This window comes from Streptococcus mitis NCTC 12261 (assembly GCF_000148585.2).
Lineage (GTDB): Bacteria > Bacillota > Bacilli > Lactobacillales > Streptococcaceae > Streptococcus > Streptococcus mitis.
The window spans coordinates 868,059-925,729 of record NZ_CP028414.1 but is presented as its reverse complement, the minus strand read 5'-3'; the positions used below and the strand labels follow the sequence as shown (position 1 = coordinate 925,729).

At 39.7% G+C, this 57,671-nt stretch carries 57 protein-coding genes (2 of these 57 cut by a window edge); 12 read left to right on the top strand and 45 right to left on the bottom strand.

Translation table 11 applies throughout. The annotated features are described in order from the left end of the window. The 6 genes from addA to xerS all read left to right on the top strand — a co-directional run. On the top strand, nucleotides 1-2,383 hold the 3' portion of the coding sequence (gene addA / locus SM12261_RS04850; protein ID WP_000802633.1) for a helicase-exonuclease AddAB subunit AddA. It extends 1,268 nt beyond the left edge of the window; 2,383 of the gene's 3,651 nt are visible here — the last part of the coding sequence; its start codon lies beyond the left edge, outside the window; it ends in the stop codon at nucleotides 2,381-2,383. Nucleotides 2,384-2,400: 17 nt separating this feature from the next. Continuing rightward, the gene (locus SM12261_RS04845; RefSeq protein WP_000174770.1) at nucleotides 2,401-3,579 is read left to right on the top strand and encodes a hypothetical protein; all 1,179 of its coding nucleotides are present in this window, start codon (nucleotides 2,401-2,403) and stop codon (nucleotides 3,577-3,579) included. 188 nt (nucleotides 3,580-3,767) lie between these two features. After that, nucleotides 3,768-4,619 carry a ribosome biogenesis GTPase YlqF gene (gene ylqF, locus SM12261_RS04840; protein ID WP_000201321.1) on the top strand — a complete coding sequence of 284 codons (852 nt, stop codon included), beginning with the start codon at nucleotides 3,768-3,770 and terminating at the stop codon, nucleotides 4,617-4,619. Beyond that, on the top strand, nucleotides 4,606-5,385 hold the full coding sequence (locus SM12261_RS04835; protein WP_000201106.1) for a ribonuclease HII: 780 nt from the start codon (nucleotides 4,606-4,608) through the stop codon (nucleotides 5,383-5,385). The genes ylqF and SM12261_RS04835 overlap by 14 nt, the downstream gene beginning before the upstream one ends. 16 nt (nucleotides 5,386-5,401) lie before the next feature. Continuing rightward, nucleotides 5,402-6,952: a ClC family H(+)/Cl(-) exchange transporter gene (locus SM12261_RS04830; RefSeq protein WP_004239419.1), complete on the top strand. Its 1,551-nt coding sequence runs from the start codon at nucleotides 5,402-5,404 to the stop codon at nucleotides 6,950-6,952. 812 nt (nucleotides 6,953-7,764) lie between these two features. After that, nucleotides 7,765-8,835: a tyrosine recombinase XerS gene (gene xerS / locus SM12261_RS04820; protein WP_000817852.1), complete on the top strand. Its 1,071-nt coding sequence runs from the start codon at nucleotides 7,765-7,767 to the stop codon at nucleotides 8,833-8,835. A gap of 73 nt (nucleotides 8,836-8,908) precedes the next feature. Here the strand turns inward: xerS and lplA are convergent, their stop codons facing one another. The 15 genes from lplA to dhaK all read right to left on the bottom strand — a co-directional run bounded on the left by lplA (nucleotide 8,909) and on the right by dhaK (nucleotide 23,345). Next, nucleotides 8,909-9,898, bottom strand: a complete 990-nt coding sequence (lplA, locus tag SM12261_RS04815) for a lipoate--protein ligase (protein ID WP_000873983.1) — start codon at nucleotides 9,896-9,898, stop codon at nucleotides 8,909-8,911. A 59-nt stretch (nucleotides 9,899-9,957) separates the two neighbouring features. Beyond that, nucleotides 9,958-11,661 carry a dihydrolipoyl dehydrogenase gene (gene lpdA, locus SM12261_RS04810; protein WP_001162878.1) on the bottom strand — a complete coding sequence of 568 codons (1,704 nt, stop codon included), beginning with the start codon at nucleotides 11,659-11,661 and terminating at the stop codon, nucleotides 9,958-9,960. 45 nt (nucleotides 11,662-11,706) lie between these two features. Further along, nucleotides 11,707-12,750 (bottom strand): dihydrolipoamide acetyltransferase, encoded by a 1,044-nt coding sequence (locus SM12261_RS04805; RefSeq protein WP_000752716.1) that lies wholly within the window; start codon nucleotides 12,748-12,750, stop codon nucleotides 11,707-11,709. A 109-nt stretch (nucleotides 12,751-12,859) separates the two neighbouring features. Further along, the gene (locus tag SM12261_RS04800) at nucleotides 12,860-13,852 is read right to left on the bottom strand and encodes an alpha-ketoacid dehydrogenase subunit beta (RefSeq protein ID WP_000448715.1); all 993 of its coding nucleotides are present in this window, start codon (nucleotides 13,850-13,852) and stop codon (nucleotides 12,860-12,862) included. Nucleotides 13,853-13,867: 15 nt separating this feature from the next. Beyond that, nucleotides 13,868-14,836 carry a thiamine pyrophosphate-dependent dehydrogenase E1 component subunit alpha gene (locus SM12261_RS04795; protein WP_000025262.1) on the bottom strand — a complete coding sequence of 323 codons (969 nt, stop codon included), beginning with the start codon at nucleotides 14,834-14,836 and terminating at the stop codon, nucleotides 13,868-13,870. 153 nt (nucleotides 14,837-14,989) lie between these two features. Next, nucleotides 14,990-16,351, bottom strand: a complete 1,362-nt coding sequence (locus SM12261_RS04790; RefSeq protein ID WP_000283632.1) for an MATE family efflux transporter — start codon at nucleotides 16,349-16,351, stop codon at nucleotides 14,990-14,992. Nucleotides 16,352-16,392: 41 nt separating this feature from the next. Further along, entirely contained in the window at nucleotides 16,393-17,661 is a 1,269-nt protein-coding gene (locus SM12261_RS04785; protein ID WP_000924473.1) for a dihydroorotase, read from the bottom strand. A gap of 12 nt (nucleotides 17,662-17,673) precedes the next feature. Then, a complete protein-coding gene (locus SM12261_RS04780) occupies nucleotides 17,674-18,138 on the bottom strand; it encodes an NUDIX hydrolase (RefSeq protein ID WP_001135768.1) in 465 nt (154 codons plus the stop codon). Between the two features lie 9 nt (nucleotides 18,139-18,147). Beyond that, entirely contained in the window at nucleotides 18,148-18,801 is a 654-nt protein-coding gene (locus SM12261_RS04775) for a uracil-DNA glycosylase (RefSeq protein WP_000401338.1), read from the bottom strand. 61 nt (nucleotides 18,802-18,862) lie between these two features. Next, nucleotides 18,863-19,555: a pyrimidine 5'-nucleotidase PynA gene (pynA, locus tag SM12261_RS04770; protein WP_000120611.1), complete on the bottom strand. Its 693-nt coding sequence runs from the start codon at nucleotides 19,553-19,555 to the stop codon at nucleotides 18,863-18,865. A gap of 38 nt (nucleotides 19,556-19,593) precedes the next feature. Next, on the bottom strand, nucleotides 19,594-19,791 hold the full coding sequence (locus SM12261_RS04765) for a hypothetical protein (protein WP_000658758.1): 198 nt from the start codon (nucleotides 19,789-19,791) through the stop codon (nucleotides 19,594-19,596). After that, complete coding sequence (locus SM12261_RS04760; protein WP_000344676.1) at nucleotides 19,788-20,789, bottom strand: hypothetical protein; 1,002 nt, start codon at nucleotides 20,787-20,789, stop codon at nucleotides 19,788-19,790. The genes SM12261_RS04765 and SM12261_RS04760 overlap by 4 nt, the downstream gene beginning before the upstream one ends. Before the next feature lie 595 nt (nucleotides 20,790-21,384). Next, the gene (dhaM, locus tag SM12261_RS04750) at nucleotides 21,385-21,759 is read right to left on the bottom strand and encodes a dihydroxyacetone kinase phosphoryl donor subunit DhaM (protein ID WP_000534739.1); all 375 of its coding nucleotides are present in this window, start codon (nucleotides 21,757-21,759) and stop codon (nucleotides 21,385-21,387) included. Continuing rightward, on the bottom strand, nucleotides 21,759-22,334 hold the full coding sequence (gene dhaL / locus SM12261_RS04745) for a dihydroxyacetone kinase subunit DhaL (RefSeq protein WP_001100267.1): 576 nt from the start codon (nucleotides 22,332-22,334) through the stop codon (nucleotides 21,759-21,761). Before dhaL ends, dhaM begins: the two co-directional genes overlap by 1 nt. A gap of 21 nt (nucleotides 22,335-22,355) precedes the next feature. Further along, the gene (gene dhaK / locus SM12261_RS04740) at nucleotides 22,356-23,345 is read right to left on the bottom strand and encodes a dihydroxyacetone kinase subunit DhaK (protein ID WP_000720683.1); all 990 of its coding nucleotides are present in this window, start codon (nucleotides 23,343-23,345) and stop codon (nucleotides 22,356-22,358) included. 153 nt (nucleotides 23,346-23,498) lie between these two features. Here dhaK and dhaS point away from each other — a divergent pair, with 153 nt between their 5' ends. Together dhaS and dhaQ are read left to right on the top strand one after the other, a co-directional pair. After that, complete coding sequence (dhaS, locus tag SM12261_RS04735) at nucleotides 23,499-24,029, top strand: dihydroxyacetone kinase transcriptional activator DhaS (protein ID WP_000168614.1); 531 nt, start codon at nucleotides 23,499-23,501, stop codon at nucleotides 24,027-24,029. After that, complete coding sequence (gene dhaQ, locus SM12261_RS04730) at nucleotides 24,026-25,015, top strand: DhaKLM operon coactivator DhaQ (RefSeq protein WP_000142828.1); 990 nt, start codon at nucleotides 24,026-24,028, stop codon at nucleotides 25,013-25,015. Before dhaS ends, dhaQ begins: the two co-directional genes overlap by 4 nt. Before the next feature lie 97 nt (nucleotides 25,016-25,112). Here the strand turns inward: dhaQ and SM12261_RS04725 are convergent, their stop codons facing one another. From SM12261_RS04725 to SM12261_RS04710, 4 genes are all read right to left on the bottom strand, one after another. Continuing rightward, a complete protein-coding gene (locus SM12261_RS04725; RefSeq protein WP_001137902.1) occupies nucleotides 25,113-25,652 on the bottom strand; it encodes a ClbS/DfsB family four-helix bundle protein in 540 nt (179 codons plus the stop codon). Between the two features lie 56 nt (nucleotides 25,653-25,708). Next, on the bottom strand, nucleotides 25,709-26,203 hold the full coding sequence (locus SM12261_RS04720) for a YkgJ family cysteine cluster protein (RefSeq protein WP_000031480.1): 495 nt from the start codon (nucleotides 26,201-26,203) through the stop codon (nucleotides 25,709-25,711). 132 nt (nucleotides 26,204-26,335) lie between these two features. After that, nucleotides 26,336-28,069, bottom strand: a complete 1,734-nt coding sequence (gene ptsP, locus SM12261_RS04715) for a phosphoenolpyruvate--protein phosphotransferase (RefSeq protein ID WP_004241506.1) — start codon at nucleotides 28,067-28,069, stop codon at nucleotides 26,336-26,338. Between the two features lie 5 nt (nucleotides 28,070-28,074). Next, nucleotides 28,075-28,338: a phosphocarrier protein HPr gene (locus SM12261_RS04710; protein WP_000146947.1), complete on the bottom strand. Its 264-nt coding sequence runs from the start codon at nucleotides 28,336-28,338 to the stop codon at nucleotides 28,075-28,077. A gap of 350 nt (nucleotides 28,339-28,688) precedes the next feature. Between SM12261_RS04710 and nrdH the strand changes: the two genes are divergently transcribed. The 4 genes from nrdH to SM12261_RS04690 all read left to right on the top strand — a co-directional run bounded on the left by nrdH (nucleotide 28,689) and on the right by SM12261_RS04690 (nucleotide 33,209). Further along, complete coding sequence (gene nrdH / locus SM12261_RS04705) at nucleotides 28,689-28,907, top strand: glutaredoxin-like protein NrdH (RefSeq protein ID WP_000259240.1); 219 nt, start codon at nucleotides 28,689-28,691, stop codon at nucleotides 28,905-28,907. Nucleotides 28,908-28,987: 80 nt separating this feature from the next. Then, complete coding sequence (gene nrdE / locus SM12261_RS04700; RefSeq protein WP_000523256.1) at nucleotides 28,988-31,147, top strand: class 1b ribonucleoside-diphosphate reductase subunit alpha; 2,160 nt, start codon at nucleotides 28,988-28,990, stop codon at nucleotides 31,145-31,147. A 189-nt stretch (nucleotides 31,148-31,336) separates the two neighbouring features. Continuing rightward, entirely contained in the window at nucleotides 31,337-32,299 is a 963-nt protein-coding gene (gene nrdF, locus SM12261_RS04695) for a class 1b ribonucleoside-diphosphate reductase subunit beta (RefSeq protein WP_000451386.1), read from the top strand. A gap of 142 nt (nucleotides 32,300-32,441) precedes the next feature. After that, entirely contained in the window at nucleotides 32,442-33,209 is a 768-nt protein-coding gene (locus SM12261_RS04690; protein WP_049516646.1) for a DeoR/GlpR family DNA-binding transcription regulator, read from the top strand. A gap of 104 nt (nucleotides 33,210-33,313) precedes the next feature. On the opposite strand, the gene SM12261_RS04685 is transcribed toward SM12261_RS04690, so the two are convergent. The 26 genes from SM12261_RS04685 to SM12261_RS04560 all read right to left on the bottom strand — a co-directional run. Then, nucleotides 33,314-33,571 carry a DUF3884 family protein gene (locus SM12261_RS04685; protein ID WP_000471575.1) on the bottom strand — a complete coding sequence of 86 codons (258 nt, stop codon included), beginning with the start codon at nucleotides 33,569-33,571 and terminating at the stop codon, nucleotides 33,314-33,316. A gap of 41 nt (nucleotides 33,572-33,612) precedes the next feature. Then, nucleotides 33,613-35,019 (bottom strand): 6-phospho-beta-galactosidase, encoded by a 1,407-nt coding sequence (gene lacG, locus SM12261_RS04680; protein WP_000169253.1) that lies wholly within the window; start codon nucleotides 35,017-35,019, stop codon nucleotides 33,613-33,615. Nucleotides 35,020-35,232: 213 nt separating this feature from the next. Further along, nucleotides 35,233-36,924, bottom strand: coding sequence for a lactose-specific PTS transporter subunit EIIC (locus SM12261_RS04675; protein ID WP_001037324.1), 1,692 nt, complete (start codon nucleotides 36,922-36,924; stop codon nucleotides 35,233-35,235). Further along, nucleotides 36,924-37,241 (bottom strand): PTS lactose/cellobiose transporter subunit IIA, encoded by a 318-nt coding sequence (locus tag SM12261_RS04670; protein ID WP_001078320.1) that lies wholly within the window; start codon nucleotides 37,239-37,241, stop codon nucleotides 36,924-36,926. Before SM12261_RS04670 ends, SM12261_RS04675 begins: the two co-directional genes overlap by 1 nt. 35 nt (nucleotides 37,242-37,276) lie before the next feature. Further along, complete coding sequence (locus SM12261_RS04665; RefSeq protein WP_004254529.1) at nucleotides 37,277-38,113, bottom strand: PRD domain-containing protein; 837 nt, start codon at nucleotides 38,111-38,113, stop codon at nucleotides 37,277-37,279. Between the two features lie 234 nt (nucleotides 38,114-38,347). Beyond that, a complete protein-coding gene (lacD, locus tag SM12261_RS04660; RefSeq protein ID WP_001229119.1) occupies nucleotides 38,348-39,328 on the bottom strand; it encodes a tagatose-bisphosphate aldolase in 981 nt (326 codons plus the stop codon). A gap of 1 nt (nucleotide 39,329) precedes the next feature. Further along, nucleotides 39,330-40,259: a tagatose-6-phosphate kinase gene (locus tag SM12261_RS04655; protein ID WP_000604289.1), complete on the bottom strand. Its 930-nt coding sequence runs from the start codon at nucleotides 40,257-40,259 to the stop codon at nucleotides 39,330-39,332. Nucleotides 40,260-40,269: 10 nt separating this feature from the next. After that, entirely contained in the window at nucleotides 40,270-40,785 is a 516-nt protein-coding gene (lacB, locus tag SM12261_RS04650; RefSeq protein ID WP_001216910.1) for a galactose-6-phosphate isomerase subunit LacB, read from the bottom strand. A 148-nt stretch (nucleotides 40,786-40,933) separates the two neighbouring features. Beyond that, complete coding sequence (gene lacA / locus SM12261_RS04645) at nucleotides 40,934-41,359, bottom strand: galactose-6-phosphate isomerase subunit LacA (RefSeq protein ID WP_000029277.1); 426 nt, start codon at nucleotides 41,357-41,359, stop codon at nucleotides 40,934-40,936. A 285-nt stretch (nucleotides 41,360-41,644) separates the two neighbouring features. After that, a complete protein-coding gene (locus SM12261_RS04640) occupies nucleotides 41,645-42,541 on the bottom strand; it encodes an aldose 1-epimerase family protein (RefSeq protein WP_000234197.1) in 897 nt (298 codons plus the stop codon). Between the two features lie 98 nt (nucleotides 42,542-42,639). Then, complete coding sequence (locus SM12261_RS04635; RefSeq protein WP_000382515.1) at nucleotides 42,640-44,115, bottom strand: PTS galactitol transporter subunit IIC; 1,476 nt, start codon at nucleotides 44,113-44,115, stop codon at nucleotides 42,640-42,642. A 47-nt stretch (nucleotides 44,116-44,162) separates the two neighbouring features. After that, nucleotides 44,163-44,468, bottom strand: coding sequence for a PTS sugar transporter subunit IIB (locus SM12261_RS04630; RefSeq protein WP_000590547.1), 306 nt, complete (start codon nucleotides 44,466-44,468; stop codon nucleotides 44,163-44,165). Nucleotides 44,469-44,506: 38 nt separating this feature from the next. After that, nucleotides 44,507-44,983, bottom strand: a complete 477-nt coding sequence (locus tag SM12261_RS04625) for a PTS sugar transporter subunit IIA (RefSeq protein ID WP_000521976.1) — start codon at nucleotides 44,981-44,983, stop codon at nucleotides 44,507-44,509. Nucleotides 44,984-45,245: 262 nt separating this feature from the next. Beyond that, a complete protein-coding gene (gene lepA / locus SM12261_RS04620) occupies nucleotides 45,246-47,069 on the bottom strand; it encodes a translation elongation factor 4 (protein ID WP_001047209.1) in 1,824 nt (607 codons plus the stop codon). A gap of 78 nt (nucleotides 47,070-47,147) precedes the next feature. Further along, entirely contained in the window at nucleotides 47,148-47,876 is a 729-nt protein-coding gene (locus SM12261_RS04615; protein WP_000133362.1) for a metallophosphoesterase family protein, read from the bottom strand. 1 nt (nucleotide 47,877) lies between these two features. After that, on the bottom strand, nucleotides 47,878-49,545 hold the full coding sequence (recN, locus tag SM12261_RS04610) for a DNA repair protein RecN (protein ID WP_000923603.1): 1,668 nt from the start codon (nucleotides 49,543-49,545) through the stop codon (nucleotides 47,878-47,880). 6 nt (nucleotides 49,546-49,551) lie between these two features. After that, entirely contained in the window at nucleotides 49,552-49,983 is a 432-nt protein-coding gene (locus SM12261_RS04605; protein ID WP_001034397.1) for an arginine repressor, read from the bottom strand. Beyond that, the gene (locus SM12261_RS04600) at nucleotides 49,976-50,791 is read right to left on the bottom strand and encodes a TlyA family RNA methyltransferase (protein ID WP_001041089.1); all 816 of its coding nucleotides are present in this window, start codon (nucleotides 50,789-50,791) and stop codon (nucleotides 49,976-49,978) included. Before SM12261_RS04600 ends, SM12261_RS04605 begins: the two co-directional genes overlap by 8 nt. Then, nucleotides 50,784-51,659: a polyprenyl synthetase family protein gene (locus tag SM12261_RS04595; RefSeq protein WP_000743802.1), complete on the bottom strand. Its 876-nt coding sequence runs from the start codon at nucleotides 51,657-51,659 to the stop codon at nucleotides 50,784-50,786. Before SM12261_RS04595 ends, SM12261_RS04600 begins: the two co-directional genes overlap by 8 nt. Then, the gene (locus tag SM12261_RS04590; protein ID WP_000043226.1) at nucleotides 51,656-51,868 is read right to left on the bottom strand and encodes an exodeoxyribonuclease VII small subunit; all 213 of its coding nucleotides are present in this window, start codon (nucleotides 51,866-51,868) and stop codon (nucleotides 51,656-51,658) included. Before SM12261_RS04590 ends, SM12261_RS04595 begins: the two co-directional genes overlap by 4 nt. Further along, the gene (gene xseA / locus SM12261_RS04585; RefSeq protein WP_000417451.1) at nucleotides 51,846-53,186 is read right to left on the bottom strand and encodes an exodeoxyribonuclease VII large subunit; all 1,341 of its coding nucleotides are present in this window, start codon (nucleotides 53,184-53,186) and stop codon (nucleotides 51,846-51,848) included. The genes SM12261_RS04590 and xseA overlap by 23 nt, the downstream gene beginning before the upstream one ends. Before the next feature lie 126 nt (nucleotides 53,187-53,312). Then, nucleotides 53,313-53,951, bottom strand: a complete 639-nt coding sequence (udk, locus tag SM12261_RS04580; RefSeq protein WP_001181377.1) for a uridine kinase — start codon at nucleotides 53,949-53,951, stop codon at nucleotides 53,313-53,315. A 109-nt stretch (nucleotides 53,952-54,060) separates the two neighbouring features. Next, complete coding sequence (truB, locus tag SM12261_RS04575; protein WP_001013288.1) at nucleotides 54,061-54,939, bottom strand: tRNA pseudouridine(55) synthase TruB; 879 nt, start codon at nucleotides 54,937-54,939, stop codon at nucleotides 54,061-54,063. A gap of 73 nt (nucleotides 54,940-55,012) precedes the next feature. Then, complete coding sequence (locus SM12261_RS04570; protein WP_000780008.1) at nucleotides 55,013-55,813, bottom strand: hypothetical protein; 801 nt, start codon at nucleotides 55,811-55,813, stop codon at nucleotides 55,013-55,015. A 9-nt stretch (nucleotides 55,814-55,822) separates the two neighbouring features. Continuing rightward, nucleotides 55,823-56,620 (bottom strand): hypothetical protein, encoded by a 798-nt coding sequence (locus tag SM12261_RS04565; protein ID WP_000886495.1) that lies wholly within the window; start codon nucleotides 56,618-56,620, stop codon nucleotides 55,823-55,825. A 169-nt stretch (nucleotides 56,621-56,789) separates the two neighbouring features. Further along, a protein-coding gene (locus tag SM12261_RS04560; RefSeq protein WP_001002655.1) for a DUF2130 domain-containing protein crosses the window boundary here: on the bottom strand, nucleotides 56,790-57,671 show its 3' portion. The gene runs 393 nt beyond the window's last position; only the last 882 of its 1,275 coding nucleotides appear in the window; its start codon lies off the right edge, out of view; its stop codon occupies nucleotides 56,790-56,792.

Below are 57,671 nucleotides of genomic sequence, written 5' to 3'. Positions count from 1 at the left end.
TACCAACCATATTCAAGAACGGATGCTGGAATTGCTGTCTAATGGTCACAATCGCTTTATGGTGGGAGATATCAAGCAGTCCATCTACCGTTTCCGTCAGGCAGACCCGCAGATTTTCAATGAGAAATTCCAACGCTATGCGCAAGATTCCAAAGAAGGAAAGCTGATTCTACTCAAAGAAAATTTCCGTAGTAGTTCAGAAGTGCTATCAGCAACCAATGATGTTTTTAAACGTCTCATGGACCAAGAGGTCGGTGAAATCAACTATGACAGCATGCACCAACTTGTTTTTGCCAATACCAAACTGACTCCCAATCCAGATAACAAAGCAGAATTTCTCCTCTACGACAAGGACGATACAGGTGAGGAAGAAGAGAGTCAAACAGAAACGAAACTAACAGGCGAAATGCGTCTGGTTATCAAGGAAATTCTTAAACTCCATAAGGAAAAAAGTGTTGCTTTTAAAGAAATTGCCCTTCTGACCTCCAGTCGCAGTCGTAATGACCAGATTCTCCTTGCCTTGTCTGAGTACGGGATACCTGTCAAAACAGACGGCGAGCAAAACAATTATCTCCAATCCCTAGAAGTGCAAGTCATGCTAGACACTCTTCGTGTCATTCATAATCCCCTGCAAGACTATGCCTTGGTTGCTCTCATGAAGTCTCCTATGTTTGGATTTGATGAGGACGAGTTGGCACGCTTGTCTCTCCAGAAAGCAGAAGATAAAGTTCAAGAAAATCTCTATGAAAAACTGGTCAATGCTCAAAAACAAGTAGCTAGCCAGAAAAACTTAATTCATACGGATTTAACTGAAAAACTAAATCAATTCATGGATATCTTGGCTTCTTGGCGTCTGTATGCCAAAACTCACTCTCTCTATGACTTGATTTGGAAGATTTACAACGACCGTTTTTACTATGACTATGTTGGAGCTTTGCCAAATGGCCCTGCTAGACAGGCCAATCTCTATGCCCTAGCTCTTCGGGCTGACCAGTTTGAAAAGAGCAATTTCAAGGGCTTGTCTCGTTTTATCCGTATGATTGACCAAGTTTTAGAAGCCCAGCACGATCTTGCAAGCGTGGCAGTTGCACCGCCTAAGGATGCTGTAGAACTCATGACCATTCACAAGAGTAAAGGGCTGGAGTTTCCTTACGTTTTTATTCTCAATATGGATCAGGACTTCAATAAGCAAGACAGCATGTCAGAAGTCATTCTCAGTCGTAAAAATGGACTAGGTGTCAAATACATTGCCAAAATGGAGACAGGAGCAGTAGAAGCTCACTATCCGAAAACCATCAAGCTCTCTATTCCTAGCCTGACCTATAGGCAGAATGAAGAGGAATTACAGCTGGCAAGCTACTCAGAGCAGATGCGTCTCCTTTATGTTGCCATGACGCGGGCTGAGAAAAAGATCTATCTTGTCGGCAAGGGTTCGCGTGAAAAGCTGGAATCCAAGGAATACCCAGCAACTAAAAATGGGAAACTAAATAGCAATACCAGACTGCAAGCAAGAAATTTCCAAGATTGGATCTGGGCTATCAGTAAAGTATTTGCCAAGGATCATCTCAACTTTAGCTATCGTTTTGTTGGCGAAGATCAGTTGACTAGAGAAGCTATCGGTGAGTTGGAAAACAAGAGCCCTCTACAAGATAGCTCTCAAGCAGACAATCGCCAGTCTGAAACCATCAAAGAAGCACTGGAAATGCTGAAAGAGGTGGAAGTTTATAATACTCTTCACCGCGCAGCCATTGAACTGCCAAGTGTTCAAACTCCAAGTCAAATCAAGAAATTCTACGAACCAGTTATGGATATGGAAGGTGTCGAGATTGCAGGTCAAGGCCAGTCAGTAGACAAGAAAATTAGCTTTGAGTTACCAGATTTTTCAACCAAAGAAAAGGTAACAGGAGCTGAGATTGGTAGTGCTACCCACGAACTGATGCAGAGAATTGACCTCAGTCAGCGACCAACCCTTGCTAGCCTAACAGAAACTCTCAAACACGTTCAAACCAGCCCAGCTGTCAGAGACAAGATCAATCTTGCTAAAATTCTTGCATTCTTTGACACAGCACTCGGTCAGGAAATTCTCTCTAATACCAACCATCTTTATCGCGAGCAACCTTTCTCCATGCTCAAACGAGACCAAAAGAGTCAGGAAGACTTTGTTGTCCGTGGTATCCTTGATGGCTATCTGCTTTACGAGGACAGAATTGTTCTGTTCGACTATAAGACAGACCGCTATGATGAACCAAGTCAACTCATAGACCGTTATCGTGGTCAGTTAGCCCTATACGGAGAGGCTTTATCTCGAGCCTATTCGATTGAAAATATTGACAAATACTTGATTTTACTCGGTAAAGACGAGGTTCAAGTTGTAAAAGTATAATCTAGAAAGGAGACCTCATGACACTTCCAGTTAGAAAATCCCTGCATGATGCGGTTTTACAGGCTTCAAAAGCTGATACTTGGGAACAAGCTACCAAGGAATGGAATGAAGTTTCCTTGATTTTTAACGGTATCGGCCGTAGCAATTGTGTCTGTGGAAATGCCATCAAATACGCCTACGAACTCTTTAACGGAGTGACTGGTCAACGACTATTTCCTATAGGTAGCGACTGCGTTCGTCATTTTCATCGATTGTCTCTTGACCAGCAATTGGAAGAGGAAGAAAAACTGCTAAGAAAGGTTGAAAATCTAACCAGAAAAGCTCAGAAAAAGGAAAAAATCAAGGTCAATAAAAGTGACTTTGACGAGCGACTTCTAAAATGGCTCTGGGAAAAAGGTGTTTTCAAACCCAATCGTGGCAATCAATTTGCGCCTGAGAGAGACTACCAGCTTTTCCTAGAAGTCTTTCAGGGAGGAAGTTGGACCAAGGCAGAGCCTAAGAAGAAGGCTCGGATGGAAGAAGTCCTTGAAAAGTGTATCAAACCCTTTTTACTTGGCAAACCGGATGACCAACTCTACCTTGTCAAGCTAGGCAAGGAGAAAATTGACTACGAGCAAGAACTCCGAATCCAAGCAGAGAAAGAGCGCAAAAAGAGAGATAAAATCGCCAAGCAATATGCAGACAATCTGGTCCTAGCCATGGGCCCAGCAGAGCGCGCTTATCAAGATTACTTTGGCTTTACAGAAACCCTAACTCAAGAAGAACGTAAGTGGGAGAAAATACTTTTTGGTAAAAATAGAACAGAACGGGCTATCAAGGCCAAACAATACCAAAAAGAGCTGGAAAAAGACCAACGAATTGCTAGTCAGGATCCAATTGAAAGAAAGCAGAAGCAGACCTGGCTCCTCAATTCCTATTTTCGTGAGCTTCCTGAAGAAAAAGCTCGATTTTCTAGGCTCTTATTAGAATATCGAAAAAGTGGAGAAGTTCCCTTTTCAACCGAATATCTGTCAGATCATCTTATTGACTTTTTCTATAAAATGAAAGCCTTTGAGTTTGAAATCGCACCAGAACAAGTTCGAGATTTTATAAAAGAAAGCCTCCAGGCAGAACATCTCTCATCAGCACAGGAATGCTGGATAGAAGGGATTCTAACAAATTGCATAGTCCCATTTTTATCTCGAATACTCATCTAAAACTAAATATATAAGTCTTAGAATTTTATATAAAGTTAATATATAAATTAAGTGGGGTTGAAATCAGTCTTCCTTTAAAAAGTAGCTATTACAAACAAAAGCTTATGCAAAAAAGACTAATTTATGATAGAATAGAGGATAAGAAAGAAAACGTTTTTACAATTTTTTCAATCCGAAGGAGATATATTATGGCTACTATTCAATGGTTTCCTGGTCACATGTCTAAAGCTCGTCGACAGGTTCAGGAAAATTTAAAATTTGTTGATTTTGTGACGATTTTGGTTGATGCACGCTTACCTCTATCTAGTCAAAATCCTATGTTGACCAAGATTGTTGGTGATAAACCAAAACTCTTGATTTTAAATAAGGCAGACTTGGCTGACCCGGCAATGACCAAGGAATGGCGCCAGTATTTTGAATCACAAGGAATTCAGACGCTAGCTATCAACTCCAAAGAGCAAGTGACTGTAAAAGTTGTAACAGATGCGGCCAAGAAGCTCATGGCTGATAAGATTGCTCGCCAGAAAGAACGTGGGATTCAGATTGAAACCTTGCGTACCATGATTATTGGGATTCCAAATGCTGGTAAATCAACTCTCATGAACCGCTTGGCTGGTAAGAAAATTGCCGTTGTCGGCAATAAACCTGGTGTTACCAAGGGGCAACAATGGCTTAAAACCAATAAAGATCTTGAAATCCTAGATACACCGGGGATTCTTTGGCCTAAGTTTGAGGATGAAACTGTAGCTCTTAAGTTGGCTTTGACTGGAGCTATCAAAGACCAGTTGCTTCCTATGGACGAGGTGACCATTTTTGGTCTCAATTATTTCAAAGAACATTATCCAGAAAAGCTGGCTGAACGCTTCAAACAAATGAAAATTGAGGAAGAAGCGCCTGTTATTATTATGGATATGACCCGTGCCCTCGGTTTCCGTGACGACTATGACCGTTTCTACAGTCTCTTCGTGAAGGAAGTCCGTGATGGCAAACTCGGTAACTATACCTTAGATACATTGGAAGACCTCGATGGCGACGATTAAAGAAATCAAAGAACTCCTTGCTACTGTCAAGGACCTTGATAGCCCTATTATTTTAGATCTTGAAAAGGATAATCGCTCTGGAATTCAAAAGGAAATCAGCAAGCGTAAAAAAGCTATTCAGGCAGAATTGGATGAGGATCTTCGTTTGAAATCCATGCTTTCCTACGAAAAAGAACTGTATAAGCAAGGATTGACCATGATAGCAGGTGTTGACGAGGTTGGTCGTGGTCCTCTTGCTGGTCCTGTAGTCGCTGCAGCAGTTATTTTACCTAAAAATTGTAAAATTACAGGCCTCAACGACAGCAAGAAAATTCCTAAAAAGAAACATCTGGAGATTTTCCAAGCAGTTCAGGACCAAGCCTTATCAATCGGGATTGGTATCATGGATAATCAGGTCATCGACCAAGTCAATATCTATGAAGCAACCAAACTGGCCATGCAGGAAGCAATCTCTCAGCTCAGTCCTCAACCTGAGCACCTTTTGATAGATGCCATGAAGCTGGATTTACCCATTTCACAAACATCTATCATCAAAGGAGATGCAAACTCTCTCTCTATCGCCGCGGCTTCTATAGTAGCCAAGGTGACACGTGATGAATTGATGAAGGAATTTGACCAGCAATTTCCCGGCTATGATTTCGCTGCTAATGCAGGATATGGAACAGCTAAACACCTGGAAGGACTGAAAAAAATAGGAGTTACCCCTATTCATCGGACCAGCTTTGAACCCGTTAAATCGCTGGTTTTAGGAGAAAAAGAAAGTTAAATTAGAAGGAATGATTATGGAGGAACAGTCAGAAACACTCAGTTCCAAGAAAGAATTTGCCTTTGCCTCGAGTACCATATTATCCCAAGTTGGACGAGGAATCATTGTTGGTCTCGTTGTTGGAATTATCGTTGGATCCTTTCGTTTCTTAATCGAAAAAGGTTTCCACCTGATACAAGGACTTTATCAAGATCAAGCGCATCTAGTGCGCAATCTTTTTATCATTGGTCTATTTTATTTAATAGTTTGTTGGCTCAGTGCGAAATTAACTCGGTCAGAAAAAGACATCAAAGGCTCAGGAATTCCTCAAGTCGAAGCCGAATTAAAGGGACTCATGACTCTCAACTGGTGGGGCGTTCTTTGGAAAAAATATATTTTAGGAATTCTTGCTATTGCTAGCGGTCTTATGCTGGGGCGAGAAGGGCCAAGTATTCAACTTGGAGCAGTCGGTGGTAAAGGAATTGCCAAATGGCTCAAATCCAGTCCAGTAGAGGAACGATCCTTGATTGCTAGTGGAGCTGCCGCTGGTCTAGCTGCAGCCTTTAATGCACCAATTGCAGGTCTTCTCTTTGTCGTAGAAGAAGTCTATCATCACTTTTCTCGCTTTTTCTGGGTGTCTACTCTAGCAGCTAGTCTCGTAGCAAACTTTGTTTCCCTACTCATATTTGGTCTGACGCCAGTGCTGGATATGCCAGATAACATTCCTCTCATGACCCTGGATCAGTATTGGATTTACCTCCTTATGGGAGTTTTTCTTGGACTATCTGGTTTTCTCTATGAGAAAGCTGTACTTAATGTTGGTAGTGTTTATGATTGGCTTGGTCAAAAAATCCATTTGGATAGAGCTTATTACCCAATTTTTGCCTTTATTCTCATCCTACCAGTCGGAATCTTCTTACCCCAAATCCTTGGTGGTGGAAATCAGCTGGTTCTTTCCCTAACTGAGCAAGATTTTAGTTTTCAAGTTCTATTAGCGTACTTTTTGATTCGCTTTGTTTGGAGCATGATTAGCTATGGAAGTGGCCTGCCAGGAGGAATTTTCCTACCAATTTTGGCACTTGGCTCCTTACTTGGTGCCCTAGTTGGTGTTATTTGTGTCAATCTTGGACTTGTCAGTCAAGAGCAATTCCCTATATTTGTCATTCTAGGAATGAGTGGCTATTTTGGAGCAATATCCAAGGCTCCCTTAACTGCTATGATACTCGTAACTGAGATGGTAGGAGATATTCGCAACCTCATGCCACTTGGTTTAGTAACCTTGGTCGCCTACATCATCATGGATCTACTCAAGGGGGCGCCAGTTTATGAGGCTATGTTGGAAAAAATGCTACCTGAAGAAGCGTCAGATGAAGGAGAAGTCACACTTATTGAAATTCCTGTATCAGACAAAATCGCTGGAAAACAGGTTCATGAACTCAATCTACCACACAACGTCCTCATCACAACACAAGTCCATAATGGTAAGAGCCAAACAGTTAACGGCTCAACCAGAATGTATCTCGGAGATATGATTCACCTAGTTATTCCAAAAAGTGAAATTGGGAAAGTCAAAGATTTGTTGTTGTAGTGATTTTTACATAATTTATGTTATGTAAAAAATAAACTTCTTAATTAAATATATTAGAAAACCGATTCTCAGCAATGAGATCGGTTATTTTTACATATAAGATATTTCACGTACAAATAATTGAGCTTTGGAAAAATAAGACTATAATTAAGTTAGAATTGATAATGCATAAAGCTAGAAAGGAGTTTACTGTATAAAATCTGTACAGTAAGATTAAAATCATGAAAAAGAAAACAATAGCAATTATACAATGTATTTTGTATCCCATAGCTCCTTACACAGCTCTTCAGTTAAGTAGAATGAACAGAAGTATCGTTACTGATAATCTCTTTTTTATTTTCCTTATTCTGTTGACTATTTCATTCTGGTTTAGTATTTGGAAACTAGAAAAAGCACTAGATAATGATTCACAATGAAACTGCAAAGATTTAAATCCATTTTACGCAAAAACTGGAAAATTTTGTACTTTTTCCTAAACAGTGGATAAGCCCTTGATACAACTGGGTTTAAGACGTAAAGTACACTCTCTAAAAATTGTACTTTATAATTGAAATGTACTTTATTTTAAGGCAAGATAAAGTACATTTTCACTAAACTAAAATGAACATTTGAAAAATTTCAGTTTTTACTTTGATAACGTACATTTTTAGCTATTTTTGTTCAAAAAAATTTTTTTAGTAATTGGGACGATTTAAGTCTTTTTTATCACTTTTAAAAAAACTCTATGACATCTTTCTGAAAAACTATAATTTTCTTGAAAAATAAATAAGTCTATGCTATACTACTAGTAGACTTATTTATGGAGAAAATACATGAAACGTGAGATTTTACTGGAACGAATAGACAAACTAAAACAAATCATGCCCTGGTATGTTCTGGAATACTATCAATCTAAGCTAGCTGTACCTTACAGTTTTACAACCTTGTACGAATATCTCAAGGAATACGATCGATTTTTCAGCTGGGTTTTAGAGTCTGACATTTCAAATGCTGATAAAATGTCTGATATTCCTTTATCTGTCTTGGAAAATATGTCTAAGAAAGACATGGAATCTTTTATCCTTTATTTACGTGAACGTCCTTTGCTGAATGCTAATACAACCAAACAAGGAGTTTCACAGACAACTATCAATCGAACCTTGTCAGCTCTTTCCAGTCTTTATAAGTATCTAACCGAGGAGGTTGAAAACGATCAGGGGGAACCTTATTTTTATCGTAATGTAATGAAAAAAGTTTCAACCAAAAAAAAGAAAGAAACGCTTGCTGCCAGAGCTGAAAACATCAAGCAAAAACTCTTTTTAGGTGATGAAACAGAAGGTTTCCTAACTTATATTGACCAAGAGTATCCACAACAACTTTCAAATCGCGCTCTCTCATCATTCAACAAAAATAAAGAACGTGATTTGGCCATTATTGCCCTTCTATTGGCGTCTGGTGTCCGCTTATCTGAAGCTGTTAATCTGGATCTAAGAGATCTCAATCTCAAAATGATGGTTATTGATGTCACTCGAAAAGGGGGTAAACGTGACTCGGTCAATGTCGCTGCCTTTGCTAAGCCTTATTTAGAGAATTATTTGGCCATTCGAAATCAACGCTATAAGACGGAAAAAACAGATACAGCCCTTTTTTTGACTCTCTACAGAGGAGTTCCTAATCGTATCGATGCTTCCAGCGTTGAGAAAATGGTTGCTAAGTACTCTGAGGACTTCAAAGTCCGTGTAACACCCCATAAACTACGACATACCCTAGCAACCAGGCTCTATGATGCCACTAAATCGCAAGTTTTGGTCAGTCACCAGCTAGGACATGCCAGCACACAAGTCACTGACCTCTATACCCATATCGTTAATGATGAACAAAAGAATGCTCTAGACAGTTTATAAAATACATAAAATAAATTATGTAATATATGGTTTTTAAAAAAGAAGCTGGTCCTACAACCAACTTCTTTTTGATTTATCCAACTACCGCTTCAGCGATTTCTTCACGGCTAATACCAGCGAAATAGCGTGTGATATCAATGGTTTCTAACGCCTTAAGGACATCTTCGCGTTCGTATTTCACCCCACGAAGGACATCTTCTACTGCAGCAACATCTTCAATACCAAAGAAGTCACCGTAAATCTTGATGTCTTGGATTTTTGATTCGAGAACATTAGCAAAGACTTCCACCTTACCACTAGTGAATTTTGTTCCACGACGGACGTTAAATTCAGGTGATTTACCATAGTTCCAGTCCCAAGTTCCAAACTTAGTATCTTTGATACGGTTAATTTCAGCTAGTTCTTCCTCAGAAAAAACGTATTCTGTCATCTCTGGATACTCTTTTTTCATGTATTCCAAGAGTAAGTCACGGAATTCTTCGACTGTGATTTTTTCTGGTAATTCATTGATAATATTGGTTACACGAGCACGAACCGATTTCACACCTTTTGATTCAAATTTATCTTTTGAAACCTTAAGGGCATTTGCTAGGACTGACAAATCAACGTCAAAGAGCAAGCAACCATGGTGCATGATACGACCGTTGATATAGGCTTGAGCATTGCCACAGAATTTCTTTCCATCAATCTCAAGGTCATTACGGCCTGTGAACTCAGCTTTAACCCCAAGTTGAGCCAAAGTATTGATAACTGGAGTTGAAAAACTCTTGAAGTCAAAAGCTTTGTTTTCATCTTCTTTTGAGATGATCGTGTAGTTGAGGTTATTTAAATCGTGGTAAACAGCTCCACCACCGCTGATACGGCGAACTACCTCGATGCCATTTTCGCGAACATAATCACGGTTGATTTCTTCGATGGTATTCTGGTGACGACCAACAATGATAGATGGCTTGTTAATCCAAAGTAGGAAAATTTGATCCTCATCCAAAAGGTGTTTAAAGGCGTATTCTTCCAAGGCAATATTAAAGGCAGTGTCGTTTGAATGATTGATAATGTATTTCATGATATCCCTTTATACGATAGAGACTGGAAAACACCTTTCCAGTCTAATCTATCTTTCTTTTATTTTTTCTTAGGTGAATGGATGGCCATTCCTAAAACATCCGCAAATGCTTCGTACATCACTTCAGAGTAGGTTGGGTGTCCGTGGATAGTCTTCAGCATTTCTTCAACAGTAATTTCCATTTCGATAATGCTCGATGCTTCATTGATCAATTCTGCAGCTGCAGGACCGATGATATGAACACCAAGGATTTCTCCGTATTTCTTATCCGCAATAACTTTAACGAAACCTTGAGCTGCATCCGATGCAATAGCACGACCGTTAGCAGCAAAGTTGAACTTACCGATGGCTACATCGTATTTCTCACGGGCTTGTTCTTCTGTCAAACCTACTGCTGCTACTTCAGGAAGAGTGTAGATAGCTGCAGGAGTCAAATTCAATTTGGCAACAGCATGATTTCCTTTAAGGGCATTTTCAGCGGCAACTTCACCCATACGGAAAGCTGCGTGAGCCAACATCTTAGTACCATTAATATCACCTGGTGCGTAGATACCTGGAACAGAAGTTTCCATGTATTCGTTGACCTTGATACGACCACGATCCAATTCAAACTCAACCTCTCCAATACCTTCAAGGTCTGGCACACGACCGATTGAAAGAAGAGCTTTATTTGCAATGATATCGTCTTTTCCTTCAACTTTAATACGAAGTTGACCATTTTCTTCGATGATTTCTTGCAGTTTAGTACCAGTCAAGATGGTCATTCCTTTACGTTCAAGGATCAAGCGAAGGTTCTTAGAAACTTCTGAATCCATAGCTGGCACGATACGATCCATCATTTCGATAACAGTCACTTTTGAACCAAATGTCATGAAGGCCTGACCGAGCTCGATACCGACAACACCACCACCGATGATAACAAGACTTTCTGGTACTTCGTTCATTTCAAGGATGTCGTCGCTGGTCATGACAAGTGGAGATTCCATACCAGGGATGTTGATCTTGCTGACTTTTGAACCACCAGCAAGGATGATTTTCTTGGTTTCAAGTAATTCAGAGCCATTTACCAAGACGTTCTTGTCTTTAGTAATGGTACCAATTCCTTTATGAACAGTAACTCCGTAGCTACGAAGAAGACCAGCAACTCCACCAACCAAAGTATTGACTACCTTAGACTTGGTTTCAAGGAGTTTGTCCATATCAACAGTGAAGTTAGGATTTTCAATCACAATACCACGATTTGCAGCATGACCGATATTTTCAATAATTTCAGCGTTATGTAGGTAGGTTTTAGTTGGGATACATCCACGGTTCAAGCAGGTTCCACCGAGTTCAGATTTCTCAACAAGGGCAACCTTCCCACCGAGTTGGGCAGCTTTAATGGCTGCAACATAACCAGCAGGACCTCCACCAATCACAACGATATCAAAAGCATCATCGCTCTTACCATCATCGTTTGAAGCACTTGCTGTAGGTACAGGGCTAGCTTCTGGCGCTGCTGCTCCAGCTGTTGGGATATTTTCCCCTTCTTCGCCAAGGTAACCGATAACTTCCGTTACAGGGACTGTTTCACCGTCCCCTTTGAGGATAGCAATCAAGTACCCATCTTCTTCGGCTTCCAATTCCATGCTGACTTTATCAGTCATGATTTCCAAAAGGATTTCTCCTTCTTTTACAAATTCTCCGACTTTTTTATTCCATTGGACGATTTGTCCTTCTGTCATATCCACGCCGGCTTTTGGCATAATTACTTCTAAGGCCATGTCTTCCTTCCTTTATCTATATCTTAAAAATGAATACTCTTGTACTTAAATCAACATTGAGATTGGATTTTCAATCAATTCTTTCAAGTCTTTCATAAACTTAGCACCAGCCATACCATCTACGACACGGTGGTCAATTGTTAAACCAAGGCTCATGATTGGGCGAATCACAATTTCACCATTGACTACAACTGGCTTCTCGATTGTCGAACTCACACCAAGGATAGCTGAGTTTGGTTGGTTGATGATAGGACCAAAAGACTGAACACCAAACATTCCCAAATTACTGATTGTGAAAGTTGAATTTTGCAGTTCGCTTGGAGCTAATTTACCATCCAAGGTACGGCCAATAACATCCTTGAAGGCTACAACCAGTTCTGAAAGACTCATCTTCTCAGCATTGTAAACAACAGGTGTCATTAATCCATTATCCATCCCAACTGCCATGGCAAGATTGACATAGTTGTGAGTGATAATAGTCTTGCCATCTTCTGTCAATGAAGCGTTGATGTATGGGTGTTTCATAAGAGTCTTAACAACTGCAAGTGAAAGAAGGTCTGTTACAGTAGTCTTCTTCCCAGTTGCTTCCATGATTGGTTCAAGCACCTTCTTACGAAGAGCCAACATTTCAGTCATATCAACTTCATAGTTGAGAGTGAAGGTTGGCGCAGTTAGGTAAGATTCAACCATCCGTTGGGCAATAACCTTACGCATTGGTGTCATTGGAATACGCTCAATTTCACCGTATGGTGTTACGTTATCAGGAACTTCTTCCACTTTTTCAATCTGAGCAGGAGACTTGATGGTGTCGTTTTCGATATTTTCAGGAAGCAAGGCCAAAACATCCTTCTTCATGATTTTACCACGATGACCAGTTCCTTGGATTTCCTGCCAAGCAATGTTATGTTCGAGGGCAATTCGTTTTGCAAGTGGCGAAATGCGAACCACATTTGTGTCTTTATAAGTTTCCACGTCTTCTTTGTGGACACGACCGTTTGCACCTGAGCCAGAAACGTCGTAGAGGTTGATCCCTAAATCATCCGCTAACTTTCTAGCCGCAGGAGTCGCTCTTAGCTTGTCATCAGCCATGACCTCTCCAATTCTATACTAAGATATTAAGGACGAAGAGCTCCGTACCTAAAAGATACAAAGTTTCTCGTCAGCTTTATTTTGTTTACATAACTTATCTTATGTAATTCTATTCTTTGTTATATGTTTTACGAATGGCATCTTTGATGCTTTCAACGGTTGGAATCATTGCATTTTCTAGGTTTTGTGCATAAGGCATTGGCACATCTTCTCCTGCGCAACGACGGATTGGTGCATCTAGATAGTCAAATGCTTCTGATTCTGAAATAATAGCTGAAATTTCACCGATATAGCCGCTTGTTTTATGGGCATCGTTAACCAGAACAACTTTACCAGTCTTCTTAACTGAGTTAATGATAATCTCCTTATCAAGCGGAACAAGGGTGCGTGGGTCAACAATCTCAACAGAAATTCCTTCTTCTGCTAATTCTTCAGCTGCTTGAACCACACGGCGAAGCATTTTTCCATAAGTAACAACTGTTACATCCGTACCTTCACGTTTGATTTCCCCAACTCCAAGTGGAATCGTATAGTCTGGATCAACTGGTACTTCCCCTTTTTGGTTAAATTCTGACTTGTACTCAAGGATAATAACAGGGTTGTTATCACGGATAGAAGACTTAAGCAGTCCTTTCATGTCCGCAGGCGTACCTGGTGCTACAACCTTAAGTCCTGGGATATGAGTGAACCAAGACTCTAGAGATTGTGAATGCTGGGCTGCAGAACCAACTCCGTTACCAGCTGCACAACGAACAGTCATTGGAACCTGACCTTTACCACCAAACATGTAACGTGTTTTAGCAGCTTGGTTGACGATATTGTCCATGGCAATAACCGAGAAGTCCATGAAGGTCATATCAACGATTGGACGAAGTCCTGTCATGGCTGCTCCTGCTGCTGCTCCAGAGATGGCAGCTTCAGAAATAGGACAGTCACGAACACGTTCTGGACCAAATTCTTCAAGCATTCCAACAGAAGTTCCGAAGTCTCCTCCGAAGACACCGACGTCTTCTCCCATCAAGAACACATTTTCATCGCGACGCATTTCCTCAGACATAGCAAGGATAATGGTGTCACGGAAGGACATTGTTTTTGTTTCCATTTTATCTCTTTCTCCTTAGTCTGCGTAAATATCTTCAAAGGCTGATTCAAGCGGTGGGAATGGACTTTCTTCTGCAAATTTAACAGAAGCTTCTACTGCTTCCTTGACTTGCGTTTGGATTTCTTCCAATTCTTCGGCACTTGCAATAGTGTTTTCAATGAGGTACTTGCGAAGGTTTTCGATTGGGTCTTTTTGTTTCCACAATTCCACTTCTTCGCGGGTACGATATTTACCAGGGTCAGATGATGAATGACCAAGCCAGCGATAAGTTACACTTTCAATCAAGACTGGACCATTGCCACCACGAACATGATCTACAGCTTTCTTAAATCCTTCATAGACATCTATGACATTGTTACCGTCTTCGATGAACATTCCAGGAATTCCATAAGCAGCGCTACGTTGATGGATATGCTTCACATTAGTCATTTTCTTGATATCCGCAGAGATACCGTAACCGTTGTTGATGCAATAGAAAATGACTGGCAGGTTCCAGATAGAAGCCATATTTACTGCTTCGTGGAAAACACCTTCGTTGGTCGCACCATCTCCAAAGAAGCAGACAACGATTTTTCCAGTATGTTGCATTTGCTGACTGAGGGCTGCACCAACAGCGATTCCCATACCACCACCTACGATACCATTGGCACCAAGGTTACCAGCATCAAGATCGGCAATATGCATAGATCCACCTTTACCTTTACAGGTTCCAGTGTATTTGCCAAGGATTTCAGCCATCATTCCGTTGAGGTCAATCCCTTTGGCAATTGCTTGTCCGTGACCACGGTGGTTTGATGTGATTAGATCATCTGGATTGAGAGCCAACATAGCACCCACGTTAGCGGCTTCCTCTCCAACAGAAAAGTGCGTCATTCCTGGCACTTTCCCTTTCTTTACTAATTGCGCAATTTTTAAGTCCATACGACGGATTTCTTCCATCTTACGGAACATCTCTAGCAAAAGATTTTTATCTAAAATTGACATCTTCTTGCCTTTCTAACTTTCTTCTTACCTTACTATTTTACCGTTTTTGGCAAATACTGTCAAAGTTTTTCTAAAGAAAATTTCACAAATTAAAAAAGAAAACCCCATAGAAATAAGGGATTTTCTTATCAAGAATATTTTTTCACAAACTTTTTAGCGTTTAGATTTTTCTAAAGATTCAAATCTCTTCATAATCACAGTTAAACGCCAACGGTAGAGAACCCCACTCACAACCAAACTAATAATCAAGCCGATCCAGTAAGAATAGGCTCCAAAATCTGTTAGGGAATCAAATACCATAGCTACTGGGAGTGTCACCCCCCAGTAACCAACCAAACCAAGGCAAAAAGGAATAACGGTATCCTTATACCCCCGTAAAATTCCCTGGAGCGGTGCTGCAAAGGTATCTGCTAACTGGAAGAAAAGACTATAAGTCAAAAAGCGCGCTGTCAAATCGATAAATTCTGGGTCGTTACCATAAAGACTAGCCACATTTCCCCTAAAAATGTAAAGGAAGGTTAAGGTGAAGGCCGCAAAAACGAGAGCTACACTTCTTCCAATATGAATAAATTTTTTGGCATCTTGGAACCGTTTAGCTCCAAGTTCATAAGATACAACAATCGCCATAGCGGAAGAAATACTCATAGGAAAGGCGTACATGAGTGTTGAAAAATTCATAGCAGATTGATGACTGGCTATAATGAGCGATGAAAATTTAGCCATTAACAAACCAACTACAGAGAAAACAGCTACTTCAGCAAAAACTGTTCCTCCTATTGGCAAACCAAGTCGGACACCTTCCTTTATTCTTTCAAAATCAAGAGGGGTGATTTTGGAAAACTGATATTCTTTTAGCTTCTTATTCTTTATCAAAATGAAAATTGAAATGGCTAGAAGGCACCAATAAGCTAGAGATGTTCCTAAACCAGCTCCTGCTCCTCCTAACTCAGGCAAGCCAAAAACTCCATAAATCAAGAGATAGTTAAAGCCACTATTTAAAGGAAGCAACAAAAGCATCAGATACATGGAAAGTTTTGTCAAGCCCAAGGAATCTAACAAGGAACGGATAACACTAAAAAGTAGGAGAGGGATAATTCCGATCGCTAAAAACTGTAAGTAGTGTACAGCTACTGCTGCTACCTTTGGTTCTAAGCCAATATGATTCAAAATCGGTGGGGCTAGGAAAATTACCAATCCAAATAAGAAGATAGAAAGTCCTAAAGCTATATAAATAAACTGATAAAAATCTGAAGCAACTTCTTCCTTTTTTCCTCTACCTAAATTGTGTCCAATAATGGGAATCATAGCATAGACGATACCTGTCAAAAATGTGAAAAAAGGGTTCCATAAACTAGTTGCTGTAGAGACACCAGCCAAATCCATGGTATTGTATTGACCAGTCATAGTGGTATCTACAAATGAAGCGGAATAATTGGCAAATTGGTAGATCATAATCGGGAAGAATATCTTAAGAAATAAGATAAACTTGTCTTTAAAACGATGAGTTGGATACATAAAAAGTCTCTATTCTTTAACATTATAGAGCAGGATTCCAACTAGTTTTCATAGACAATTTGTCCTTTACAGATGGTATATTTGACCTGCCCTTTTAAGGTTTCACCGATAAATGGTGAATTGGCTGCTTTAGAAGCAAAATGTGAATCAACAAGACGGTCAGCCTTGGCATCAAAAATAGTAATATCAGCAGGACCATTTTCAGCTAGGTAGCCTGCTTCAAAGTTATATAGTTTTGCTGGATTGTATGTCATTTTTTCGAGTAATTCCATCAAACTCAACTCCCCAGCTTCCACCAAATAAGTTAAACCTAGAGAAAGAGATGTTTCCAAACCAGTCATACCAGATGGCGCTTTGGTAATATCTTCGACATTTTTTTCATCCGCATGGTGAGGCGCATGGTCAGTCGCGATAACTGTGATGACGCCTGACTTGAGACCTTCAATCACCGCACGACGGTCTGATTCCAAGCGAAGCGGTGGATTCATCTTAGCATTGCTACCTTGTGTCAAAAGAAGTGCTTCTGTCTTAGAGAAATGCTGTGGCGCTACTTCTGCTGTGACTTGCGCGCCTAGCCCTTGAGCAAACTCAACTACTTTGACACTTTCTTCCTTAGACAAATGCTGAATATGGACATGAGCCTTAGTTGCATAGGCAATCATGACATCACGCGCCATCATAGCGTACTCAGCCACCCCAGTCGCACCGCAGATATGGAAATGTTCTTTAGCGATATTTTCATTAAAGCCAAGAACACCGTTCAAACCTGGATCTTCCTCATGAAGACTAATAAAGGTATTAAGCTTTTTAGCTTCCTCCATGGCTTCCTTGACAACTTTACTGCTCTCAAGCGGAATACCGTCATCAGAAAAACCAACAGCTCCAGCTTCTAAGAGTGCTTTAAAGTCAGTCAAATCTTGCCCATTAAAATTCTTAGTAATGGTCGCAACCGTCTTAACATTAATCTTCTCTTTGGCAGCTGACTGGAGAACTTCTTGCAAAGTCTCCACGTCTGAAATGGTTGGACTAGTATTAGCCATCATGACAACCGTGGTAAAACCACCTGCAGCGGCTGCTAGGGCACCAGTATGGATGTCTTCCTTGTGGGTCTGACCAGGTTCACGAAAATGAACATGGATATCAACCAAGCCAGGAGCAACTACAAGACCTGTGGCATCCAGGATTTCTGCGCCTTCTTCTTTAATTTCAGGCGCAATTTTGATAATCTTTCCATCTTCAACCAAGACATCACACACTTGATCCAAACCAGACTTGGGATCCATTACACGACCATTTTTGATTAGTAGCATCTGCTTTCTCCTTTATTCATAAAAATCAACTTGGGTATCCAACAATTTATCCCCATCATAAACAAACTTAGCTGAAAAGAAGGGTTTGTCCTCTAAAAGCCACTCAACAAAGGTATGGTCACCTTCCCAAGTCGGCTTGCTCAAAACCTCATCATAAGGAACCCATTCCAGCGTCCCCTCATTGCAGTCAATCAAATCCCCCTCGAACTCCGTCACCTTAAAAACATAGGTGTACCAGTCTAAATCTGGTGTAAATTCAGGAAAAGTGATGACACCTTTTAGAACTGGCTTGGCTTTGAGCCCTGTTTCCTCAAGGATTTCACGCGCCGCGCATTCCTGAGGTGTCTCTCCTCGCTCTAGCTTACCACCCACACCAATCCATTTTCCTTCATGAACATCATTTGGCTTCTTATTACGGTGGAGCATAAGCAGTTCTTTCCCGTTATCAATGTAGCAAATCGTCGCTAACTGAGGCATATTTTCTCCTTATCTAAGCCAATCGATTGGCTCTTGTCCTGTTTCTTTTAAGAATGCATTGGCCTTGGAAAAAGGCTTGGAACCCCAAAATCCTCTATAAACTGACAAAGGACTGGGATGGGCTGATTCGATAATCAAGTGATGAGGATTGGTAACTAAGGCCTTCTTCTTGCGTGCATAAGCTCCCCAGAGTACAAAAACGACTTGTCTATCTAGATGATTGACCACCTGAATCACAGCATCCGTAAAAGGCTCCCATATCTGCCCAGCATGACCATTAGCCCGTCCAGCCGGAACTGTCAAACAAGCATTAAGAAGTAAGACTCCTTGCTCAGCCCAAGCTGTCAAATCATGAGATTTCTTAACCCCGATATCATCTGACAATTCTTTCAAGATATTTTGCAAGGATGGTGGAGCTGGGATAGAGTCCGGTACAGAAAAACTCAAGCCCTGCGCTTGACCTGGCCCGTGATAGGGATCTTGCCCTAGAATCACCACCTTAACTTCTTCAAGCGGTGTTGTCAAGAGAGCCTGAAAAACCTTTTCCTTGGGTGGATAAATAGTCCCCTGAGCATAGACCTGATTCATAAACTGATTGATTTTCCCGAAATAACCCTCAGGTAATTGCTCCTTAATCAAAGCATGCCAAGACGAATGTTCCATAGCCGACTCCTTCGTTTTTACTGCCTCTATTATAGCAAAAAGTGGCTTTCTAAACCACTTTTTACAGTTTATCTAAGCAATCCAGCAAGTCTTGGTAAGAATGGATTTCGTAAGTCGGCTGGGCTTGTGTGGGATTTTCGAGGTGATGAGGATTGTACCAGATAGTGTCAATCCCCGCATTATTGCCACCTTGAATATCGGCGGTTAGGGAATCTCCAAACATCAACGTCTTTTCTTTACTAAAACCTGCAATCTGTTGACCAATCTTTTCATAAAAGAGAGCATCAGGCTTTTGTGTTTGCAATTGTTCTGAGATAAAGACTTGATTGAAATAAGGTGCCAGACCAGATTGAGCCAAACGTCCCGTCTGAATAGCAGTAATCCCATTTGTCGCAGCATATAAGTCATAATCACGCTCGATGAGGCTATCTAAAAGTTCATGAGCACCTGAAAAAGCTTGCCCTTGCTGGGATAGGTAAAACTGGTAACGTTGGGCTAGAAAACTACCGTCTTTTTCCTGTCCAAAATGAGCAAATAAACGAGAAAAGCGCGTGTTAACCAGCTCTTGTTTACTAATTTTCTTTTGCTCCAAATCCTTCCAGAGAGCCTTGTTCATGGGAACGTAAAAGTCTTTGTAGGCCTGAATATCTGCAACCCCTTCTTCTTTTAGAAGTTGCGTCAAAGCCACATCCTCAGCAGCATCAAAATCAAGAAGAGTGTGGTCAAGGTCGAAAAGTAGAAATTTGTAGGACAATTTGAGAGTTTTCCTTTCTAGGTACTTAATAGATTAGTTTATTTCTTCTTTTTCTTAGTTTTATTCATCAACATACCAACTACAACTGGAGTAACCACACTGCCAACTTGTCCAACAACTTTAAGTATCTTTTTTGCTTCATCTATTTTTTTGTTTCTACACGATTCGCACTTATTGTGCTTATAACTTGATGGTAAATCCCTAGTACATGTCTTGCATTTTTTTATTTCTTTCATTCTAGCACCTCTGTCTCAATAGAATCTGTTTTATTTGGCAATTTCATTATAGAAGTTTCAATTTTTGGCAATTCTTTTGTCCAGTAATTTGTAGGCGAAGGATCAAGTAAATCAAGTCTCTCTACTAATTCCTGAGAACTGAGATAAGTTTCGTTAATAAATTTCCCAAAGTAATCCAAACTTTTTTGAGCAGCTTTTTTCTCGCCCAACTCATTATAAGCTATTGCTGCTGATAGTGAAACGATATTTACAGCTGCTAATCCATCTCGAATCTCATTCATACGAGCTTCAATTTTATCTGGTTTATCCCCTTTTAATAACTTACCCCAAGTAGAATCTGGTTGTTCTTTGATAAAATTTACATTTGATTTTTGACTAAGCATTAAGAGATTTCTACTATCTTCTGCATCTGAAATAACTTGCAGTAACATCATTGTTCTAATATTTGGATCTGATATCTCTCTAGCTTGCAAGAGTTTCTGTTGACAACTATAGGCTATTGCAAGTCTATCTGACTCCTGTCCTTTTCTGACGTCCTCAATAGCATATTGTACATTTTGAATCTCCTCTGCAATCTGAGCCATTTGAATTTGTGACGAATAATCAGCTAACGCTTTATTTAATTCTGGTGTCAATTTAACAGATTTCAATGGTACATTTCCAATGACTTTATTAGTATTAGTATCTACTAATACCGCCAAGAGAGAGCCATCTTTCTTGGTCATTAATTTTAACACTCCTTGAGCAATTGCTTCCCGTTGTTCTGGAGAAAGAATTGCCTGAAAAACCTCTTCAGGTATACTAGATTGGACAACATTGATAAAGGCTGGAGCAGAATATAACATTTTTTCTACTTCAGATAAGATTTTATTAGCATTTTTGACTAAAGGTTTGGCTATTTCTGGTAACTTATTAAAAAATGCTGAGGGTTTTAGTTCATAGCCATCAATATCAAGAATATCGAAGTCATCTTCTCCAAAAAATAAAACTTCATCCATAAATTACTACCTCATTATGTTTAAATTATTAGAAATATTATACCATATTAAACAAAATTATGATTTTGATTTTTCTTTAATATTATTTATCCAATCATTTTTACTGGAATCTAACATAGAATAATACTATCCTATACAATTGACAGCTCAAATCTTTCAGAATAGAACAATCCTAACTATCGAATACTCTAACTTCATAAATATCTATGCAATTCTAGATCTAGAATTCCTATAAACTAAATGTTTTCGCACTCTTCTAAAACATTGATTGCCTTAAATTTTAATTTTTGAAGGATTCTAAAGCTAGAATAGTCCCATCACAATCAGTTTTGAATTATTATACTCAATGAAAATCAAAGAGCAAACTAGGAAACTAGCCGCAGGCTGTACTTGAGTACGGCAAGGCGACGTTGACGTGGTTTGAATTTGATTTTCGAAGAGTATTAACAATTTAGAAACGCTATGATTCCACTCCTTTTACATTAAAAAGGAACTGCATAAAGCAATCCCTTTCTGATTTTGAAATTATTTACTTAAAATTTGATAGTTGAGATAATCAATAACTCACCTATAAAAGAAATGATAGGATGATTCCTTATTTATTGATTTCAAGCTCCGACAACTGTGTTTGAATAACTGACAGTTCTGCACCAGCCTGAAGAAGAGCAGCTGCAGTATAGGCACCTTCTACAATTGGAACCCTATTGATCATGATACTTTTATCACTGAAATCAGCCACCATTTCTAAGTTCATTTTAGCAGAACCTAGGTCAAAAAAAGCTAATAAAGTATCTGCTGGATTTTCGGAAACAACCCTATCTACTTGATCAAAACTCGTTCCAATTCCTCCATCTTCGGTTCCTCCTACATAAGTAATCGGAATATCTTTAGCTACTTCACTAATCAGTTCAACGACACCTTGTGCAATGTGTTTAGAATGTGAAACGATAACAAGACCAATACTTCCCATTAAACCACCCCAGTTTCTAAAAGAGCAGTAAAGAGTAATCCTGATGAAAATGATCCAGGATCAATATGTCCAAGAGAACGTTCTCCTACATAAGATGCCCTTCCTTTAGTTGCAAGTAAATCTTTGGTAGCATTCACTAGCTTATCAATAACCTCTTGAGTCAATTGGCCTGCAGACAAAGCAGCAATAACAGGAGTCCAAACGTCAACCATTGTCTTTTCTCCAACTTCTGCTTTCCCACGTTTGACAATCATATCCAAACCGCTTTGTAAGATTTCCTCTATTTTCGAATTTGAATCAGCCTTGGCCATGCCCATAAAAGCAGAGCCATACAAGGGACCAGAAGCACCGCCTACCTTGCTCAGTAATTGCATTGAGACAAGTTTAAACACATCACTGCTTGTTTCAAATTGCTTTCCTTCTAAGTTTTCCATAACTGCAGCCATTCCACGCGCCATATTTCCACCGTGGTCTCCATCTCCTATAGGGGTGTCTAGCTCACTAAGGTAATCTTTCTGTTCTTGAATCTTTTCATTAAAAAGCTTCATCCATTCAAGAGCTTGTTCAACATTCATGCGACATATCCTCCTTGAGTTTTACCAAGCTGGGGTAGTAACAGGTGTATTTAGAGCATCCAACCACTCATCATCTGCCAATCGAATCAATGTTAATGATAATCCAGCCATATCGATTGATGTCATATAGTTTCCAATTTTCTTAAATGCCAACTCAACACCTTTTTCATGGAGTAATTTAGCCACATCATTTGCAAATACGTATTGCTCCATAAGAGGAGTGCTTCCTAAACCATTGATGAGAAGGCCATAGCGTTCTCCAGCTTTAAGTTGGAAACCTTCAGATAACTTTTCAACCAATTCTGAGGCCAATTGTGCTGAGGGTTGCATCTTCTCTTTCTTATATCCCGGTTCACCGTGGATACCAACTCCGTATTCAAATTCATCATCTTCTAGAACAAAACCTGGTTTGCCAACTTCTGGAACAGTAGCGCCAGATAGAGCTAAGCCAATTGTTTTAATTTCTAAGACAAGTTTGTCGGCCAAGTCCTTCATTTCAGATAATGTTTTACCAGAACGAGCCGCATCACCCAAAATTTTATGGACTAATATAGTACCTGCGACACCTCGACGACCTTGGGTATAGAGACTATTTTCAACCGCAATATCATCATCGACTACAACACTTGCTACATCAATACCTTCCATTTCAGCAAGTTCTTGTGCAATTTCAAAATTCATGATGTCCCCAGAATAGTTCTTGATGACCATGAAAACTCCAGCACCTTCATCAGCCGCCTTGATGGCTTCTAAAATTTGGTCCGGAGTAGGTGAAGTGAAGACTGCTCCACAAATGGCAGCAGACAACATTCCATCTCCTACAAATCCAGCATGACTTGGTTCATGTCCTGAACCTCCACCTGAAATGAGTCCAACTTTTCCTGTCTTTTCTGCCTTTCTAACGATGACATCAAAACCATCTAAGCGTTCTACCAAGTCATCATGCATGAATGACAATCCCTGCAACATTTCATCAACAACTTGTGTCGGTTCATTTATAATTTTTTTCATGAGAAACTCCTTTCGGCATGTATCTTTGTTTTCGCTTTCATTATATATTTTTTATTGCTAGATGATAAGGGACAGATTCTATTATTTGTCCCCTTTTAAACCCGTTTAAAACATTTTTTTGGTAAAATGAAGTAAGTAAAAGAAAGGCTTCCTATGGCATCATCACTTATTACAAAAAAACGGATTACCAAGGCATTTAGAGACCTTTTAGCTACTAGAGAATTTGACAAAATCTCCATTGTAGATATCATGGAATCAGCTGGCATTCGTAGACAGACCTTTTATAATCACTTTCTTGACAAATATGAACTGCTAGACTGGATATTTGAAAATGACTTAACCGAGTATATCACCAATAACTTGGACTTCATTCAGGGCCAAAAACTATTACAAGAATTATTTTTTTATTTCGAACAAGAGCGTGATTTTTATATTCAACTTTTTGATATTCAAGGGCAAAATAACTTCTATGACCACTTTATCAGCTACTGTCGCTTGCTTGTATCAAAAATTTTAAGAGAATATGGTCAGATTGATATCGATTCATCTGCTTATACTTGTTTTTTGTTAGACTATCATTCACACGCTCTAGCAGAAATCGTGAAAGCTTACGTCAATAAAAAAAGTCCAGTTCCACAACCAGACTTTCTAATCATGACAATTATTGGAAAGAGACCACAATGACATTTATTTCAAATCATAAACAAAAAATTATTTCAAGTTACATTTCGGCAACTGTCAGCAGTCATCCTGAATTAGAAAAACACCCTACTTTACCACTAGTCTATCAAAAAAATCGCAATCCTCATCAGGTTCCAATATTGTCGGGTGGAGGTTCCGGTCACGAACCTGCGCATATTGGATATGTGGGAGAAGGAATGCTTACTGCTGCTATCTATGGCCAATTATTTACTCCTCCTACAAGAACTGAAATCTTAGAGTCCATTCGTTTTTTAAACAATGGTCACGGTGTCTTCATCATTGTAAAAAATTTCGAAGCAGACACCAAAGAATTTAGCTGGGCCATTAACACTGCTAGAAAAGAAGGAATTAAGGTCGGCTATAGTCTAGCACACGACGATATTTCAATTGAACCTCACAATAGATTTCAAATTAGAGGAAGAGGGCTTGCAGGGACAATCTTACTTCATAAAATCCTAGGATTTGCAGCTCAAAATGGTGCCAACATCGAGCAACTAACTGATTTAGGTCATCAGCTTGCTCCCGAAATCGCAACAATTGGCTTTGCAACGAAAGCTGCTAGTCTCCCCCAAGCCACCCTTCCACTATTTAACTTGGAAGAAGGAAATATTTCCTATGGTATTGGGATACATGGCGAAGAAGGCTATCGTATCGTCCCATTCCAATCATCGGAAATCCTTGCAAATGAAATTATAAGTAAATTAAGATTGCACTATCATTGGAAAAAGGGTGATCAATTTATATTGCTTGTAAATAATCTAGGCACTACCAGCAACTTAGAAATGGGCATATTTATCAATGATATCCTTCAACTCTTAGAAATTGAAGGAGTCACTATTACCTTTATAAAATCAGGAACATTTATGACCAGTCTAGATATGGCAGGTATATCCGTAACTCTTTGCCCCGTAAAAAATAAACAGTGGTTAGAAGCGCTCAATGCTCCAACGACAGCTTTTGCATGGTAATTTGCTTGTATAACTCAAAAGGGCTACATCACTTGATGGCCCTTTGTTTTTATCTTACGTTTAAAAGAACTCATTCTTGACATTTCAAATAGGCCATCTATCCCTTACAATTCTTCCGATGAGCTTTGAGTTTTTTCAGAGCCCAATCATAGTGGCTTGACGTACTACTGACAAAGTAGGAACCTAGACTTGTCCCTCCCGTCCACTTATAGATACCTTTGGTAAAGAGTTCATCATTGCTAAAAACTTCTATCAACTCTAAAACCTCCCTATGTGATTGTTCTAGGAGTCTAGTCGCTTCTTCTAAGGAGGTTTTCTGGTGCTTCTTCCAAAAAGCGATATTCATTTCTCCATAAGTTTTCCAATTATAAGGTTCAGGTAGAAAAGGCCTTTCGTGACCTTCTTGATTAGAATGTACCCAAGTCAAAAGTAACTGATGCCATTCATAAAGATGGATCAGAACATCTCTTAGATTTTTATCCCTTTTCCAGTGAGCTTCTTTTTTCTTTGGGTCTCTTGAAAAATCAAATGGAGTCTGTAGCTCATCTTCACTTAGTTGGGAGATGAAACGATTGAGCTTTTCATAGTTTTCCTTAGAGGCCAGTACTAGCTCCTCTTTTGTTTTCGGTCTAGGCACAGAGTTCTCCCTTCATATTGTTAGTTATTATTAGAAATTTTTTATCCTTTAAATCTCTATAACTTATCCTTTAATTTCTCAACAAAGAGATAGGCTGCTGGACAGGTCAAAGTATTCTTAATCGTCAAATGGTTGATTTGATGGATCTTTTTGCGATCTGTATGGGGGAACTCTCGGCAGGCCTTGGGACGAACATCATAGATGGAACAGAGATTATCTCCTCCTAGAAAGGGACAAGGCATGGATTTAAAAACCTTATCGCCATCTGCATCTACCTGAAGGAACTCCGCTTCAAAAGCTGGTAATTTCATCTTAAAATACTTGGCGATTCGTGTAATATCCGCTTCTTTAAAGTCCGGTCCCAATGTCTTACAACAGTTGGCACAGGCAGTGCAATCAATCTCCTCAAAAACTTCTTGGTGTATCTGCTGGGCTATCTTGTCTAGGTTTTTAGGAGGTTTTTTCTTTAGATTGGCTAAAACTTTACGGTGTTCCTTCTGCTTTTGCAAGGCTAGCTGGTGGTAATACTCAATATCAATTTCTTTAGACATGATTTCTCTCTTATTCTATTTGTTTCTCCTATTATATCATGCCTCTTCATCATTGAAAAGTGGACTTCACAAGACTATACTATTCCCAAATGTATCAAAAAACCTTGCAACTAGGTTACAAGGTTAATGACATTAATCGAAGTTAACGTATTCTTTTTGAAGTTCAAGGACTTCTTCCATTGTTGAACACTCTGTAAGGGCACGGTTAGCGTACTCTTCCATCTTAGCAGTGTCCAATTTCTTCATCAAGCTACGTGTACGAAGGACTGATGTTGCTGACATAGAGAACTCATCCAAGCCCATTCCGACAAGAAGTGGAACAGCTTTTTGGTCACCAGCCATCTCACCACACATACCAGCCCATTTACCTTCAGCGTGAGCTGCCTTGATAACGTTGTTGATCAAGCGAAGGATTGATGGGTTATATGGTTGGTAAAGGTATGAAACTTGCTCGTTCATACGGTCTGCTGCCATTGAGTATTGGATCAAGTCGTTTGTTCCAATTGACATGAAGTCTACTTCTTTTGCAAATTGGTCTGCAAGCATCGCTGCTGCAGGGATTTCAATCATGATACCAACTTGGATATCATCCGCAACTGCAACACCTTCAGCAAGAAGGTTTGCCTTTTCTTCTTCATAAACTGCTTTGGCTGCACGGAATTCTTTCAAAAGAGCAACCATTGGGAACATGATACGCAATTGACCATGAACAGAAGCACGAAGAAGAGCACGGATTTGTGTACGGAACATTGCATCTCCAGTTTCAGAAATAGAGATACGAAGGGCACGGAATCCAAGGAATGGGTTCATTTCATGTGGCATATCGAAGTAAGGAAGTTCCTTATCTCCACCAATATCCATTGTACGAACAACCACTGGTTTACCATTCATTCCCTCAAGAACAGCCTTGTATGCTTCATACTGCTCATCTTCAGTTGGGAAGTCTTGAGAATCCATGTACAAGAACTCTGTACGGTAAAGTCCAACCGCTTCTGCACCGTTGTTGTTAACACCTTCAACGTCTTTTGGAGTACCGATGTTAGCAGCCAACTCGAAGTGTTTACCGTCAGCAGTCACTGTTTGAGCATCTTTCAAAAGGGCCCATTCAGCTTTTTGTTTAGCATAAGCTTCACCAGCTGCTTTAAATTCTGCCGCTTGTTCATCTGTTGGGTTGATAATCACTTCACCAGTAATTCCGTTAACGGCAAGGATATCACCGTCTTTCACTACTTCAGTGATGTTATTTGTTCCCAATACAGCTGCAATTTCAAGTGTACGTGCCATGATAGCTGAGTGGCTTGTACGTCCACCGATATTTGTTACAAAAGCTTTTACAAAGTTTTTGTCCAATTGAGCTGTATCAGATGGTGTCAAGTCATGCGCAATCACAATTACTTCTTCATTGATAGAAGCTGGGTTTGGCAATTTCTTACCAAGAAGGTTTGCCAATACACGTTTTGTCACGTCGCGGATATCCGCTGCACGTTCTTGCATATATGGGTTGTCTTCCATGCCTTCAAAGATAGTGATGAACATGTCAGTCACTTCTTTAAGACCTGCTTCTGCATTGACTTTCTTAGCACGGATTGTTTCTTTAATCTGACCAATCAATTCTGGGTCAGCAAGAACCATCAAATGAGCGTCAAAAACTTGAGCCGCTTCTTCACCAAGCGTACCTACAGCTTTCTCACGGATAAGAGAAAGCTCGTTTTGAGAAGCTTCAAGAGCTACATCCAAACGAGCCTCTTCTGCGTTTGTATCTTCGACTGAAACAGTCTCGAATGACAAATCCGGTTGAACGAGTAGATATGCTTTTGCAACTGCAACACCGTCAGATGCTGCGATTCCTTTAAGCATTTCTGTCATTTTCCTTATGCCAATCCTTCTTTTTCCATTGTTTCTGAGATTGCAGCGATAGCGTCATCTGCATCTGCACCTTCAGCTGAGATAGTTACATCAGCACCTTGGCCAACACCAAGACTCATAACACCCATGATTGATTTAAGGTTAACTGATTTACCTTTGTACTCAAGAGTGATATCTGAAGCAAATTTGCTTGCAGTTTGTACCAACAATGTTGCTGGACGTGCGTGAATACCTGTTTCTGCCACTACGTGGAAATCTTTAGAAGCCATAGTTTGACTCTCCTTTTGTTCTTTCTTTTTTGAGTTATATGTGATAACCCTTACAATTTGGTATTATATCATCTTCTAGGATTTTTTTCAAGCATTTTATGGGATTTATTCGATTTCCTTTCAGATAACTTGCTGAAAATCTTCTATTCTAGATAACAAAACACAGGATATAGTTTTCCAAAAAACTACTTCTAGGATAATTATCACTATTTCATAAAACAAACACTACATATTGTGTTTTGCAACCTTTAGTAGAAAAATAGACCACTATATTTAGTTTCAAATCATTGACAAAAATTTATTTTCTGATATACTAAGAAAGTAATCTATTTTGAAAGAGGAGTTACACAATGGTAACCGTTTATTCTAAAAACAACTGTGTCCAATGTAAGATGACTAAACGTTTCTTGGACAGTAATAATGTCGCTTATCGTGAAATCAATCTTGATGAGCAACCTGAGTACATCGATCAAGTTAAAGAGCTCGGTTTCAGCGCAGCTCCTGTTATCCAAACACCAACTGAAGTCTTTTCAGGTTTCCAACCAGGAAAACTGAAACAATTAGCATAATCTTAGTACATCATCCAGAAGAAACTGCTTCTAGGGCTAACTTAGAAGCCTTTCTTTTGTAATTAGATAAGGGAAATTTTATGGGATTAAAACATCTTGAAGACGTGACTTACTTCCGTCTCAATAACGAAATCAACCGTCCTGTCAATGGACAAATCATGCTTCATAAAGATAAGGAAGCCTTGGATGCCTTCTTTAAAGAAAATGTAGTTCCAAACACTATGGTTTTTGATTCAATCAAAGATAAAATCAACTACCTCATTGAACACAACTACATCGAAACAGCCTTTATCAAGAAATACCGTCCAGAGTTTTTGGAAGAATTGTCTCAATTTATCAAAGACCAAAACTTCCAATTCAAGTCTTTCATGGCAGCTTATAAATTTTACAATCAATATGCTTTGAAAACTAACGACGGTGAATATTATCTTGAAAGCATGGAAGACCGCGTCTTCTTTAACGCCCTTTATTTCGCTGATGGGAATGAAGCTATTGCCATCGATATTGCCAATGAAATCATCCACCAACGCTACCAACCAGCTACTCCTTCCTTCTTGAATGCTGGACGTGCTCGTCGTGGAGAATTAGTATCATGTTTCCTGATCCAAGTAACTGATGATATGAACTCTATCGGACGTTCTATCAACTCAGCTCTTCAACTTTCACGTATCGGTGGTGGTGTGGGAATTACCCTCAGCAACCTTCGTGAAGCTGGTGCACCTATCAAAGGCTATGAAGGAGCAGCTTCTGGGGTCGTTCCAGTTATGAAACTTTTCGAAGATAGCTTCTCTTACTCAAACCAATTGGGTCAACGTCAAGGTGCCGGTGTTGTCTACCTCAACGTCTTCCACCCAGATATTATCGCCTTCCTTTCAACTAAGAAAGAAAACGCCGATGAAAAAGTTCGTGTAAAGACCCTTTCACTTGGTGTTGTAGTACCCGATAAATTCTACGAATTAGCACGTAAAAATGAAGAAATGTACCTCTTCAGCCCATACTCTGTAGAACTTGAATACGGTGTGCCATTTAACTACATCGACATCACTGAAAAATACGATGAATTGGTCGCAAATCCAAACATCCGCAAAACAAAAATCAAAGCGCGTGATTTGGAAACTGAAATCTCTAAATTGCAACAAGAGTCTGGTTACCCTTATGTCGTCAACATTGATACGGCTAACCGTGCAAATCCTGTTGATGGTAAGATTATCATGAGTAACTTGTGTTCTGAGATTCTTCAAGTTCAAGAACCAAGCTTGATCAACGATGCTCAAGAATTCCTTCAAATGGGAACAGATGTTTCATGTAACCTTGGTTCAACCAACGTGGTCAACATGATGACCTCACCTGATTTTGGTCGTTCTATCCGTGCTATGGTTCGTGCCCTTACTTTCGTTACAGATAGTTCGCACATCGTAGCTGTTCCTACTATCGACCATGGAAATAGCCAAGCCCACACCTTTGGTCTCGGTGCCATGGGACTTCACAGCTACCTTGCCCAACAATTGATTGAATATGGATCGCCTGAGTCTGTTGAATTTACAAGCATCTACTTCATGCTCATGAACTACTGGACCTTGGTAGAATCAAACAATATCGCGCGTGAACGTGGTATCACCTTCCACAACTTTGAAAAATCAGACTATGCTAACGGAAGCTACTTTGACAAATATGTGACTGGCGAGTTTGTTCCAAAATCAGACCGTGTTAAAGAACTCTTCAAAGATGTCTTTATCCCAAGTGCTGCTGACTGGGCTGAACTTCGCGAACAGGTTCAAGCAGATGGTCTTTACCACCAAAACCGCCTTGCTGTAGCGCCAAATGGTTCTATCAGTTACATCAACGACGTTTCTGCTTCTATCCACCCGATTACGCAACGTATCGAAGAACGTCAAGAAAAGAAAATCGGTAAAATCTACTATCCTGCTGCTGGCTTGTCAACAGAAACCATTCCTTACTACACTTCTGCCTACGACATGGATATGCGTAAGGTGATTGATGTCTATGCTGCTGCAACTGAGCACGTGGACCAAGGACTATCACTCACCCTCTTCATGCGTAGTGACATTCCAAAAGGTCTTTACGAATGGAAGAAAGAAAACAAACAAACGACACGTGACTTGTCAATCCTTCGTAACTATGCCTTTAACAAGGGTATCAAGTCTATCTACTACGTCCGTACCTTTACAGATGATGGTGGAGAAGTCGGTGCCAACCAATGTGAAAGCTGTGTGATTTAATCTTTCCTTGAGAAAACTACTTTTTCTCAGATAAGTGATTCATTCACCCTGCTAAACTAGAATAAGCATCTATACTATGAAATAACAAAAAGTCGGGCTTCCGACTTTTTGTGCGATACTCCTCTAGAATTATGATAAAATAGAAGTAATTGTGAGTTCGCAATACTAAACACAGAAAGAGATTTCAAAATGGAAACTTACTACAAAGCCATTAACTGGAATGCCATCGAAGATGTCATCGACAAATCAACTTGGGAAAAACTGACGGAGCAATTCTGGCTTGATACACGTATTCCTTTGTCAAATGACTTGGATGACTGGAGAAAGCTATCAAATGTAGAAAAAGACTTGGTTGGAAAAGTCTTTGGTGGTTTAACCCTTCTCGACACTATGCAATCTGAAACTGGGGTTCAAGCCCTTCGCGCAGACATCCGTACACCACATGAGGAAGCTGTTTTCAATAACATCCAATTTATGGAATCTGTCCACGCAAAATCTTACTCATCAATCTTTTCTACCTTGAATACTAAGGCTGAGATTGAAGAAATTTTCGAATGGACCAATACCAATCCTTACCTACAAAAGAAGGCTGAGATTGTCAACGAAATCTACCTAAACGGTAGCCCACTTGAAAAGAAAGTTGCTAGTGTCTTCCTTGAAACCTTCCTCTTCTACTCAGGTTTCTTCACTCCCCTCTACTATCTCGGTAACAACAAACTGGCCAACGTCGCTGAAATCATTAAATTGATTATTCGTGATGAATCTGTTCACGGAACCTACATTGGTTATAAATTCCAACTTGGTTTCAATGAATTACCTGAAGAAGAGCAAGAAAAACTCAAAGAATGGATGTACGATCTGCTATACACTCTCTACGAGAATGAAGAAGGTTATACAGAGAGCCTCTATGACGGTGTTGGTTGGACTGAAGAAGTCAAAACCTTCCTTCGCTACAATGCTAACAAGGCACTCATGAACCTGGGACAAGATCCACTCTTCCCAGATTCAGCTGATGATGTCAACCCAATCGTTATGAACGGTATTTCAACAGGAACTTCTAACCACGACTTCTTCTCTCAAGTCGGAAATGGTTACCTTCTTGGTGAAGTTGAAGCTATGCAAGACGATGACTACAACTACGGTTTGGACTAATTCAATTATCCCAGAACTGATAACAAATATCATGGCTTGTTTAAAACAACCATGATATTTTTGTTTTTGTTTTCTTTTGTTTTTTAAATTGATTGATTGAATACTTTATGATAAAATAGTAATAGAAATAGAGGTGATAACGATGTTAAAGCAAGAAAAACTAGATAATATTCTAGAAACGGTAAATACAAAGGGAACTATTACTGTAAAAGAAATCATGACTCGCTTGGATGTGTCAGATATGACTGCTAGACGCTACTTGCAAGAGTTGGCAGACAAGGATCTACTTGTTCGAGTACACGGGGGAGCTGAGAAAATTCGCACAGGTTCTATTTTAAATAATGAACGTTCCAATATTGAAAAACAAAGCTTACAAATCGCAGAAAAACAAGAAATTAGCCGTTTTGCAGGCCATTTAATTGATGAGGGTGAAACTATTTTTATCGGCCCTGGTACGACCTTAGAATCTTTTGCCCGTGAACTTCCAATTGATAATATTCGTGTTGTAACAAACAGTTTACCAGTCTTTCTCATCTTAAACGAACGAAAACTAACAGATTTGATTTTAATCGGTGGAAACTACCGCTCTATCACTGGAGCCTTTGTGGGAACACTAACCTTGCAAAACTTAGCCAATCTTCAATTTTCTAAAGCTTTCGTTAGCTGTAATGGTATTCAGGACAATGCGATTGCGACCTTTAGTGAAGAGGAAGGTGAATCTCAACGCATCGCCCTCAATAATTCCAATAAAAAATACTTACTAGCTGACCATAGTAAGTTCAATAAATTTGATTTCTATACCTTCTACAATATCTCTGATATTGATATCATCGTTTCAGATTCTAAACTGAGCAAAGAAACGTTTGAACAACTTTCAAAACAAACAAAAATTATTCTTTCTAAACCATAAAACTGAGGATTGATAAAAAATAAAATGCGTCATATCAAGAAAATAAGAATCTTGATATGACGCATTTTTGGATGAAGATTTTTACAAGGAGTTTCCTAGATTATTTATGATTGTTGAAACGGCATAAAATCTGAATCAAAGGAGATATTATCCCGTTCTTCAGGACTGATAAAATTTAAAAAGATATTTTTAAATTCTTCCAGCTCATAGTCTGAATGGCAAATCCATTCTTTACCGGTAGAGACATACCATTTCCCAAAATTTTTCAGCTCCTCATTAGTCAAACAAGGTATTTGAAAACATTTATCAAAATTGATAATATAAACTTTTTCATAAATAGATTGGATAAAATCTTTGAACATCTTTTGCCTCACTAGAATTCTATATCTAATTACTCATTCTACTAGTCTATAATCTGACTTTCTGCTACTTTCTTGTACCAGTGAGCTGATTTCTTAGGATAACGTTCTTGAGTTTCAAAGTCTACATAGAAGAGACCGTAACGTTTTTCATAACCGTTTGACCATGAGAAGACGTCCATCAATGACCAGATGAAGTATCCTTTGACGTTTGCACCATCAGCAATCGCATCAGATAAGACCTCTAAGTGTTGTTTGACATAATCAATACGGCCATCATCATAAACAGTATTGTCTACAAACTCATCTTTATAACCAAGTCCATTTTCAGTGATGTAAATCTTCTTATAGTTCGGATAATCTTTCTTCACGCGCATGATTTGGTCATACAAACCTTGAGGGTAGATAATCCAATCCCAATCCGTACGTGGTACATAGTCAGGAGCTACACGACGACCAACACCTTTGATTTGGTATTTAGAGCTTCCTTTCTCACCCTTACCATTATGGATAATTTCAGTTTCTCCATCAAAGGCTTCCATCCAGTCACTCATATAATAGTTGATGCCTAGAAAATCATTCAAGTCTTTCGCAGCTTCTAATGCTGTGAAATCTTCTTCACGAAGATCCAAGCTACCACCATTGACTGATAAGATATGGTTGACGCCTTCCATCGTTTCAGCTGAATAGTGACCTAGATAAGTTGCATCCAAGATAAATTTATTGTGGATGATATCTTCCAACTCAGCTGCACGAACATCTGCTGGATTTTTAGGATCTAAAGGATACTTGGTTGGCAGTGCGTGAACAACACCAATTTCACCTTTATAACCTTTATCTTTATATAGCTTAACTGCACGCGCATGAGAAACCATCATATTGTGGTGCGATTGGAAAACTTTGGCAAGGTCGTACTGAATACCTGGAGGGAATTTTCCAACCAAGTATTGACCATCACCAATTGGCCCAATTTCATTAAAGGTTGTCCAATAGTTTACTTCTGGGAATTCTTCAAAACAGAAGGCAGCGTAGTCTACAAAGTGTTCAATATTTTCACGGTTTAAGAAGTCTCCATTTGAGTGGAGAGCTTCTGGCGTATCAAAGTGATGAAGAGTTACAAAAGGCTCAACATGACGTTTGTGACACTCTGCAAATAGATTATGATAAAATTCAACACCTTTAGCATTTACTTGACCGTAACCAGTCGGGAAAATACGTGACCAGGCAATAGAAATTCGAATACCATTGACACCATACTCTTCTGCTAGCTTGAGGTCAACTGGGTATCGATTGTAAAAATCACTGGCTGGTTCGGCAGTGTACCAGTAGTTATCTTCAAGATACTTATCCCACGCAACTGGTCCTTTACCATCAGTATGTGTAGCACCTTCTGCTTGATAGGCAGCTGTTGCGCCACCGAAAATAAAGTCTTTTGGTAATGTTTTTGTCATTTTTTTCACCTATTTCTTGATTTAAATAAAGTAAAAGTGAGAGGAGAGGAGTCAGTGAGCCATCCTTCTCCATCTCACTTCTTGTACCAAGTCACCGAATTGTAACATGAGGAGGTAAAAACGATAGCTTTTACCGACGAATTAATAAGGCGATTAGGAAATTCGCCATAGCGATTGCCGTAACGATAGGAGACTGTTTCACAGTCCCTATCGTTAATCGAATTGAGCTTGTACGAATGCAAGAGCACCTTTTCCATCACGAGTTAATTTGATGTATTGAGCGCCTTCTGTTTTCGCTAGTTTAATACCGAGCTTATCTGTTTCTGCTTTCATGTCTTCAAAGTTTGAAGCAACTTGAGGGGCAAGGATAACAAGATCAAACTCTGGCAACATTTCACGGTGAGCACCATAGCCACCTGCTGCTGCTTTCACAGGAACATTGTATTCTGCAGCTGCCTTATTCAAAGCATTCGCAAGAAGTCCACTTGTCCCTCCACCTGCACAGAGAACGAGGACATTTGTTTCTTCAGTGATTGTATTTTGTGCTGCTTCTACACCAGCTTTTTCAAGAATAGCATCTGCTTTTGCAGTGTTGAAGTTTGCGGCAACTTTTTCTTTCAATTCATCATTAGATTTACCTGAACGCTCTTCTTCAAGAATTTGTTCATCATATACTTTAAGGAATGGATAGTAAATGACTACGTCAACCACGATTAGAAGGGCAGCAAGAATGAATGATAGAACTTGGAAGTTCGTACCAAGAACTAGACCTAGTGGAGCTGGAGTTGTCCATGGTAGATTAGCAGTAAATGAGTTCATTCCAAGTGTTTCAATAAAGAATTTGAAGATCCAAACGTTTGCGATTGGAGCAAAGATAAATGGAATGAAGAAGATTGGGTTTAATACAAGTGGTGCACCAAACAAGATTGGTTCATTTACACCAAAGAATGTTGGGACTACTGAAGCACGACCGATTGCACGGTTACGTTTAGATTTTGTTAACCACATGAACATGAATGGAACAACCAGTGTCGCACCAGTACCACCCATGGTAACGATAAACATTTGTGTACCAGAAGTAAGAATCTTGTCAGCGTGCATACCTTGTTGGAGAAGGTTCAAGTTGACTTCGGCATTGGCATAGGTAATAGCTGCGATAGCTGGTTCAACGATAGATGGACCATGGATACCAACAAACCAGAAGAAAGCAAAGGCACCAAAGATAATCGTAATACCTAGATAACCATCAGCAGCAGAGAATAATGGTGCAAAGAATTTACCGATTGATTCAGCTACGCTTGCACCAACAAAATGACGAGCTAGTAAATCAAGAGCATAAAGAGAAACAACTGATAGAGTGAATGGAATCACATCTTTAAAAACTTGTGAGATATTAGGTGGAACTTCGTCAGGCATACGAATAGTGACGTTGTTCTTAACACAAACCTTATAGATGGCTACAGTAACAAAGGCAGCAAGGAAGGCTGAAAGCAAACCTTTTGTCCCCAAGAATCCAGTAGCTAGGCCATTTTCGATAGGATCAGCTGCCAACATCAACAAACCAACAATCGCTGCTAACAGTGTTGACATATAGTTGATTTGATTGGTTTTCTCCATGCTACGGTTTACTGAGTCAGTCAATGACTTAGCTGTTGTACCAGCTACCAAGAGAGCCAGAATACCCATAGAATAGCTATAAGGTTTCATCAGAAAGGCTACAACTTCATCAGACCATTTAAAGCCCCATGAGTTTGGTACAAAGGCAATCAAGATAAAAATACTTGAGAAGAGAATAACAGGCATACCTGCAATGAAACCATCACGAATGGCACGAAGGTAGATATTACGAGATAGTTTCTCAAAGAAAGGCTTTCCTTTCTCAATAAATGCAATTAATTTATTCATTACTTAACTCCTCTCTTGTAGAGTTCAATTAAATGGTGCATCAAATCTTTTAATAAGATAGTTGTCATCAAGTGGTCTTGGCCATGCATCATGGTTACACTATAGGCTAAGTCCTCACCTGAAGCTTCCTTAGCCAATAGACTTGTTTGCGCGTGGTGAGCCTCTGCAATGCAAGAACCAGCTTCCTCGACTAAGCTATCTGCTTTCGCAAAATCGCCAGCTTCAGCAGCTTTCAAGGCTTCCAATAGTTTTGAACGAGCATCGCCAGCATAGGCTACGATTTCAAAACCTAACAATGTTACTTCTTCTCTATTCATGATAGAATTCTCCTTAGGTATTTTTAATTAAATTTTTATGACAATAAACGTTGGATATGTAGAACTAGATAAACTCGTTCACTTTTATACAAATCAAGACCCGTATGTTGCGTAATCACATCATAGATCTTGGAACCAATCTCGAACGCTTTTGGATAGGATTGTTTAATATGATCTTCCATATCCAGAAGTGATTGGTTATCATCTCTAGATCTGTCTAAATAATCCAAGAAATAATTCAAATGTATCATAAAACGATCATAGAAATGATTATTCTCTTTGGTTCGTTGAATTGCATAGTCCGTTAAAACTTCTTCAACATTCCTGAGAATTTCTTTCCTCTTATCAATCGACTCCACAAGTTCCACTTCATTTTCACCTTCGGCATTAATGAAATGATAAGCAATCCGAATAATTTCGTCCTCAGGAAAATGATCTGCTAGCTTCTGACGATAAATTTCAAAAGCTTCATTTGCGATTTGAAAAGCGACAGGATACTTAGTGGAAATATCTGGTAGATTACTATCCTTGTACCTTCCTTGTGCTAGAGCTTGGTAAGAACAGTAAATATGATCTGTCAAGGTTACGTAGAGATACTCTTGAATTGGATAATGATATTTCTTTGATAGCTTATCAATGATTTCATAGGTCACTGTGATAAAATCAAGCGGAACATCTTTGAGGAGAGCCATAAAGTTTTCTCTTGACTCTTCTGTCTTCATCCGAAAGATTTTCTCAATATGCTGTTCAGTAATCAAATCTCCCTTCCTCTTTCCAAATGTAATCCCCTTACCAATCACAATCACTTCTTCTCCTTTATCATTTCTGACAAGCGAGACATTGTGATTCATTGGATTTAGAATTCGATACATGTCAACCTCCTTTTATATCTTAAAGGTATATGAGTACAAAAAATGACCACAAATGAACTAGAAAATCAGCCGATTTCTAATTCACCTGTGATCATGCCTAATATTACTTAGTAACACTCACCTTGTATTAACTTGTGATTTAAGTATAGCACAAGTAAGTTATTTTGTAAACCTTTACATAAAACTTTTTTTAAAATTTTTTTAGATTCATGTTCCTAACCTAGGAGGACTTGCTTACACGCGTTCTTTCCATGAAGTCGCTGTTGTTTGAAGAACTTTATTGAGCTCATCAATGTTTTCAAAACCAGTTGTGCGAAGCCATTCGCGAGCTGCTGCTTCACCATCTTTGATGTATGCTTCAACTGATCCAGCCCATGTAGCACGGCCACAAAGAACTCCGTTAAAGTTTGCACCTGATTCATGAGCAAATACAAGAGTATCTTGGAAAAGTTTAGCTGATACACCAGCACTCAAGTAGATGTAAGGCAAGTTAGTTGCTTCATCTTGAGCTTTGAAGAAGGCTGCTGCTTCTTCACGTGTATAAACTACTTCACCTTCAGCGAAGCCTTCAACATATTTAATGTTAACAGGAACTTCTACTTTCAAGACATCAATGTTAAAGCGTGGGTCTGAGAAGACTTTCATAGCACCGATAACTTTGTGTGGTTTTACTTTCGCGTATTCTACAGAACCAGCGTCTGCAATTTTTTCATCATAAGCAAGGATTTCAAGGAAGAATGGGATATCTTCAGCCACACATTCAGAACCGATACGTTCGATGTAAGCTTGTTTTTCTTGGTTAAGTTCGTCTGAGCTATCTACATCATAGTAAAGCAAGAATTTAACTGCATCTGCACCTTCTTCTTTAATACGTTTTGCAGACCAAACATCCAAGCAGTCTGGCAAACGTTTTGTGCTTGTTGTATCATAACCTGTTTTTTCATAAGCAAGGAGAAGACCAGCTTTTGGATCAAGAGCTTTTGTAGCTGGAAGTCCATATTCAGGGTCAAGAAGCATTGATGAAGCGTATTTAGTCAATTCATCTGCTACCAAGACTTTAAGTTCTTCCATTTGAGCCACTGTTGGTTCTTCTGTTTGGTGTTGAGCCATTAGGCGTTTCAAAGCACCACGTTGGTCAAATGCAAGAGCTGAGATGATTCCATTTTCATCAGAAAGTTTTTCTAAGCGTGCACGTTTTTGTTCTGTTAAAGCCATTTTATACCTCTTTTACTATTAATTGATCATATAGAGCTTGATAGTTGGCCATGTTGACATGACCAGTCATTTTTTCTTGAGCATTGAGCATACCAAGGACATTTGCCTTGATGAGTAATTCTGCATCCGATTCTTTATGAAGTAAACCTGAAGAAATTCCAGCAACTGTAGAATCTCCAGATCCAACAGGGTTGACTACCTGAATTCTAGGAATATCTACCTTGTAGAAAGTGTCACCATGTTTGGCAAAGGCACCGTTGGCACCAAGCGAAACAATAATCCATTCAATCCCTGCAAACAAAGGTTCTTGAAGGACTTCTTTTAATTCATGCAAATCCTCAGAAACTTCTCTTCCAAGAAGCTGAGATAATTCCTCATTATTTGGTTTGATGACTGTTGGTTTATGTGGTGATTCAAGAACCGCCTGAAGTGCTACACCAGAGCAGTCCAAGACAACGGGCTTGCCAGCTTGATTAGCAAGTTCTACCAAGCTCGCATAGTAATCAACTGGAAGGCCAGCTGGCAGACTACCTGAGATAGCTACTACTTCAACTGACTTCAAGAGTTTTTTGAAATGTTCCAAAAAGTCTTGACCTTCTTGTTCAAGAACTTCAGGTCCTTTTTCAAGAACTTCTGTTTGGTTGTCACCGTGGAGAATAGCAATACAGTTACGAGTTTCTCCCTGAATTGAGAAGAAATCTTTCTTTACTTGATCATCGATATTTTCAACCAAAAACTCACCAAGTTTGCCACCCACTAAACCAGTAGCAAGAACAGAATCCCCAAATTCTGAAAGTACTCGGGTAACATTGAGTCCCTTACCACCAGCCGTTTTGGTTACATCCACCACACGATTGACAGTATCAATCTTCAACTCATCCAAAGGATAGGAAATATCGATGGATGGGTTCATTGTGACTGTTAAAATCATAGGTCACCTCTTAGTCGTGGTATTCTCCGCGATCCCATTTTTCAAGGAATTCAGTGAAGAAGTTTGCGTCTGTTTGTTGAGCATTGTGACTTTCAAGGTGTTCAATTTTCGCAATCAATTTTTTGTTTTCTTCAGATGGTTTGTATTCAGCATGGATGAAAGCTTCGATGATATCACACATGAGCAATTCACCAGTAATCTTACCACCAAAACCGATAACGTTAGCGTTCAATTGCTCTTTAGCATAAAGAGCTGTTGTCATATCACGAACCAAGGCAGAACGGACACCTGGAACTTTATTTACAGCATTGTTGATACCAACACCAGTACCACAGATACATACCCCAAGATCAGCTTGACCGCTAGTTACAGCTTCCCCTACTTTTTTACCAAAGATTGGGTAGTGAGTACGTGTATGGTCATATGTACCAAAGTCAATGACTTCATATCCTTTTGATTTCAAAAATTCTGAAACCGCCATTTTTTCATCTGTTACGATGTGGTCACATCCAATTGCAATTCTCATTAGTTATTCCCTCCGATTAATTATATAAATCTAATATCATTTATCCTTACTCAAGAAAAATCAAGATTAGCTTAGGAAGCGAGCTGCGAGCATAACTGAGGTTAGCTAAAGTGAGCTGACGACAGATTATCTTGATTTTTGAAGCGTATTAGCACATTTTGTTCAACATATCGACCCTGATTTGGTGACGTCCACCATCGTATTTACCGTTAACAAATCCTTTAGCGATGTTTTTAGCCAATTCATCACCAACAAGTTGTGCACCCATAGTGATCATACGTGAGTTGTTGTGACCACGAGTCATATAAGCTGAACGTTCGTCAGATACTTCTGCAGCAACCATTCCTTTGATCTTAGTTGCGACCATAAATGGACCAGCTCCATAAGCATCAATCACGATACCAAGGTTTTGTTCTTCTTTGTTTACTTCTGCAGCAACAGCAAGAGTCACATCAACAAAGTCTTGACCTTCAGCTGTAACATCCACAACGTGGAAGTTTTCTTTTTCCAAGAAGTCTTTCACAACTTCTTTCAATCTCAAACCTGCAGCATCTGCACCGATAACAATAGACATATTGTATACTCCTTTTATTTTTCTAGGCTAGTAAAAACTTTTATGGTTAGCAGTTTACCTACAAAAAGTTTTCTAGCAGTTTATTGACAAATTGGATTGAATGAGATGAATGACACCTTATTCAAGTTTAGGAAATCAGTTTCCTAGAAATAATCTTTCTCTACGAAAGAGAATATAACAAGTGATTGTTTGTTTGTGACAAACATCATTTGTTGCTTACAAACATAATATACTCCTATTTCTTAAAAAAGTCAACAATTAATGTTTGTTTTTGTGTTTTTTTAATTAAAAAATTTCGATATCAAAACCAATTTGATCCACTTGACCAGGTTCTAGGAGACGAACATTCTTCTTATCTTCTAGATGATCTCCTTCTTCAAGGGATGTTGACAAGCCAGACCAGGGTTCAAAAGCAATGAAAGGACCTTTATTCAAAGTTGACCAGATAATGAGATTTGGAAACTCTGCAAAGTTCACTTTCAATCCCTTATCATGTTTACGAGAACGAAGGGCAATTGTTCTAGATTGCAATTCATCTAAGGTGACTGCATCAGTGCTGAAAAGATCATAGCTGAGGTCTAATTCTTTTTGACCTTCTAGCCATGGACTTCTATCTTGAAAATCAAGCATACCTGTTTCTGGGAAAGGACGTGGAACAGAGCAAGTCTCTTCTTTTTCAAACTCTAGATAATAATCTTCATAGACTTCATCATCAAGCAGAGGACAATTAAATCCTGGATGTCCACCAATAAAGTAAGGCATGACCTTGCTAATTTCTTTATTAAATATTTTGTATTGAGTCCGCACTGTCTTTCCAGTAAGGATATAAGTGATTTCTAAGCGGAAATGATAAGGGTAGTTCTGATAGCTATTCTCATCGTCTTCAATTGCAAAAGTTACACTATTATCTGTCTGTTCAACTAATTCAAATTCTTTCTTACGAACCAAACCATGACGAGGAATCTTTCCTTTGATTTCTTGTCCATTATCATCTATATAAAGTGCTGTATCCTCTCTCAATGAACCACAAATGGGGAAGAGAACAGGAGCTTGTCCACTCCAATAAGTAGCATCTCCTTGCCACAAATACTCAACTCCCTCGGCATCTTTTATAGAAGAAAGAGCCCCACCAAAACTGTTAAATTCAACTCTTAATTGTTCTGATTTTAATTCAATTACCATGATTTTCTCCGATTTCTTGATAGTTTATAAAAAACTAGGTTGTCACTCCTAATGGTATGACAACCTAGTTTCAACAATTTACATTTTATAGGAGCGCATTATTTTGCTTTTGCTGCGTACTCTTCGTTACGTTTAATCATTTGTTTTCTGTACCATGCAAAGATACCGATATAGAATACAAGGAAGACTACTGCACCAAGGATTGCTTTGATATCACCAGTTGTAGTGTTACCAATTGACCAACCAAGAAGTTTTTCGATTGGTCCTTCAAGAGTTGAGTGAGTGATCAATTGAGTTTGGCTCACACCTTCTGGGAAGGCACCTACACCTTTAGCAAGTTCTGTTGCAAATGGTGCGATAAGCGTACCTGAAAGAAGGAAGAGTGGCAACAAGAGTGTTCCGAAGATAATCATACGGAGCAATTTACCACGTGTTACAACCAAGAGAGCTGGAGTAACACCCATAGCGATAATACCTGCAAGTGGCAAGATACCATTTCCGACGTTTGAAAGAAGCACTGCTTCAACCAACATGATTGGTGCAAGTACGTTGGCACAAGCCCAGATTTCAGCACGACCAGCGATGAATGGCCAGTCAAGACCGATGTTGAATTTACGTCCTTGAAGACGTTTAGTAGCAACGTTTGTAATACCTTGTGAAAGTGGTTCTACGGCGGCGATGAACCAAGAACCGATTAGTGAGAAGAGTTCCAAAGATACACCGGCTGTCAAACCAAGAGACAACCAACCTTTGATAACAAGTTCCCATTTATCAGCGCCTTCAACACCTGCAACTGGATGTGGAGTACCCATCAAACCGATAACGATACCAAGGATGAAACCGATGAAGAATTTAGAACCCCAGAAACCGATTTTCTTGTTCAATTTAGCAGCGTCAAAGTCGTATTTATCAAGACCTGGGAAAAGTTTTTCAAAAATCTTATCCAAAACCATGATAACTGGGTTCATCATGTAGTTCATGTGAGTTGAAGTCATTGGTGATGAACTTGGTGCATTAAGAAGGTCATCAAATGTAGGTTTCATCAAGTCAGAGTTGATGATTTTAAGAACCCCAACAAGAACAACTGCTGCAGTCGCGATAAAGAGTGAAACTCCTTGGCTAACGCCATTGTTGTCTGCATACCATTTAATCAAAAGACCTGTGATAGACAAGTGCCAGATATCGAAGATATCAACGTCAAGTGTATCAGTTTTCTTCATAGCAAGCATCACTACGTTGACAATCAACATGATGAGCAAGAAGTAAAGTGTCCAAGCAGAGCCCCAAGTGATTGTAGCGAGTGGTGCCCAACCAACGTCGGTGATGTTCAATTGAATACCAGTATTCTCAACGAATTTTGCAAGTGATGCTGAGAAAGCACCATTTAGCATACCGATGATGGCACCGATACCAGTAAGAGCGATGGCAAGTTTGATACCACCTTCAAGCGCTTTGGAGAATTTCACTCCAAAAAGTAGAGCCAATACTGTCAAAATGATCAGCATGATGATTGGCCCACCCATATCCAAGATAGGTTTGAACAGCTTATTGGCTAGTTCGATAATGACATCCATAATAGTTCCTCCCTTTTTATAGTTATATGAATGTTAACAAATTAAAATTAGCTTAACCCGTGTTCTTTGATAGCTGCTTCAATATTATCAAATACTGGAGCACTCATTGCTGGGATACGGAATAAGATTGGTCCAGCTTCGATAACTGGAATACCTGGGTCAAAACCAAGATCTGTTGCAGCAATTGGTGTAAAAATGTCATAACCTTTGATAAGGTCTTCATTAACGTCTTTTACCATAACTGCATCACAGTGAACATCAAAACCGCGGTTTGAAAGTTCTTCTTCAAGAGCACTTTTAATTTGGTGGCTTGAGTTAACACCTGCACCGCAGGCAGCAAGAATTTTAATCATATGGATTTCCTCCGATTTAATATTTTTAATAGACAAAATTAAGCAATTGCTTCAGCAATATAAGCATAGAGGGCTTCTGGTTCAGAAATTTTTGATAGGTCTTCAAGATGACTATTTCCAGTAAAGAAGTCCATCAACTGAGCAAGAATGTTCGTTTGACTTGAACTTGAGTTATTAATGATAAAGAAGAGCAAGGATACTTCTACTTCCTTATCTGGCGCAATCATATTGTGGAAAGTCACTGGTTTTTCTAATCGAACGACCACAACTTTTTCGGCTAGATTATGAACAATATCTGTGTGAGGAATAGCCACATTCGGCAAATCCTTACCCAAAAATTCCATATCTAGGCCAGTTGGAAATGACTTTTCACGCGTGATCAAGGCTTCACGATAAGTTGGAGTTACGATTTCTCGTTCTTCCAATAAAGTAGCAACCTGATCAAAGAGATGTTCTTGATTATCCGCTTCTAAGCAAAACACAAGGTTTTTGTCAAAGAAATGATCTAATCCCATAAGGTTTTCCCTTCTTTCCATTAACTTTATGCTATAAGTATAACACTATATGAAATCGTTGTCAATAATTTTTTGTTGTTTTTTGTCCTTTTTTCAATTATTTTGTTTATTTTTATATTTACAACCAAAAACAAACATTTAAAACAAACACTTTAAACGATTTAATCCTATTATAAATGCAAAAAAACAGGCCTATTTAAGCCTGTTTTACTATTGATTCTTATGTAAGTTTCCTGTGAACAAGAAAAACAATTATGATAACTTATTCTTCATCCATGCTCAAGACGCTAAGGAAGGCTTCTTGTGGAACTTCTACTGATCCGATAGCTTTCATGCGTTTCTTACCAGCTTTTTGTTTTTCAAGCAGTTTACGCTTACGAGAAACGTCACCACCATAACATTTAGCAAGTACGTTCTTACGAAGGGCCTTGATATCAGTACGAGCGACAATCTTCTGTCCAATAGCTGCTTGAATTGGCACCTCAAATTGTTGGCGAGGGATGATTTTCTTAAGCTTATCAACGATGAGTTTTCCGCGTTCGTAGGCAAAGTCCTTGTGAACGATAAAGCTAAGGGCATCCACCTTGTCTCCATTGAGAAGGATGTCCATTTTGACCAGCTTAGAGGGGCGATACTCTGACAATTCGTAGTCAAAGCTTGCATAACCACGTGTTGAAGACTTAAGCTTATCAAAGAAATCAAAGACGATTTCAGCCAGTGGAATTTGATAGATAACATTGACACGGTTATCATCAATATAGTCCATAGTCACAAAGTCACCACGCTTGCGCTGAGCTAGCTCCATTACAGCTCCTACGAACTCCTGTGGTACCATGATTTGCGCCTTAACATAAGGCTCTTCAATGGTCGCAATCTTGGTAGGATCTGGGAACTCAGATGGGTTAGACACATCCATAGACTCACCGTCGGTCAAATTAACTTTGTAAATAACAGACGGAGCTGTCATGATGAGGTCGATATTAAACTCACGTTCCAAACGTTCTTGGATAACATCCATATGGAGAAGTCCAAGGAAACCACAACGGAAACCAAATCCAAGTGCCTGAGATGTTTCTGGTTCAAACTGAAGACTAGCATCATTCAGTTGTAATTTTTCAAGGGCTTCACGCAGGTCATTGTACTTGTTTGACTCGATAGGATAGAGACCCGCAAAGACCATAGGATTCATCTGTTTGTAACCATGTAATGGCTCTGCCGCAGGATTGGTTGCCAAGGTAACGGTATCACCCACACGAGTGTCTTGAACCGTCTTGATAGAAGCCGCAATATAACCAACGTCACCAGTCGCAAGGAAATCACGACCAACTGCTTTGGGAGTAAAAATACCAACTTCTGTCACATCAAAGGTCTTACCATTGCTCATAAGCTGAATCTTATCACCAGGTTTGACAACCCCATCCATGACACGAACTTGGAGGATAACCCCACGGTAAGCATCGTAAACAGAATCGAAAATCAAGGCCTTAAGTGGTGCCGTCACATCACCTGTTGGTGCTGGTACTTTTTCTACGATTTGCTCGAGGATTTCTTCAATCCCAATACCAGCCTTGGCAGAAGCCAAAACTGCTTCACTGGCATCCAAACCAATGACATCTTCAATCTCTGTACGCACGCGCTCAGGATCTGCAGCAGGTAGGTCAATTTTGTTAATGACTGGCATGATTTCCAAATCATTGTCCAAGGCTAGATAAACGTTGGCAAGGGTTTGAGCCTCAATACCTTGAGCGGCATCGACCACCAAAATAGCACCCTCACAGGCAGCGAGCGAACGTGAAACTTCATAAGTGAAGTCTACGTGCCCCGGCGTGTCAATCAAGTGGAAAATATAAGTTTCGCCATCTTTTGCAGTATAATTCAGCTCAATGGCATTTAACTTAATGGTAATCCCACGTTCTCGCTCTAGATCCATGCTGTCCAAAAGTTGAGCTTGCATTTCACGGCTTGAAACCGTCTCTGTTTTTTCCAAAATGCGGTCTGCTAGAGTCGACTTTCCGTGGTCAATATGGGCGATAATAGAGAAGTTACGGATCTTCTCCTGTCGTTTTTTCAATTCTTCTAAGTTCATGATTCTCTTCCTTTCAGGGTATCTATTTATTATAAATTGTTTTTGACATTTTGACAAGACCATACCCTGCTAGGAGTACTAATCTTCAGCAACAAAGCCCTCATTTTCGATAAAGTGGTGTTCTGTCATTCCTTGGTCTGTAAAGACAATCCCATGAAGGACACCACCATAGACAGCTCCTCCGTCCATTCCAATCTTGCCATCTTCTGTAGTCCAAAGCTCAGCAGTACCACGCTCTTGCTTTAACAAACCATAGACTGGTGTGTGACCAAAGACAATGCTTTTCCCAGTATGATTTTCTGCTTCGTGGAATGGTTTTCTGAGCCAGACTTTTTTATAATCTGTGGTTTCATGCCAGTCGTCTAAGGTCAAATCAATACCTGCGTGCACAAAAATATACTTGTCTGTCTCTACCACAAAAGGCATTTGACGAATGAATTCGACCAAGTCTGCTGCTTCGGTAGCAACTCGCTTGGCATCCTCAACTCCATCAACTGGTGCATCCAAGGGACGACCTAGGATAGAGTTAATGGTTGTATCTCCACCATTACGGCGATAGTGATCATAGCTTTCTTCTGGATCATCGAGCCATGTCAAAAACATATACTCGTGGTTTCCTGATAAACAGATAGCCCCTTGATTGTCCACTAAGTCCTTAACCATCACTAGAACACGGCGACTATCTTCACCACGGTCAATCAAATCCCCTAGAAAGAGCAACTGGGTCTGACCATCCCATGTTTTGAGAAGGTCTTCCAGCATCCCAGCTTTTCCGTGAACATCTCCAATTACATAATAGTCTGTCATCTTATTTCTCCCTGTTTCTCAACAATTCTCTGGCTTGCGTCAGGGCTGCTTCCGTCACATCATCACCTGCCAACATCTTGGCAACTTCCTCCACTCGCTCTTCAACCGTCAAAAGACGAACAGTCGAAACCGTTGAATGCTCATTACTAATCTTCTCAATAAAGAATTGATAATCTGCAATCGCAATCACTTGTGGCAAGTGGGAGATAGCTAGAACCTGACCATGTTGGCCAATCTTGTGAATCTTCTGTGCGATGGCTTGAGCTACACGACCTGAAACTCCTGTATCCACCTCATCAAAGACAATGCTGGTCTTGCCTTCTTTACGAGAAAAGGCAGACTTAATAGCTAGCATGAGACGAGATAATTCCCCACCAGATGCAACCTTAACCAAGGGTTTAAAGTCTTCGCCAGGGTTGGTTGAAATGTAAAACTCGACCATTTCATTGCCCTCACGACTGAATTTGCCCTTGCTAAAACGAACCTGAAACTGGGCTTTTTCCATATAAAGATCTTGAAGCTCTTGTTTAATCTCTGCTTCTAGCTGCTGAGCTAAGTCATGACGAGCAGATGCAAGCTGGCCTGCCAAGTCGACAAGATTAACTTCCAATTTCTTGAGTTCGGTTTCCATATCCTCAGATGAAAGGTTATTTCCTGTCAAGAGATTGTATTCTTCCGTAATCTTGGCGAAATAAAGCAAGACATCGTCTACAGTCCCACCATATTTACGCGTAATGGTATGAAGGAGGTCCAAACGATTCTCAACCTGCATAAGACGATTGCCGTCAAAATCAAGGTCCTCAATGATAGCTTCCAGACGTTTGCTAATATCTTCTAAGACATAGTAGGTCTCAGACAAAGAGCTTGAAATTTCACGGTATTCAGGGTCATACTCTTCGACACTTTCCATGTCATTCATGGCTGAACGAACATTGGCCAGACTTGAAAAATCTTCATTGTCCAACATACTGTAGGCATTGGTCAGCGTATCCGCAATATTTTTATGATTGAGAAGTTTATCACGCTCCTGATTGAGAGCCAGATCTTCTCCGGCTTGCAAGTTTGCTGCCTCAATCTCTGCCATTTGAAATTCCAACATTTCAATACGAGCCTTGTGTTCCTGTTGGTTTTTCTTGACTTCCAAAACCTGCTTACGCATTTTTCGATAGGCATCAAAACTCGTTTGATAGGTTTCTTTTAGGTCCCAAAAAGCTACGTCACCGAATTCATCCAACATCTGGATATGCAGTTGAGGGCGCATTAACTCTTCTTGGTCATGCTGACCATGAATATCTACCAGATGTTGCCCAATAGCACGCAAAACAGACAGATTAACCATCTGGCCATTGACACGACTAATACTACGACCATTTTGCAAGATTTCTCGACGGATGATAATTTCATCACCCATTTCCAAACCTTGCTCATCAAAAATTTCCTGTAAAAGGCGACTATTCTCAACTGAGAAAAGCCCCTCAATCTCTGCCTTTGGCGCACCATGACGAATAACATCTGTCGTCGCACGAGCCCCCAACATCATATTCATAGCATCAATGATAATCGACTTCCCTGCACCCGTTTCACCAGTCAGGACAGTCATCCCCTTTTCAAAATTGAGGGAAATAGCCTCAATAATGGCAAAGTTTTTTATCGAAATTTCAAGTAACATATAGACCTACCAATTTTTTACTTGTTCAAAGATTTCCCCTGCTAGACTTTCACTTCTGGCAATGACTAAAATCGAGCTATCATCAGCTAAACAGCTAAAAATTTTGTCCGCAAAAGTCTCGATTAACTGAGCTTTCACAAAGGCTGTATTTCCTGGGATGACTTGGAGATTGATCATCTTGTCCATCAATTCTGCCGATTCGATATTGTCTTCAGCCAGTTGCAAACTTTTTACGATTGATTTTGGCAATTCATAGACATAAGTGTTGTCTCTCAAAGGAATTTTGACAATACCTAGTTCTTTGATATCTCGTGATACCGTCGCTTGAGTGGCAGTGATGCCTGCTTCTTTCAAATGTTCTACGATTTCTTCTTGTGTACCGATTTGATAATCTGTCACAAATCGTCTAATTTTTTCAAGTCTCTCTTTTTTATTCATTTTTAAATTGACTATGCGCCCTCTCTACTATTTCTTCAATTTCAGCAAGAACCTGATTACTTGCTGACTCTTCTTTTTTCAAATACGCTAAAAATTCAATATTTCCATGCCCACCTTGGATGGGAGAAAAGTCCAAACCAAGGACTGAAAAACCTTCCTCTACTGCCATAGCTGTTACAGATTCAAGGACTTTCTGATGGACCTTGGCATCGCGAATAATTCCATTTTTCCCAATCTGCTCACGTCCTGCTTCAAACTGAGGCTTAACTAGAGCCACAACCTGACCTTGAGCTGCCAAGACTCGATGCAAGGCCGGAAGGATCAGACTGAGAGAAATGAAACTCACATCAATACTGGCAAAGCTCGGTTCCTTTTCGAAATCAGTCTTTTCAGCATAGCGGAAATTAAACTGCTCCATGCTGACAACCCGCGGGTCTTGGCGTAATTTCCAAGCCAACTGATTGGTGCCGACATCGACTGCAAAGACTAACTCAGCACCATTCTGTAACATGACGTCGGTAAAACCTCCAGTAGAGGCCCCGATATCAATCGTTGTTGCCCCTTCCACTGACAATTCAAAGACCTGCAATGCCTTTTCCAGTTTCAAGCCACCACGACTGACATACTTGAGTTTCTCGCCCTTGAGTTTTAGCTCGGTGTCATCTGGAATTTTCTCTCCTGGCTTGTCAAACCGTTCTCCATTAAGGACTGCTACGACTAGACCAGCCATTACTCCACGCTTGGCCTGTTCTCGCGTTTCAAACAAGCCCTGTTTATAAGCTAGTACATCCACTCTTTCCTTAGCCATTGATTCTCAAACTTTCTACTACTTTTACAATCGATTCTGTTTCAAAGGGAACCTGCTGAGCAATTTCTTCTAATTTGGCATTAGCTTGATCCAGAGTTTGGTTACAAAAGGCAATAGCCTCTTTCAAGCCCAACAAGGCTGGATAGGTTGACTTTTCTGCCTGCAGATCCTTTTGAGGTGTCTTGCCGATTTCCTCAAAACTAGCTGTCACATCCAGTACATCGTCTCGAACTTGAAAAGCAAGCCCAATCAATTCACCAACAGTTTTCAGCTTTGCCTGCATTTCAGGTGACAATTCGGCTATAATAGCAGCTGCTTGGAAGGGATAGGCTAGTAACTTCCCAGTCTTATTAGCATGAATGGTCTGAAGTTCTTCCAAAGACAAGTGCTGGTGTTCACCCTCCATGTCCAAAACTTGCCCTGCCACCATTCCCAGACTACCTGAAGCAAGCGATAAGTTGGCAATCAAGTCCACCTTGATCTGACTTGGCAAATCTGCCTGCGCTATCAAAGCATACGGATCTAGGAACAAGGCATCACCAGCCAAAATCGCCATAGCTTCACCGAATTTCTTGTGATTGGTCAATCGTCCCCGACGGTAATCATCATCATCCATAGCAGGAAGATCATCATGAATCAAGCTCCCTGTATGGATCATTTCCAAAGCAGCAGCCACCTGCGCGTGAGCAGGTTTGATAGCAACCTGCAAGGCTTCCAGAACTTCTAACAAGAGAAAAGGCCGAATACGCTTGCCACCAGCATGAATGGAATAGAGAACAGACTCTCGCAAACTAGAGGCAAACTGCTGGTCTCCATAAAAGTCTTCCAAGGCCGACTCGACAAGAGCTAATTTTTCTTGCTTTTTCATTCAAAATCACTTTCTGTTCCATCTTCTTGCATGACCTTAACTAAGGTCTTTTCAGCCTTGTCCAGCGTCGCTTGGAGTTCTTTTGACAAGACCATACCCTTTTGAAAGGCAGCAATCGCATCTTCCAGAGCAATTTCACCATTTTCCAAACTTTGAACAATGGTCTCCAGTTCTGCTAGATTTTCCTCAAATTTCTTTTGTTTTGACATCTTTAACCTCTAATTCTACTCGACCATCTCGCATCAAAAGCGTCACTTGGTCTTTTTTCTTCAAACTCTCAACCGAATCTACAACGGACTCTTCTTTTTTGACAATAGCATAACCACGCGCCACAATTCGACTGGTATCCAACATCAACAAGGCTTCTGAAAGTCGCTTCACTTCAGCAACCTTGGCATCATAAACCAGAGCCATTTGGCTACGGAGGAGCTTATCCAACTGGCCTAAACGGTCTTGATAGCGTTGGATTTTGGTAACAGGTGATAATTGTACCAGTCGATGTATCCTTGCTTGGACGACTTGTTTGTTATCAGAAATCCGTGTTCGCAAACTTTGTTTCAAACGCAATTGCAGTTGATCCAAGCGTTGCAAATAGCCATCATACAAGCGCTCTGGCTGTCTAAAGATAACAGAATGACTGCATTTTTTCAAAGCTTCTTGTTTCTTCGATAGGACATTTCGGACTGCTGTTGCCATTCGTTTTTCCTGATTTTGCAAATGAGCTAATAGATCCAACTTGGTCACAGGTGTTGCTAGTTCAGCTGCAGCTGTTGGCGTCGCAGCTCGTCTATCTGCCACAAAATCCGCCAAGGTCACATCTGTCTCATGTCCCACACTAGAGATAACTGGCAAACGAGACTCAAAAATAGCTCGTACCACAATTTCTTCGTTAAAGGCCCAGAGATCCTCGATGGAACCACCACCACGACCAATAATGAGCAAATCCAAATTGTCCCGTTGATTAGCACGCGCAATATTTCTAGCAATTTCCTCCGCAGAACCCTCACCTTGAACCTTAGTCGGATAGAGGAGGATATCGACACCTGGAAATCGCCTGCTAACGGTCGTGATAATATCTCGAATAACGGCTCCACTGCGACTGGTTACTACACCAATTCTCTTAGAAAATTGGGGCAGAGGTTGCTTGAACCTCTCTTGAAACAGGCCTTCTTCTGCCAATTTTTTCTTGAGTTGTTCAAACTTAATCGCAAGCGCCCCAACCCCATCAGGCTCTGCCTTTTCAATGATAATGGAGTAGCTTCCACTTGGCTCATAGACCTGCACACGCCCAATCACATTGATCTTCATCCCTTCTTCCAGGTCGAAACCTAATTTCTGATAAATTCCAGACCAGATGGTCGCTTGAATAACTGCATGGTCATCTTTTAGGGAGAAATATTGGTGAGTAGGTCGTTTACGAAAATTGGAAACTTGACCAGTTAAATAGACCCGTTCCAAGTAAGGGTCTTTATCGAATTTCATTTTCAGATACTTGGTCAAAGTTGTTACCGATAAATACTTTTCCATCTCCACCTACTATTCATTTTCTTGCTCTTTCATGGGTATTATTATACCAAAAATATGCCTAAAAATCTCCATTTATGTACCATTATGAGGGAAAAATAAAAAAGGAGGCAAAGCCTCCACATCTGATTATTTGCTGTTTCGAGCTTCTTCCAAAATCTTTTCAATCTTGGTTGTCAACAGGTCAATAGCCACGGTATTGCTGACCCCTTCAGGAATGACGATATCAGCATAACGCTTGGTTGGTTCGATAAACTGATGATACATAGGTTTAACCACACCTAAGTACTGGTCAATGACGCTATCAAGGCTACGGCCACGCTCTTCCATATCACGCTTGATCCGACGAATAATGCGCACATCATCATCTGTATCCACAAAAATCTTAATATCCATCAAATCGCGCAGGCGCTTATCCTCCAAGACCAAAATCCCCTCAACGATAAAGACATCTTGAGGTTCTTGACGATAGGTCTTGCTACTTCGTGTATGCTCTGTATAGTCGTAAGTCGGAATGTCCACCGGACGCCCTGCCAACAATTCCTTAATCTGCTCGATCATCAAGTCTGTATCAAAGGCAAAAGGATGGTCGTAGTTGGTTTTGACACGCTCTTCAAAGGTCAAATGAGACTGATCCTTGTAGTATGAATCATGCTCAATCATGGAAATCTTTTCATCAGGAAAATGCGATAAAATGGCTCTTGAAACACTGGTCTTACCACCACCAGAACCACCTGTCACTCCGATAATGATTGGTCTATTTTGCATGCTATCCTCCGTTTTTTTATCCGTCGTCTATTCTATCATAATTTTTGCAAAATTTATAGTCTGGTTTGAATAGTCTAGGGGAAACAACACTCCCTACACCCCAGTTAGATCAGCTAAAAACCTTCCTTGGCTTGTATAAATTGTCTCGCTTTTCTAGAATAGCTAGTAATTTATCATCTTCAAAGGCAGCTAATTCTTGTTCTGTTTGTTCGAGTTCGATAAAACGACCAAAGCGCACTTCTGCAGCCTCTTCTTGAGTTAGGAAAACTTTGACAAGGTCGCCTGTCCCAATCTCTAGAGGATGAAGAAAGTCCAATTGACCAGCCTCCACTTTTTCAGCAATTTCTTCCAAGGTAAGAGCATCTTCTAGTTGCAAACCAGCTGCACTAGTACGTGTTAAGTGAGACATATGGGCCGCATAACCCAATTTTTCTCCCAAATCAACAGACAAGGTACGGATGTAAGTCCCCTTGCTGCATTTCACACGAAAAGTAAAACGTGCTAGATTCCCCTCATAAGAAATCGGACTTGTCCGCTCAAATTGATAAATGGTCACCTGACGTTCTGGACGCTCCACTTCTTGGCCAGCACGCGCATACTCATAAAGCTTGCGACCATTGACCTTTACAGCCGAATACATAGGTGGAATCTGGGTAATAGGCCCAGTCAGACTGGCGATTGCTTCATCAACAAGCTTTTCATCCAAGGGCGATAAAACAGGTGTCTCTGCGACCACTTCCCCACTAGCATCCTCTGTCGTCGTGGAATAGCCCAGAGTGATTTTCCCCTCATAGACCTTGCCCTCATCCTGCATAAACTCGACCATGCGTGTTGCCTTGCCAACCGCAATGGGCAAAACACCCACCACATCCGGATCCAAGGTTCCACCATGACCAATCTTCTTGGTTCCCAAAATCTTACGCAGTTTAAAAACCGCATCATGCGAGGTCATGCCCGCTTCTTTTTTTAAGTTGATAATACCGTTCATTTTTGCTTTCTAATTCCCTTTTCACTTTACATCAACATATTCTATCTTAGACAGATTTTAAAACTATATCAGCTTATTTTTCTAAATACTTCCTAGCTTCCTGAACATAAAAGAGCTCTGGATTTTCATGGACGATACTTTCAAACAAACTACGGGCACGAGCTTCATCTCCTTTTAATTGGGCATTGAGAGCGCCGTAATAAGAAAACATGATTCGAGCTAGCTTACTTTCTGGCTCAGTAATGTTAAAGTAGTCGTTCACTTCTTTATTGAACACAATATCTTTTATGGCTTGGGCTTGAGCAACAAGTGTAGCTTTGCCTCCTTTAAAATCTGGCGCCTTGGACAATTGTTCCTCAAAGAAAGCAATATCTTGCACATCTTGGAGATGAATGGAAACTGTTAATAGTTCAAAGCTTGATATTAAAAACGCAGGGGTTCTGAATCTCTTCCAAATTTTTTTCAAATCATATTTGGACATATTTTCCTTGGCAGCTTGAAAATCTCCTTTTAAATAAGCCACTCGACCTTGGATAATTTGGTAATTCTCACGATATGTTGCCCTAAAGGGCTTAATAGATTTTTCTGATTGAACTCTTAACATGTCTTCATATAGCTTAAGATCAATAGAATCGTGTAACACTAGAACAATAACTTTTCTAGATACAAATCTTAAATAAAATACAAAGACGAGAACTAAAAAGTCAATAACTAATAATATGAGTCCCAATATTTCCAAATTGCTTTGAAATATTAAAAATACTGCCATCACATAAATATCCAAGACTAAAAATAAGCAAATTAGAATAACCCTATCAAGTTGTAAAAGAGTGTTTTCTGTCGCCCTACTTACTATTTTTTTTACTAATTTCATATATTACTCTCATTTCACTGATTCTAAATATTTTTTCGCTTCCTGAACATAAAAGAGTTCTGGATTTTCATGGGCAATGCTTTCAAACAAACTTCGGGCACGAGCCTCATCTCCTTTTAGCTGAGCATTGAGAGCTCCGTAATAAGAGAACATGATTCGAGCTAATTTATTTTCTGGTTCGGTGGTGTCGAAGTAGCCTGTAACTTCTCCATTGAGTATTTTTGATACTGGTTCAATTAAATCCAACATTCTATTTTTATCAATTCTTTTAATTTTTTCCCAATCATAAGAAACTAAAAGTTTAGAAATTTCATCCGTCTCCCTTAAATGAAGGTATGATAATGATTCTATAAATACGATGTTTAGTTCATAAATACGTTTCAAATTCAATTTAGAACTTTTAACTCTTATTCGTTCAGCATATTGGATTGCCTCACTAAAATTCCCTTGATAGAAAGCACACCTAGCTAAACCCAGATTTAAGGCATTTAAATTCCCTGTTTTATTATCAGGCCGCCTTTCATAAGTTTCAGTTAAAAGAGAAATATATTTTATAAAATTCACTTGCTCGTATAAAATAACTTCTGCAACGTGATTTACTAAAAAATGAGTTATTACAACGATAATAGTCAGTAATGTTAGAAATATGAGCAATAATGTAGTAACGACGGTTGATTTTACGAATAATAAACTAATTGCTGTTGCTATAATTATCCAACGTAGATAAAATAAAATAAAAACCTCCAGTATGCTGCAGATTCGAACTGATGACCAATTCGAGATATTCTTAGAAATATTATCTAACATAAAAAACTCCTATAAAAAATTACAAACTAATTTATATAAACAAACTAGCTAAATGAGCTAGCAAAGTAGCTCCAGCTTTTAAGAAAAATTAATTCAATTTTATCAGCTGACCATGTTCTAATAATTTCTATAGTTCTTTTCATATAACACTCCTGTTTTTAAGATAATCTCACTCCCCCTTCAGTGCTTCAAACTTCGCTTTCATGGTTGGATTTTTACGTGTCAATTTCTTGACAGAGACATCTTCCAGCTTATTATTAGCCAGACGGAGTTGGTTTTCAGATGTTGTTAGGAACTTTTTAACCTCTTCCATCCGTTTTATGGCCTTGTCGATTTCATCGATTGCCTTACCAAAGTTGGTAGAAGCTGAATTATAGTTCTTAGCAAATGCCTGTTTAAAGGCATCCAAATCTTCCTCAAAATGCGTAATGTCTATATTTTGCTCGCGAACTAAGGCCAACTCCTGCTTGTATTTTAAGGAATTAAGAGCAGCATTACGCAAGAGTCCAATCAACTGGATAAAGAATTGAGGACGAACCACATACATCTTTTCATACTCGTGGCTGACGTCAACAATCCCCGTGTTAAAGTAGTCATTATCGGCCTCAAGCATAGTCACCAAAACCGCATATTCACAGTTCTTCTCCCGACGGTCCTTGTCCAATTCCTTGTAAAAATCTGCATTCTTGTGCTTCTTCTCTGTTCCGTCAGCTTCATTTTTCATCTCAAACATGATGGAAATGATTTCAACACCATTTTCATCACTCTCGCGGAAGATAAAGTCGCCTTTGGAACCACGCGCAGAGACCTTATTATCCTTCTCAAAGTAAGCATTTGGAAAGGCAAAACTGCGGACCTTGTTAAACTCACTCTCCGCATAGTGTTCCAAACTTTCCCCGATAGCTTTTGTAGATTGTTGAGCTTTGAAATTCTTATAAAATTCGACTTGTTCACTGGCTGCCTTGAGCTGGGCTTCGTAGTTTTGCTTAACAGAAGCCAAAGATAACTCATTTTCCTTTTCTTGCAAAAGTAGCTGATTTTTAACCTGATC

Coding starts and splice junctions, on each gene's coding strand:
- SM12261_RS04845 (WP_000174770.1), top strand. CDS start 2,401: ATGACACTTCCAGTTAGAAAATCCCTGCATGATGCGGTTTTACAGGCT.
- ylqF (WP_000201321.1), top strand. CDS start 3,768: ATGGCTACTATTCAATGGTTTCCTGGTCACATGTCTAAAGCTCGTCGA.
- SM12261_RS04835 (WP_000201106.1), top strand. CDS start 4,606: ATGGCGACGATTAAAGAAATCAAAGAACTCCTTGCTACTGTCAAGGAC.
- SM12261_RS04830 (WP_004239419.1), top strand. CDS start 5,402: ATGGAGGAACAGTCAGAAACACTCAGTTCCAAGAAAGAATTTGCCTTT.
- xerS (WP_000817852.1), top strand. CDS start 7,765: ATGAAACGTGAGATTTTACTGGAACGAATAGACAAACTAAAACAAATC.
- lplA (WP_000873983.1), bottom strand. CDS start 9,898: ATGAAATACATTATCAATCATTCAAACGACACTGCCTTTAATATTGCC.
- lpdA (WP_001162878.1), bottom strand. CDS start 11,661: ATGGCCTTAGAAGTAATTATGCCAAAAGCCGGCGTGGATATGACAGAA.
- SM12261_RS04805 (WP_000752716.1), bottom strand. CDS start 12,750: ATGGCTGATGACAAGCTAAGAGCGACTCCTGCGGCTAGAAAGTTAGCG.
- SM12261_RS04800 (WP_000448715.1), bottom strand. CDS start 13,852: ATGGAAACAAAAACAATGTCCTTCCGTGACACCATTATCCTTGCTATG.
- SM12261_RS04795 (WP_000025262.1), bottom strand. CDS start 14,836: ATGTCAATTTTAGATAAAAATCTTTTGCTAGAGATGTTCCGTAAGATG.
- SM12261_RS04790 (WP_000283632.1), bottom strand. CDS start 16,351: ATGTATCCAACTCATCGTTTTAAAGACAAGTTTATCTTATTTCTTAAG.
- SM12261_RS04785 (WP_000924473.1), bottom strand. CDS start 17,661: ATGCTACTAATCAAAAATGGTCGTGTAATGGATCCCAAGTCTGGTTTG.
- SM12261_RS04780 (WP_001135768.1), bottom strand. CDS start 18,138: ATGCCTCAGTTAGCGACGATTTGCTACATTGATAACGGGAAAGAACTG.
- SM12261_RS04775 (WP_000401338.1), bottom strand. CDS start 18,801: ATGGAACATTCGTCTTGGCATGCTTTGATTAAGGAGCAATTACCTGAG.
- SM12261_RS04765 (WP_000658758.1), bottom strand. CDS start 19,791: ATGAAAGAAATAAAAAAATGCAAGACATGTACTAGGGATTTACCATCA.
- SM12261_RS04760 (WP_000344676.1), bottom strand. CDS start 20,789: ATGGATGAAGTTTTATTTTTTGGAGAAGATGACTTCGATATTCTTGAT.
- dhaM (WP_000534739.1), bottom strand. CDS start 21,759: ATGGGAAGTATTGGTCTTGTTATCGTTTCACATTCTAAACACATTGCA.
- dhaL (WP_001100267.1), bottom strand. CDS start 22,334: ATGAATGTTGAACAAGCTCTTGAATGGATGAAGCTTTTTAATGAAAAG.
- dhaK (WP_000720683.1), bottom strand. CDS start 23,345: ATGAAAAAAATTATAAATGAACCGACACAAGTTGTTGATGAAATGTTG.
- dhaS (WP_000168614.1), top strand. CDS start 23,499: ATGGCATCATCACTTATTACAAAAAAACGGATTACCAAGGCATTTAGA.
- dhaQ (WP_000142828.1), top strand. CDS start 24,026: ATGACATTTATTTCAAATCATAAACAAAAAATTATTTCAAGTTACATT.
- SM12261_RS04720 (WP_000031480.1), bottom strand. CDS start 26,203: ATGTCTAAAGAAATTGATATTGAGTATTACCACCAGCTAGCCTTGCAA.
- ptsP (WP_004241506.1), bottom strand. CDS start 28,069: ATGACAGAAATGCTTAAAGGAATCGCAGCATCTGACGGTGTTGCAGTT.
- SM12261_RS04710 (WP_000146947.1), bottom strand. CDS start 28,338: ATGGCTTCTAAAGATTTCCACGTAGTGGCAGAAACAGGTATTCACGCA.
- nrdH (WP_000259240.1), top strand. CDS start 28,689: ATGGTAACCGTTTATTCTAAAAACAACTGTGTCCAATGTAAGATGACT.
- nrdE (WP_000523256.1), top strand. CDS start 28,988: ATGGGATTAAAACATCTTGAAGACGTGACTTACTTCCGTCTCAATAAC.
- nrdF (WP_000451386.1), top strand. CDS start 31,337: ATGGAAACTTACTACAAAGCCATTAACTGGAATGCCATCGAAGATGTC.
- SM12261_RS04690 (WP_049516646.1), top strand. CDS start 32,442: ATGTTAAAGCAAGAAAAACTAGATAATATTCTAGAAACGGTAAATACA.
- SM12261_RS04685 (WP_000471575.1), bottom strand. CDS start 33,571: ATGTTCAAAGATTTTATCCAATCTATTTATGAAAAAGTTTATATTATC.
- lacG (WP_000169253.1), bottom strand. CDS start 35,019: ATGACAAAAACATTACCAAAAGACTTTATTTTCGGTGGCGCAACAGCT.
- SM12261_RS04675 (WP_001037324.1), bottom strand. CDS start 36,924: ATGAATAAATTAATTGCATTTATTGAGAAAGGAAAGCCTTTCTTTGAG.
- SM12261_RS04670 (WP_001078320.1), bottom strand. CDS start 37,241: ATGAATAGAGAAGAAGTAACATTGTTAGGTTTTGAAATCGTAGCCTAT.
- SM12261_RS04665 (WP_004254529.1), bottom strand. CDS start 38,113: ATGTATCGAATTCTAAATCCAATGAATCACAATGTCTCGCTTGTCAGA.
- lacD (WP_001229119.1), bottom strand. CDS start 39,328: ATGGCTTTAACAGAACAAAAACGTGCACGCTTAGAAAAACTTTCTGAT.
- SM12261_RS04655 (WP_000604289.1), bottom strand. CDS start 40,259: ATGATTTTAACAGTCACAATGAACCCATCCATCGATATTTCCTATCCT.
- lacB (WP_001216910.1), bottom strand. CDS start 40,785: ATGAGAATTGCAATTGGATGTGACCACATCGTAACAGATGAAAAAATG.
- lacA (WP_000029277.1), bottom strand. CDS start 41,359: ATGTCTATTGTTATCGGTGCAGATGCTGCAGGTTTGAGATTGAAAGAA.
- SM12261_RS04640 (WP_000234197.1), bottom strand. CDS start 42,541: ATGGTAATTGAATTAAAATCAGAACAATTAAGAGTTGAATTTAACAGT.
- SM12261_RS04635 (WP_000382515.1), bottom strand. CDS start 44,115: ATGGATGTCATTATCGAACTAGCCAATAAGCTGTTCAAACCTATCTTG.
- SM12261_RS04630 (WP_000590547.1), bottom strand. CDS start 44,468: ATGATTAAAATTCTTGCTGCCTGCGGTGCAGGTGTTAACTCAAGCCAC.
- SM12261_RS04625 (WP_000521976.1), bottom strand. CDS start 44,983: ATGGGATTAGATCATTTCTTTGACAAAAACCTTGTGTTTTGCTTAGAA.
- lepA (WP_001047209.1), bottom strand. CDS start 47,069: ATGAACTTAGAAGAATTGAAAAAACGACAGGAGAAGATCCGTAACTTC.
- SM12261_RS04615 (WP_000133362.1), bottom strand. CDS start 47,876: ATGACAGACTATTATGTAATTGGAGATGTTCACGGAAAAGCTGGGATG.
- recN (WP_000923603.1), bottom strand. CDS start 49,545: ATGTTACTTGAAATTTCGATAAAAAACTTTGCCATTATTGAGGCTATT.
- SM12261_RS04605 (WP_001034397.1), bottom strand. CDS start 49,983: ATGAATAAAAAAGAGAGACTTGAAAAAATTAGACGATTTGTGACAGAT.
- SM12261_RS04600 (WP_001041089.1), bottom strand. CDS start 50,791: ATGGCTAAGGAAAGAGTGGATGTACTAGCTTATAAACAGGGCTTGTTT.
- SM12261_RS04595 (WP_000743802.1), bottom strand. CDS start 51,659: ATGAAAAAGCAAGAAAAATTAGCTCTTGTCGAGTCGGCCTTGGAAGAC.
- SM12261_RS04590 (WP_000043226.1), bottom strand. CDS start 51,868: ATGTCAAAACAAAAGAAATTTGAGGAAAATCTAGCAGAACTGGAGACC.
- xseA (WP_000417451.1), bottom strand. CDS start 53,186: ATGGAAAAGTATTTATCGGTAACAACTTTGACCAAGTATCTGAAAATG.
- udk (WP_001181377.1), bottom strand. CDS start 53,951: ATGCAAAATAGACCAATCATTATCGGAGTGACAGGTGGTTCTGGTGGT.
- truB (WP_001013288.1), bottom strand. CDS start 54,939: ATGAACGGTATTATCAACTTAAAAAAAGAAGCGGGCATGACCTCGCAT.
- SM12261_RS04570 (WP_000780008.1), bottom strand. CDS start 55,813: ATGAAATTAGTAAAAAAAATAGTAAGTAGGGCGACAGAAAACACTCTT.
- SM12261_RS04565 (WP_000886495.1), bottom strand. CDS start 56,620: ATGTTAGATAATATTTCTAAGAATATCTCGAATTGGTCATCAGTTCGA.